This is a genomic window from Gloeocapsopsis crepidinum LEGE 06123, assembly GCF_015207655.1.
Taxonomy (GTDB): domain Bacteria; phylum Cyanobacteriota; class Cyanobacteriia; order Cyanobacteriales; family Chroococcidiopsidaceae; genus Gloeocapsopsis; species Gloeocapsopsis crepidinum.
Map to the genome: position 1 here is coordinate 1 of NZ_JADEWN010000019.1, position 56,628 is coordinate 56,628.

At 39.6% G+C, this 56,628-nt stretch carries 62 protein-coding genes, 1 tRNA gene and 1 pseudogene; 25 read left to right on the forward strand and 39 right to left on the reverse strand.

The window, feature by feature from the left end; all coding sequences use genetic code 11:
- Positions 1–360 precede the first annotated feature (360 nt).
- Positions 361–1,083 carry a globin family protein gene (locus IQ230_RS09535; RefSeq protein WP_193931776.1) on the forward strand — a complete coding sequence of 241 codons (723 nt, stop codon included), beginning with the start codon at positions 361–363 and terminating at the stop codon, positions 1,081–1,083.
- Between the two features lie 70 nt (positions 1,084–1,153).
- On the opposite strand, the gene hpxO is transcribed toward IQ230_RS09535, so the two are convergent.
- The 3 genes from hpxO to uraH form a co-directional block, all read right to left on the reverse strand.
- Entirely contained in the window at positions 1,154–2,311 is a 1,158-nt protein-coding gene (hpxO, locus tag IQ230_RS09540) for an FAD-dependent urate hydroxylase HpxO (RefSeq protein ID WP_193931777.1), read from the reverse strand.
- A 108-nt stretch (positions 2,312–2,419) separates the two neighbouring features.
- A complete protein-coding gene (locus IQ230_RS09545) occupies positions 2,420–3,850 on the reverse strand; it encodes a uracil-xanthine permease family protein (RefSeq protein WP_193931778.1) in 1,431 nt (476 codons plus the stop codon).
- 560 nt (positions 3,851–4,410) lie between these two features.
- Positions 4,411–4,773, reverse strand: coding sequence for a hydroxyisourate hydrolase (gene uraH / locus IQ230_RS09550; RefSeq protein WP_193931779.1), 363 nt, complete (start codon positions 4,771–4,773; stop codon positions 4,411–4,413).
- A 259-nt stretch (positions 4,774–5,032) separates the two neighbouring features.
- Here uraH and IQ230_RS09555 point away from each other — a divergent pair, with 259 nt between their 5' ends.
- Positions 5,033–5,494, forward strand: coding sequence for a helix-turn-helix domain-containing protein (locus IQ230_RS09555; RefSeq protein WP_193931780.1), 462 nt, complete (start codon positions 5,033–5,035; stop codon positions 5,492–5,494).
- Positions 5,495–5,776: 282 nt separating this feature from the next.
- Here IQ230_RS09555 and IQ230_RS09560 read toward each other — a convergent pair whose 3' ends face one another.
- On the reverse strand, positions 5,777–6,253 hold the full coding sequence (locus tag IQ230_RS09560; protein WP_193931781.1) for a helix-turn-helix domain-containing protein: 477 nt from the start codon (positions 6,251–6,253) through the stop codon (positions 5,777–5,779).
- Positions 6,254–6,873: 620 nt separating this feature from the next.
- Between IQ230_RS09560 and rfbF the strand changes: the two genes are divergently transcribed.
- From rfbF to IQ230_RS09620, 12 genes are all read left to right on the forward strand, one after another.
- Entirely contained in the window at positions 6,874–7,650 is a 777-nt protein-coding gene (rfbF, locus tag IQ230_RS09565) for a glucose-1-phosphate cytidylyltransferase (RefSeq protein WP_193931782.1), read from the forward strand.
- Between the two features lie 231 nt (positions 7,651–7,881).
- A complete protein-coding gene (gene lhgO, locus IQ230_RS09570) occupies positions 7,882–9,096 on the forward strand; it encodes an L-2-hydroxyglutarate oxidase (RefSeq protein WP_193931783.1) in 1,215 nt (404 codons plus the stop codon).
- A gap of 11 nt (positions 9,097–9,107) precedes the next feature.
- Entirely contained in the window at positions 9,108–10,136 is a 1,029-nt protein-coding gene (locus IQ230_RS09575; protein ID WP_193931784.1) for an NAD-dependent epimerase/dehydratase family protein, read from the forward strand.
- Positions 10,133–10,684, forward strand: a complete 552-nt coding sequence (gene rfbC, locus IQ230_RS09580) for a dTDP-4-dehydrorhamnose 3,5-epimerase (RefSeq protein WP_193931785.1) — start codon at positions 10,133–10,135, stop codon at positions 10,682–10,684. The genes IQ230_RS09575 and rfbC overlap by 4 nt, the downstream gene beginning before the upstream one ends.
- Entirely contained in the window at positions 10,684–11,994 is a 1,311-nt protein-coding gene (locus IQ230_RS09585) for an NAD(P)H-dependent oxidoreductase (RefSeq protein ID WP_228054714.1), read from the forward strand. Before rfbC ends, IQ230_RS09585 begins: the two co-directional genes overlap by 1 nt.
- Before the next feature lie 262 nt (positions 11,995–12,256).
- Positions 12,257–13,390 (forward strand): glycosyltransferase family protein, encoded by a 1,134-nt coding sequence (locus IQ230_RS09590; RefSeq protein WP_228054715.1) that lies wholly within the window; start codon positions 12,257–12,259, stop codon positions 13,388–13,390.
- 92 nt (positions 13,391–13,482) lie between these two features.
- On the forward strand, positions 13,483–14,376 hold the full coding sequence (locus tag IQ230_RS09595; protein WP_193931787.1) for a sulfotransferase family protein: 894 nt from the start codon (positions 13,483–13,485) through the stop codon (positions 14,374–14,376).
- Between the two features lie 41 nt (positions 14,377–14,417).
- The gene (locus IQ230_RS09600) at positions 14,418–15,146 is read left to right on the forward strand and encodes an acyltransferase (protein ID WP_193931788.1); all 729 of its coding nucleotides are present in this window, start codon (positions 14,418–14,420) and stop codon (positions 15,144–15,146) included.
- Positions 15,147–15,447: 301 nt separating this feature from the next.
- Complete coding sequence (locus tag IQ230_RS09605) at positions 15,448–17,184, forward strand: GMC oxidoreductase (RefSeq protein WP_193931789.1); 1,737 nt, start codon at positions 15,448–15,450, stop codon at positions 17,182–17,184.
- Positions 17,185–17,486: 302 nt separating this feature from the next.
- Positions 17,487–17,795 (forward strand): RNA recognition motif domain-containing protein, encoded by a 309-nt coding sequence (locus IQ230_RS09610; protein ID WP_099700809.1) that lies wholly within the window; start codon positions 17,487–17,489, stop codon positions 17,793–17,795.
- Positions 17,796–18,057: 262 nt separating this feature from the next.
- The gene (locus IQ230_RS09615; protein WP_193931790.1) at positions 18,058–18,699 is read left to right on the forward strand and encodes a hypothetical protein; all 642 of its coding nucleotides are present in this window, start codon (positions 18,058–18,060) and stop codon (positions 18,697–18,699) included.
- Positions 18,700–18,757: 58 nt separating this feature from the next.
- Positions 18,758–19,609 carry a pentapeptide repeat-containing protein gene (locus IQ230_RS09620; RefSeq protein ID WP_193931791.1) on the forward strand — a complete coding sequence of 284 codons (852 nt, stop codon included), beginning with the start codon at positions 18,758–18,760 and terminating at the stop codon, positions 19,607–19,609.
- A gap of 363 nt (positions 19,610–19,972) precedes the next feature.
- Here IQ230_RS09620 and IQ230_RS09625 read toward each other — a convergent pair whose 3' ends face one another.
- The 5 genes from IQ230_RS09625 to IQ230_RS09645 form a co-directional block, all read right to left on the reverse strand.
- Positions 19,973–20,446 (reverse strand): hypothetical protein, encoded by a 474-nt coding sequence (locus tag IQ230_RS09625; protein WP_193931792.1) that lies wholly within the window; start codon positions 20,444–20,446, stop codon positions 19,973–19,975.
- Complete coding sequence (locus IQ230_RS09630; RefSeq protein WP_193931793.1) at positions 20,410–21,168, reverse strand: DUF262 domain-containing protein; 759 nt, start codon at positions 21,166–21,168, stop codon at positions 20,410–20,412. The genes IQ230_RS09625 and IQ230_RS09630 overlap by 37 nt, the downstream gene beginning before the upstream one ends.
- A gap of 926 nt (positions 21,169–22,094) precedes the next feature.
- A complete protein-coding gene (locus tag IQ230_RS09635) occupies positions 22,095–22,358 on the reverse strand; it encodes a hypothetical protein (protein ID WP_193931794.1) in 264 nt (87 codons plus the stop codon).
- A 92-nt stretch (positions 22,359–22,450) separates the two neighbouring features.
- Complete coding sequence (locus tag IQ230_RS09640) at positions 22,451–22,990, reverse strand: hypothetical protein (protein WP_193931795.1); 540 nt, start codon at positions 22,988–22,990, stop codon at positions 22,451–22,453.
- 53 nt (positions 22,991–23,043) lie between these two features.
- Complete coding sequence (locus tag IQ230_RS09645; RefSeq protein ID WP_193931796.1) at positions 23,044–23,391, reverse strand: Rho termination factor N-terminal domain-containing protein; 348 nt, start codon at positions 23,389–23,391, stop codon at positions 23,044–23,046.
- A gap of 172 nt (positions 23,392–23,563) precedes the next feature.
- On the opposite strand from IQ230_RS09645, the gene IQ230_RS27890 reads away from it, so the two are divergent.
- On the forward strand, positions 23,564–23,785 hold the full coding sequence (locus tag IQ230_RS27890; protein ID WP_407646636.1) for a helix-turn-helix domain-containing protein: 222 nt from the start codon (positions 23,564–23,566) through the stop codon (positions 23,783–23,785).
- A gap of 40 nt (positions 23,786–23,825) precedes the next feature.
- Here the strand turns inward: IQ230_RS27890 and IQ230_RS09655 are convergent, their stop codons facing one another.
- Positions 23,826–23,993, reverse strand: coding sequence for a hypothetical protein (locus IQ230_RS09655; protein WP_193931797.1), 168 nt, complete (start codon positions 23,991–23,993; stop codon positions 23,826–23,828).
- Positions 23,994–24,390: 397 nt separating this feature from the next.
- On the opposite strand from IQ230_RS09655, the gene IQ230_RS09660 reads away from it, so the two are divergent.
- Positions 24,391–24,867, forward strand: coding sequence for a hypothetical protein (locus tag IQ230_RS09660; RefSeq protein ID WP_193931798.1), 477 nt, complete (start codon positions 24,391–24,393; stop codon positions 24,865–24,867).
- Entirely contained in the window at positions 24,851–25,609 is a 759-nt protein-coding gene (locus tag IQ230_RS09665) for a hypothetical protein (protein WP_193931799.1), read from the forward strand. The genes IQ230_RS09660 and IQ230_RS09665 overlap by 17 nt, the downstream gene beginning before the upstream one ends.
- 135 nt (positions 25,610–25,744) lie before the next feature.
- Here IQ230_RS09665 and IQ230_RS09670 read toward each other — a convergent pair whose 3' ends face one another.
- Positions 25,745–26,293 (reverse strand): hypothetical protein, encoded by a 549-nt coding sequence (locus IQ230_RS09670; RefSeq protein WP_193931800.1) that lies wholly within the window; start codon positions 26,291–26,293, stop codon positions 25,745–25,747.
- Positions 26,294–26,753: 460 nt separating this feature from the next.
- Between IQ230_RS09670 and IQ230_RS09675 the strand changes: the two genes are divergently transcribed.
- Together IQ230_RS09675 and IQ230_RS09680 are read left to right on the forward strand one after the other, a co-directional pair.
- Positions 26,754–27,116, forward strand: coding sequence for a hypothetical protein (locus IQ230_RS09675; protein ID WP_193931801.1), 363 nt, complete (start codon positions 26,754–26,756; stop codon positions 27,114–27,116).
- A gap of 170 nt (positions 27,117–27,286) precedes the next feature.
- The gene (locus IQ230_RS09680) at positions 27,287–27,544 is read left to right on the forward strand and encodes a hypothetical protein (RefSeq protein WP_193931802.1); all 258 of its coding nucleotides are present in this window, start codon (positions 27,287–27,289) and stop codon (positions 27,542–27,544) included.
- A 315-nt stretch (positions 27,545–27,859) separates the two neighbouring features.
- On the opposite strand, the gene IQ230_RS09685 is transcribed toward IQ230_RS09680, so the two are convergent.
- The 22 genes from IQ230_RS09685 to IQ230_RS09790 form a co-directional block, all read right to left on the reverse strand.
- Complete coding sequence (locus IQ230_RS09685) at positions 27,860–28,162, reverse strand: hypothetical protein (RefSeq protein WP_193931803.1); 303 nt, start codon at positions 28,160–28,162, stop codon at positions 27,860–27,862.
- Positions 28,163–28,326: 164 nt separating this feature from the next.
- Complete coding sequence (locus IQ230_RS09690) at positions 28,327–29,367, reverse strand: hypothetical protein (protein WP_193931804.1); 1,041 nt, start codon at positions 29,365–29,367, stop codon at positions 28,327–28,329.
- Positions 29,367–30,035, reverse strand: coding sequence for a hypothetical protein (locus IQ230_RS09695; protein ID WP_193931805.1), 669 nt, complete (start codon positions 30,033–30,035; stop codon positions 29,367–29,369). The genes IQ230_RS09690 and IQ230_RS09695 overlap by 1 nt, the downstream gene beginning before the upstream one ends.
- On the reverse strand, positions 30,022–30,324 hold the full coding sequence (locus IQ230_RS09700) for a hypothetical protein (RefSeq protein ID WP_193931806.1): 303 nt from the start codon (positions 30,322–30,324) through the stop codon (positions 30,022–30,024). The genes IQ230_RS09695 and IQ230_RS09700 overlap by 14 nt, the downstream gene beginning before the upstream one ends.
- Entirely contained in the window at positions 30,287–30,517 is a 231-nt protein-coding gene (locus IQ230_RS09705) for a hypothetical protein (RefSeq protein ID WP_193931807.1), read from the reverse strand. The genes IQ230_RS09700 and IQ230_RS09705 overlap by 38 nt, the downstream gene beginning before the upstream one ends.
- Positions 30,518–30,751, reverse strand: coding sequence for a hypothetical protein (locus IQ230_RS09710; RefSeq protein ID WP_193931808.1), 234 nt, complete (start codon positions 30,749–30,751; stop codon positions 30,518–30,520).
- A complete protein-coding gene (locus IQ230_RS09715; protein ID WP_193931809.1) occupies positions 30,744–30,965 on the reverse strand; it encodes a hypothetical protein in 222 nt (73 codons plus the stop codon). Before IQ230_RS09715 ends, IQ230_RS09710 begins: the two co-directional genes overlap by 8 nt.
- Positions 30,962–31,528 (reverse strand): hypothetical protein, encoded by a 567-nt coding sequence (locus tag IQ230_RS09720; RefSeq protein ID WP_193931810.1) that lies wholly within the window; start codon positions 31,526–31,528, stop codon positions 30,962–30,964. Before IQ230_RS09720 ends, IQ230_RS09715 begins: the two co-directional genes overlap by 4 nt.
- Entirely contained in the window at positions 31,525–31,863 is a 339-nt protein-coding gene (locus tag IQ230_RS09725) for a hypothetical protein (protein ID WP_193931811.1), read from the reverse strand. Before IQ230_RS09725 ends, IQ230_RS09720 begins: the two co-directional genes overlap by 4 nt.
- 763 nt (positions 31,864–32,626) lie before the next feature.
- On the reverse strand, positions 32,627–32,971 hold the full coding sequence (locus IQ230_RS09730; protein ID WP_193931812.1) for a hypothetical protein: 345 nt from the start codon (positions 32,969–32,971) through the stop codon (positions 32,627–32,629).
- Between the two features lie 91 nt (positions 32,972–33,062).
- Positions 33,063–35,621, reverse strand: coding sequence for a bifunctional DNA primase/polymerase (locus IQ230_RS09735; protein WP_193931813.1), 2,559 nt, complete (start codon positions 35,619–35,621; stop codon positions 33,063–33,065).
- A 101-nt stretch (positions 35,622–35,722) separates the two neighbouring features.
- On the reverse strand, positions 35,723–35,929 hold the full coding sequence (locus IQ230_RS09740; protein ID WP_193931814.1) for a hypothetical protein: 207 nt from the start codon (positions 35,927–35,929) through the stop codon (positions 35,723–35,725).
- A gap of 65 nt (positions 35,930–35,994) precedes the next feature.
- Positions 35,995–36,174 carry a hypothetical protein gene (locus IQ230_RS09745; RefSeq protein ID WP_193931815.1) on the reverse strand — a complete coding sequence of 60 codons (180 nt, stop codon included), beginning with the start codon at positions 36,172–36,174 and terminating at the stop codon, positions 35,995–35,997.
- Positions 36,175–36,375: 201 nt separating this feature from the next.
- Complete coding sequence (locus tag IQ230_RS09750) at positions 36,376–37,428, reverse strand: tyrosine-type recombinase/integrase (protein ID WP_193931816.1); 1,053 nt, start codon at positions 37,426–37,428, stop codon at positions 36,376–36,378.
- Positions 37,429–37,484: 56 nt separating this feature from the next.
- A tRNA-Ala gene (locus IQ230_RS09755) sits at positions 37,485–37,557 on the reverse strand.
- A gap of 84 nt (positions 37,558–37,641) precedes the next feature.
- Entirely contained in the window at positions 37,642–39,240 is a 1,599-nt protein-coding gene (locus tag IQ230_RS09760) for a flavin monoamine oxidase family protein (protein ID WP_193931817.1), read from the reverse strand.
- A gap of 212 nt (positions 39,241–39,452) precedes the next feature.
- Entirely contained in the window at positions 39,453–40,385 is a 933-nt protein-coding gene (locus IQ230_RS09765; RefSeq protein WP_193931818.1) for a PhzF family phenazine biosynthesis protein, read from the reverse strand.
- Positions 40,386–41,013: 628 nt separating this feature from the next.
- Entirely contained in the window at positions 41,014–41,646 is a 633-nt protein-coding gene (locus tag IQ230_RS09770) for a hypothetical protein (protein WP_193931819.1), read from the reverse strand.
- Between the two features lie 90 nt (positions 41,647–41,736).
- Positions 41,737–42,684, reverse strand: a complete 948-nt coding sequence (gene pip / locus IQ230_RS09775; protein WP_193931820.1) for a prolyl aminopeptidase — start codon at positions 42,682–42,684, stop codon at positions 41,737–41,739.
- 148 nt (positions 42,685–42,832) lie between these two features.
- The gene (ilvC, locus tag IQ230_RS09780) at positions 42,833–43,828 is read right to left on the reverse strand and encodes a ketol-acid reductoisomerase (RefSeq protein WP_193931821.1); all 996 of its coding nucleotides are present in this window, start codon (positions 43,826–43,828) and stop codon (positions 42,833–42,835) included.
- A 105-nt stretch (positions 43,829–43,933) separates the two neighbouring features.
- A complete protein-coding gene (locus tag IQ230_RS09785; protein ID WP_193931822.1) occupies positions 43,934–44,701 on the reverse strand; it encodes an SDR family NAD(P)-dependent oxidoreductase in 768 nt (255 codons plus the stop codon).
- Positions 44,702–44,982: 281 nt separating this feature from the next.
- Complete coding sequence (locus IQ230_RS09790; protein WP_193931823.1) at positions 44,983–45,846, reverse strand: DUF6920 family protein; 864 nt, start codon at positions 45,844–45,846, stop codon at positions 44,983–44,985.
- Between the two features lie 197 nt (positions 45,847–46,043).
- Between IQ230_RS09790 and IQ230_RS09795 the strand changes: the two are divergent.
- The 3 genes and pseudogenes from IQ230_RS09795 to IQ230_RS09805 all read left to right on the forward strand — a co-directional run bounded on the left by IQ230_RS09795 (position 46,044) and on the right by IQ230_RS09805 (position 48,259).
- Positions 46,044–47,648, forward strand: a pseudogene (locus IQ230_RS09795) (molybdopterin dinucleotide binding domain-containing protein).
- A 28-nt stretch (positions 47,649–47,676) separates the two neighbouring features.
- Positions 47,677–47,934 carry a TIGR03643 family protein gene (locus IQ230_RS09800; RefSeq protein WP_193931851.1) on the forward strand — a complete coding sequence of 86 codons (258 nt, stop codon included), beginning with the start codon at positions 47,677–47,679 and terminating at the stop codon, positions 47,932–47,934.
- A 31-nt stretch (positions 47,935–47,965) separates the two neighbouring features.
- Positions 47,966–48,259, forward strand: coding sequence for a hypothetical protein (locus tag IQ230_RS09805; RefSeq protein WP_193931824.1), 294 nt, complete (start codon positions 47,966–47,968; stop codon positions 48,257–48,259).
- 501 nt (positions 48,260–48,760) lie between these two features.
- Here IQ230_RS09805 and IQ230_RS09810 read toward each other — a convergent pair.
- From IQ230_RS09810 to IQ230_RS09825, 4 genes are all read right to left on the reverse strand, one after another.
- Positions 48,761–50,620, reverse strand: coding sequence for an alpha-amylase family glycosyl hydrolase (locus IQ230_RS09810; protein ID WP_193931825.1), 1,860 nt, complete (start codon positions 50,618–50,620; stop codon positions 48,761–48,763).
- Positions 50,621–50,877: 257 nt separating this feature from the next.
- The gene (arsS, locus tag IQ230_RS09815) at positions 50,878–51,876 is read right to left on the reverse strand and encodes an arsenosugar biosynthesis radical SAM (seleno)protein ArsS (protein ID WP_193931826.1); all 999 of its coding nucleotides are present in this window, start codon (positions 51,874–51,876) and stop codon (positions 50,878–50,880) included.
- A gap of 150 nt (positions 51,877–52,026) precedes the next feature.
- Positions 52,027–52,995 (reverse strand): arsenosugar biosynthesis arsenite methyltransferase ArsM, encoded by a 969-nt coding sequence (gene arsM, locus IQ230_RS09820; RefSeq protein WP_193931827.1) that lies wholly within the window; start codon positions 52,993–52,995, stop codon positions 52,027–52,029.
- 125 nt (positions 52,996–53,120) lie between these two features.
- Positions 53,121–54,026 carry a carbohydrate ABC transporter permease gene (locus tag IQ230_RS09825; RefSeq protein WP_193931828.1) on the reverse strand — a complete coding sequence of 302 codons (906 nt, stop codon included), beginning with the start codon at positions 54,024–54,026 and terminating at the stop codon, positions 53,121–53,123.
- A 3-nt stretch (positions 54,027–54,029) separates the two neighbouring features.
- Between IQ230_RS09825 and purN the strand changes: the two genes are divergently transcribed.
- Entirely contained in the window at positions 54,030–54,689 is a 660-nt protein-coding gene (gene purN / locus IQ230_RS09830; protein ID WP_193931829.1) for a phosphoribosylglycinamide formyltransferase, read from the forward strand.
- 334 nt (positions 54,690–55,023) lie between these two features.
- Positions 55,024–55,212, forward strand: coding sequence for a hypothetical protein (locus IQ230_RS09835; RefSeq protein ID WP_193931830.1), 189 nt, complete (start codon positions 55,024–55,026; stop codon positions 55,210–55,212).
- Positions 55,213–55,268: 56 nt separating this feature from the next.
- Here IQ230_RS09835 and IQ230_RS26510 read toward each other — a convergent pair whose 3' ends face one another.
- The gene (locus tag IQ230_RS26510) at positions 55,269–55,457 is read right to left on the reverse strand and encodes an MBL fold metallo-hydrolase (RefSeq protein ID WP_228054716.1); all 189 of its coding nucleotides are present in this window, start codon (positions 55,455–55,457) and stop codon (positions 55,269–55,271) included.
- Positions 55,447–55,629, reverse strand: coding sequence for a hypothetical protein (locus IQ230_RS26515; protein WP_228054717.1), 183 nt, complete (start codon positions 55,627–55,629; stop codon positions 55,447–55,449). Before IQ230_RS26515 ends, IQ230_RS26510 begins: the two co-directional genes overlap by 11 nt.
- Positions 55,630–55,876: 247 nt before the next feature.
- Between IQ230_RS26515 and IQ230_RS09845 the strand changes: the two genes are divergently transcribed.
- Positions 55,877–56,137 (forward strand): hypothetical protein, encoded by a 261-nt coding sequence (locus tag IQ230_RS09845; protein ID WP_228054718.1) that lies wholly within the window; start codon positions 55,877–55,879, stop codon positions 56,135–56,137.
- Positions 56,138–56,628 lie beyond the last annotated feature (491 nt).

Consider the following 56,628-nt stretch of genomic DNA (forward strand, 5'->3'; position numbering starts at 1 on the left):
CCCCAACTACTGCATTCAGGGTTGATCTTCTCATTGCCACTGCACTCGATTTAATTAATCCCGTGCATTTGAAAAACTGGTTTACTCACTGTTGCTACTGTGCCTCATAAAACTGCAATAGGCTGTATTTAGTGTTGCATGTGGTTATTTATACGGTTATTTCGCTTTCTTATTCGTGCCGTTTAAAAATTATCCGTAAAATTCAGGAGGTTATTAGTAATTTATCAAGGTATTACTAAAATAGGTAAATTGACATCTAAACATTAAGGCTATTTGGATTTAACCTAATTGCTTATTTGACAGAATCTTTTTGCTGAAATAATTCTATTTTTTAACAAAAATAAAGTTTGGTGATAAAGTATGTCTCTTCAGGTTGAAGTTTTAGAACAAAGTTTTGAACGTGTTAAACCTCATGCTAATAAGTTTGCTGCTAGCTTTTATAATAATCTGCTGACTGACTATCCTCAACTTCAGCATTTGTTTGCCAAAACTGACATGGAGCAGCAGCACCAAAAATTAATTATGTCTTTGATATTAGTGATTGGAAATCTTCGTAACCCCGAATATTTAAAGATCACTCTCAAAAACCTGGGTGAAAGGCACGTAGGCTATGGCACACTACAGCAACACTACCCTATGGTAGGTGCAGCGTTGTTAAAAACCTTTGAATCTTACTTGGGCACAGACTGGACACCAGAGGTCAAGCAGGCGTGGGCAGATGCTTATGGAGTACTTGCTGAGATGATGTTGGAAGGAGCAGAAGCTACTGAAAAAATATTGATATCACCAAATGTACCTCAACTGAATACCGAAATGCTTGCCAGTCCGCAAGGATCAACATCCGATGCATCAAGCCAAAATTACTCTCAAGTGAAATATCGACTACAAAATGAGCCACAACCTTACATTCAACCTGTAGAGAGTAGCGATCCGATATCTGTTCCACCTACTACGTCAGGTCTAGATTGGAAGCTCATCATGCTTGCTATTGCAATAGTTAGCTTGCTAGGTCTTGGGATTTTCTACTATTCCAACTCACAACAAAATAGCAATCGTTCTCAAAGTAGTTTATTACTGAAGTAATTCTATGTTGGATTTTGTGCGTTCAAGCAAAAATTATTTTGGTTGACTCCACCATAGGTAACAAGGCACTTTAATGTAATGGTCCTGCCAATATCACCTTAGAAATTGCACTGGTGACATCTGTTGGGTCTTCATGCGCGAGTTGTTGATACCATTTGTGAGTAATATCAGGATCGACACCGTGAATCATTTCTGCTCGTCTGCGCGCCTTCTGAACAACAGCACTTGTTCGTTCCTTGCGTTCTGCTTCGTATCGCTGCAAGGCATATTCTACACCCATATTAGTTGTGAGCAGATATTGCGTTAAGACAAGTCCATCTTCCATTGCTTGACAACCACCTTGCCCTAGATCAGGACAGGTTGCGTGAGCAGAATCTCCTAGAAGAGCAACTCTACCGCGCACCATACCGTTTATCGGTCCAACATCATGAATTTCAACGCGGTTTGTTTTTGATGGATCTAATCGCTCAATGAGTAACTGAACAGGTTTTGCCCATCCCTGAAAGTGTTCTGCTAGGTCACTATTGTAGTCTGGTTTGACAGGCGTGCCTTTGGGTAGAGGTACATCAAAAAAGAAATAAAAGCGATCGCGTGCTACAGGCATCATCGACACGCGCTTGTGATCTCCTACATAAATCGCCCAACTATTCTTAGGTGCTAAATCTTCACTAGCAGATACCAAACCGTTCCAGTTAACGTAAGTGCCATACTTGGGTTGAATTTCTTCTCCCAAGACATACTGCCGCAACATTGAATGAATGCCATCTGCTGCAACAAGCAGATCGCCCGTGGCACGATGTCCATTTTCAAAAATGGCGGTGACACCTTGCGCATTTTCTTCTACCCCAATGCACTTGTGATTAAGCTTCACTTCACCTGGATAGGCATCTAACAGCATTTGTTGCAAGTCTGTCCGCGCAACAGGATAAGGACGCTGTCCGACTTCTTCAACTAAGGGTTGTAAATCGATATCATTGAGCAATTCTCCTGTTTTAGTTAGGTACTGCATGCGATCCATTTGTCCGCCGATTTGAGCCATTTTCTCACCCAAACCAAGACGATTAAGGACTTTGACTCCGTTAGACCAAAGCGAGATTCCTGCACCTGCAGGACGCAATTCCCTAACGCGATCGTAAACTTCTACCTCGAATCCTGCTTGACGTAGTGCAATTCCTGTCGTTAAACCACCGATTCCTGCACCAATAACTACAACCTTGAGGTTATACATTGTGTTTGCCTCCGCTGACAATGAGTTCTTGTAGTCTTTATATGATTGAATTGTGGGATATTTTGATTCGTTGCGTGCGATCGCGTCGGGTATCCTCTTTATGAAGTTCTAAGCTTCTGAAGCTAAGTCTTCAGAACTCATTTCTTCTGCACTACTTTCACTTGCTTCTTGGGGTAGCAACCAGTTTAAGGCGATCGCAGTAATTCCACCTGCTGAAATTCCTGATGAAAAGATACTCCTAACTAAGGTTGGCATATTATCAAGAATTTCAGGCACATATGTAACACCTAACCCAATTGCTAGTGATGTCCCAACGACAATTAAAGCGCGGCGATCTAGCTTGACTGACGAAAGAATATTAATACCTGCGACAACAATGGAACCGAACATAATCACAGTCGCACCCCCCAGTACAGGCTGAGGTAAACTGCGAAAAACACCACTGACTAGAGGAAACAAACCAAGTAAAGCTAGTATTGCTGCTATGAAATAACCAATATAACGGCTACCAACTCCTGTAATTTGAATAACACCATTGTTTTGACTAAAGGTTGTATTCGGAAATGTATTGAATAAAGCAGCAATGAGTGAATTCAATCCATCTCCCAACACTCCACCTTTGATGCGACGGATATAAATACTACCTTTGATCGGTTCACCTGACACTGCAGATGTTGCAGTTAGATCTCCAATTGATTCAATTGTTGTAATTAAATAAAGCAGAATAAATGGAATAAAAGCAGCAAAGTTAAAACTCAGTCCATAGCGGAATGGAATTGGTGCTGCAATTAAAGGTAAACCTTCTAGACCACTAAAGTTAACCATTCCTAAGAAACTAGCCACAACGTAACCTACAATTAGCCCAGCTACAACTGAACTCATCCGCAAAATCGGATTTTTACTTGTATTGAGCACAATAATTGTAAGTAGTACAAGTCCGGCTACACCCAAGTTTTGAGGAGTACCAAAAGTATTGTTTCGCTGTGCAATTACCCCGCCGCCGATGCTAATGATGGCTGTTTTGATCAGTGTTAGACCAATGATGCTAACAATTGTCCCTGTGACAAGTGGAGTAATAATTTTTCTGACCAAGTGCAGAAAGCGACTTAAGATAATTTCAACAAATGAACCAAAGAAGCATAGACCAAATATTAGACTAAGCGCGTTTTCAGTTGTTCCTCCAGCCTCAATCACTGCTGTTCCTGCAGCAATAATTGGTCCTAAAAAGGAAAAGCTTGTTCCCTGAATACTTAGTAACCCAGAGCCAATTGGCCCAATTTTTCTTACTTGAATAAACGTTGCAATTCCTGATATAAACAGTGACATGCTAACGATATAACCAGTATTTACTGGATCTAGCTGCAACGCATTACTAATCAAGAGTGGTGGTGTAATAATACCCACAAAAACTGCTAGTACATGTTGTGCTGCTGCTAATAAAGCTTCAACAAATGGTGGTTTATCATTTAGACCGTAAATTAATCCGTTCGTAGGTTTGACGTTAACACGTTCTTCAGATCTAACTTCAGCTTTTGCCATTTTAAGTTAATACTGTATCAAAAAATTGAGATCATCTTTTTTTGGTTGGCTACATAACAGTAGCTTGGTAGACATTTTTTGTATCGCAATAAAGTACTGTTTGAATAATATTGCTAAAATTCCAATCTGTTGTTTCAAGCTAATTATTAACCTTGAAAATTTACAAAATTATGGCAATTTAAATGTCAGCACTGCTAGACATTACTGCATTTTCTGCTTAGAATGCATATCATTGAGTTATTTAACAAATTTAAGCTTCAGTGTATTCTGTATACTGCTATAACAGTACAGATCATAAGTTATAACTATGTTTACCTGTTTTTTTGTATTTAAAATAACAAAACTTGCGTTACTTCGTAAAACTAATTGTGCAAATCCTTGCTAGAAGCAGTACTTAGAGATATTAGCTAGCCAATTAATAAAACAAAATTGCGGAGATTAATTGCAGGATTGACATAGCAGTTTTTTGTTTAGAAGCGAACAAGCTTGGCGAAGCGTTAGGATTGCGATCGCTTTAAAATTATTAAGACTTTATCGTCATTGGCATTTATTTTCAGAATTTAGCTACCGCGATAAGTACTGTATGACCAAGGAGAAACTAGTAAGGGAACGTGATAATGTGCTACAAGGTCAGCAATACCAAATTGAATAGGAATACGATTGAGAAAAGGCGGATTTGGTAAATTATCTAAAATTTTTGCAAAATAATCATGTACTACGAAAACTAACTCATAAGTACCGACTTTGAGTTCTTCATCAGATAACAATGGTACGTCGGTGCGACCATCATGGTTAGTTGCGATCGCTTTGAGCAGTGTTTTTTGTCCAGATTGAGTATCCACCAGCCACAGTTCAACGCCCACATTGGCAGCTGGACAGCCGTGGGCTGTATCTAAAACATGAGTAGTCAGTTTACCTGCCATAATCTTGAAGCTAACCCTATTCAGCCAATGTTGCTGAATTTAAGTTTAGTACAAGAATAAAAATGCAGTGAGTGATACATTTTTTGTGCCAATAGGCGATCGCAAACCTAGATTCGCGTGAAAGTAGCTCATACGCTACTCCTGAATAAATCCATATCGACAAGTTTTGACGATCAAAAGCACAATGTGGTTTGAAGTAGTACTGTAGATTGAAGTATTACTTTGGTGCAGCCATCTGACAAAGAACGCAATCTCTTTTATGCCGAAACGCTTAACTGTAAAAGCCCACCTCACCCTAGAAGAACTAGAAAGATGCTATCGTCAAGCACGAGATACTGTCGAACTAACGCGTTATCAAACTATCTGGCTATTAGCACAAGGTAAGCAGACAAAAGACATTGCCGCTGTAGTTGGCTATACTCCTAATTCAATTCGTCGCCTTACTCGTCAGTATAATCAACATGGACCAGAGGTGCTCAGAAACCGCCGTCGTAACCAACCTGGGGCACCCACTTTGCTCACAAAAGGGCAACAAGCTCAACTAGCCCAAGCTTTGCAAAAACCTGCGCCTGATGGAGAAGCATGGAACAGCCGTAGGGTAGCTGAATGGATGAGCAAACTTCTCAAGCGTCCTGTTGCAGTTCAACGAGGGTGGGAGTATTTACGCCTTCTACAAAAGAGCATAGAGGTAGCCCAACCTCGTAACAAGACAGAAGTATAAAAACTTAATAACTTTTGAATTGAAATTTAATAGAGTTGGGCACCAATAGAATCACACTTTCTCAAACAAAATCTGTTGTTTAATACAGAACGAAAACTCAGTGACCGTGGAGACACCATTGATAGTTAATTCTTGCAAGATCATAATACTTATGTAAAAAAAATTGAAATTAGCTTTGAGGACAGATAAAGTCCGGTAAATTATTTGTAGTTAAGCTTGTAATTCTAGTTGCAAGTAAAACAAAGAAGTATCACGCTAACTCTAAATAGGCTTTTTCTGCTCTCAGCAGTTGTGTTTGTTCGCTTTTTTCCACTGTTTTTGCTGCGTAGATGTCTGCAAAAAGTTTATGCGACGCAAGATTTCCCATCCCCGTTGACGGCTGATCCGTTTTCCAGTTAACTCACTTAGATAATCGGCTACTTCACGCCCATTCCACAATTTTTCGTCAGGAGACTTGCTTTGAAGAACTTGCCAAAGCTGTGCTTGCTGAAAATCACTAATTAGTGTAGGTGCACCAGAGTTCTGTTGGCGGCGATCGCTTAAGGCTTCAGCACCGCGATCGTTGTAGGCTTTGACAATTCCATAAATACGGGTACGAGTATATCCTGTTACAGCAGCAACTGCTTCACTTTTCCAACCCCTTGCTATTAGTAAAATTACTTGATAGTGACGGCTTTCAGTAACATTTGAAGCTTGACGATAGCGACGTTCCAACTCTTCTAGATTGAGATGCGGTGCAAGTGTTAAACGTTTTGGCATAGTTAAGGTCGTTTGACTCTGCTTTTGTCATAAAAGATTATTCGGACTGAATAAAACCTAAACTTATCTGTATCGACAAGCTTCGGTTTTTCAAAGAGTATGTGAGCAATGATTTCCGGTTAGATTTGAATCGTTAAGAGTATTACTAACCGAGATGTACAAAGGAGGATGCTAACTCAAGTAAGAAACAGTATTTGGTAGCAGTAAGTGATGTTTTAAAAACTATTATTGCTAACTCATTTTAGTTTCTTTTGAATAAAAAACAATTTTTAGGCAGCTCACATCTACTCATCACTTTCATCCTTATTCTGTTGAAATTTAACAACATAGAAGAATTTAAGGTTTCTACATAGTCAAGGAGGAGAAAATATTTTTTGTTAATCTTAGCTTAGAGCTAGATGAACTTTAACTGTAAATGTAAATATCTTAACTCTCCAAATATTGCAATAATAATTTGCGTACATGACAGTCGCTCGTTATAACTGCATTTTTGATATCGAGCTATTAATTTCATGTGAATTTTTAATGGCAGAAATCTATTTTTTTCATTTGACCTGAATTTTATAAATTTCAAATATACCACTTACAAAACACTCTACTCATTTAAATCTTGTTGTTTTATGAAAGCAGTCATTCTTGCTGGCGGGCTTGGCACTCGCATTAGTGAAGAAACCTCACTTAAGCCAAAGCCTATGGTAGAAATTGGGAGCCGTCCTATTTTATGGCACATTATGAAAATATATTCCACCTATAACATTAATGATTTCATTATTTGCTGTGGCTACAAAGGCTATGTAATTAAGGAATACTTTGCAAATTACTTTTTGCATATGTCTGATATCACTCTTGATGTACGTTTCAATCAAATGAATATTCACTGTGGTTATGCTGAACCTTGGCGAATCACGCTTGTAGATACGGGTGAACTAACGATGACTGGTGGACGACTTCTGCGAGTCAGAGAACATATTGGCAACCAAACATTTTGTTTCACTTATGGAGATGGAGTCAGCAGTGTCAATATTGAAGAACTCATTAAATTTCATAAACAACAACAAACCTTAGCAACATTAACTGTAGTCCAACCACCAGGACGTTTCGGCGCAGTCTGTTTAGAACAAGAGCAAACCAAAATCAGTAGTTTTCAAGAAAAACCAGGAGGAGATGGTGCTTGGATAAATGGTGGTTTTTTTGTCTTAGAACCTGAAGTTCTTGACTATATTGCAGATGACTTTACTGTTTGGGAAAAAGAACCACTAGAAAAATTAGCTTACATGCAACAGCTATCTGCTTTTAAACATACTGGCTTTTGGCAACCAATGGACACGTTACGAGATAAAAACTACTTAGAGAATCTCTGGAAAAATGGTAACGCTCCTTGGAAAGTTTGGCAGTAAAATACCACCATCTTAAGATTTAGTTTTAATAAAGCGATCTCATTTCTTTTAAACTTAGCAGGCAAATTCAATGTTTATAACAGGGTTCTTAGTTGGTTTTGCTACTGCTTTTATTAGTTCGTTTATACTTTCTGTCTTGATTATGAGTTTATTGAGGTTTAATTCTCAAGTACCTAAAGAATCAAAACGTCATCTGTATTTAGGGAAGAATATGTCAAAGGAAGGGGAATAATGTATGATTTCGCAATTATAGGTGGAGGTATTGTTGGTCTTTCCACAGGTATGACTATAGGTCAACTATACCCAAGTGCACGCATTCTAGTTTTAGAAAAAGAAAACAGTTGGGCGTTACATCAATCAGGTAATAATAGCGGTGTTATTCATTCTGGGATTTATTACAAACCAGGAAGTTATAAGGCAAAGTTTTGTCATGAGGGTAATCGTTCTTTAGTAAAATTTTGTCAGAATTACGAAATTGATTACGAAGTGTGCGGTAAAGTTATTGTTGCTACTGTTAAAAAAGAATTAGGATTATTAGACAACCTATATAAACGGGGTTTAGAGAATGGTTTAAATGTTACTAAAATTAGTGCAGAAGAAGTGCAGGAAATTGAGCCTTATGTACACTGTTTGGCAGGTATTAAAGTATCAACTACTGGAATTGTTAACTATAGACAAGTTTGTCAAAAATATATTGTTTTGATTAGAAATCAAGGAGGAGAGCTTTGTTTTAATACTAAAGTTAGAAAAGTGCATGAGATTGGAGAAAATCTTGTACTTGAAACTAATCGTGGTACCTTTGAAACTCGCTTTTTAATCAACTGTGCTGGCTTATATAGCGATCGCATAGCAAAATTAGGGCGAAGTAATCCCAAAGCTAAAATTATTCCGTTTCGAGGAGAATACTACGAACTCAAACCAGAAAAGCGCTATCTCGTCAAAAACTTGATCTATCCTGTTCCCAACCCAGATTTTCCCTTCCTTGGTGTCCATTTCACGCGTACGATCGCCGGAAGTGTTCATGCAGGACCAAACGCAGTCCTGAGCTTTAAGCGAGAAGGATACAAAAAAAACGACTTTGACTTACGTGATTTTACAGAAATTATCACCTACCCAGGTCTTTGGAAACTAGCAGCAAAGTATGCTGATCAAGCTATTGAAGAAATAATTCGCTCGTTTAGTAAAGCAGCATTTGTCCGCAGCTTACAAAGATTGATACCAGCAGTGCAAGCAGACGATCTCATTCCTACCCATGCAGGAGTTCGCGCTCAAGCGTTAATGAATAACGGCAACCTCGTAGATGATTTCTTGATTGTGAAAAGTCAACACGCAATCCATGTCTGCAATGCACCTTCGCCCGCAGCGACATCTTCGCTTGAAATTGGGAAAGCGATTGCTAGGCAAATTCCTGAACAGTCTCATTTAAAAACCAGAGTTAGTGTATAAATCTTACACACATGAAAATACTCATCACTGGAACAGAAGGATACATCGGCTCTTTGTTAGCCCCAATATTAATGAAACGCGGTCACGAAATTCTGGGGATAGATACTGGATTTTATAAAGTTGGCTGGTTGTATAATGGTACCGATTTGACAGCCAAAACCTTGAACAAAGATATCCGGCATATTTCTAGTGAAGATCTTCAAGATGTTCAAGCTGTCGTTCATATGGCTGAACTTTCTAACGATCCAACCGGACAACTCGCTCCTAATATCACCTACGATATTAACTACAAAGGTTCAGTACGTCTAGCTTCCTTGGCTAAAGCAGCTGGTGTACGCCGCTTTATTTATATGTCTTCGTGCAGTGTATACGGTGTTGCTACTGATGGCGATGTAACAGAGGAAACTCCTGTCAATCCACAAACAGCCTATGCTGAATGTAAAACGCTCGTAGAACGAGATGTCAAAGCGATCGCTAATGACGGTTTTTCGCCAACGTTTGTGCGGAATGCGACAGCTTTCGGTGCTTCTCCCCGAATGCGCTTTGATATCGTCTTAAATAACTTAGCTGGATTGGCATGGACGACAAAAGAAATCAAAATGACAAGTGATGGTACTCCCTGGCGTCCGTTAGTTCACGTACTAGATATTTGTCAGGCAATCGTTTGTACGCTTGAAGCCCCGCGTGACTTGATTCACAATCAGATCTTCAATGTCGGAGATACCACCAATAATTATCGAGTTAAAGAAATTGCTGAAATTATTGCAGAAGTTTTCCCTGAATGTCAGTTGAGCTTCGGGAGTAATGAGGCAGATAACAGGAGTTATCGCGTTGCTTTTGAAAAAATTCATCAGACACTACCCGAATTTAAATGTGAATGGAGTGCGCTGCGTGGCGCGCAGCAACTGTTTAATCTATTTACTCAAATTGATCTATGTAGTGAAACCTTTCTGTTTCGAGGACACACGCGCTTAAAACAATTGGAGTATCTCATTCGCACTCAGCAAATCGATCGAGATTTCTTCTGGAGACAGTCATGAAATTCATCAAAACGAAGCTCAAAGATGCATTCATTATTGACGTAGAACAACGACAAGACCATCGAGGTTTTTTTGCACGAACCTTCTGTGCGCGAGAATTTGCAGCGCATGGTCTTAAACCAGTTGTTGCACAAGGCAATCTATCTTTCAACTATAAAAAGGGAACAGTGCGGGGAATGCATTATCAAATTGCCCCAGCCCGCGAAGTAAAGTTGATTCGCTGTACTCAGGGTGCGATCTATGACGTCATTATCGATATGCGTCCTGATTCTCCAACTTTTTTAGAACATATTGGCGTAGAACTAACCGCTGAAAATCGTCGGGCTTTATACGTACCAGCAATGTGTGCCCACGGCTATCAAACTCTCGTTGATAACACTGAGGTAGTGTATCAAGTTAGTGGATTTTATGCTCCAAACCATGAGCGTGGTCTGCGCTATGACGACCCAACCTTTAGTATTGCATGGCCTCTCCCTGTTAGTGAAATTTCCCAGAAAGATATGGCTTGGTGTTTATTTCAATCTTTTTTTATAGGAGTTAAATCGTGATGATTGTCGATAGGGCACTGCAAGCCCGTGCTGCCGCTGACAATCCAATTAGAGTTGGTATGATTGGCGCTGGCTTTATGGGGCGAGGAATTACCAATCAGATCGTTAACTTTGTTCCTGGAATGGAGATAGTCGCTATTGCTAATCGCCATCTAGAAGGCGCTCAGCAAGCTTATACTGAGGCTGGTGTAGAGGATGTCCAAGTAGTTTCAAGTGTTAGTAAGTTAGAAGATGCGATCGCTGGTGGACAATATGCAGTCACTGAAGATGCACTATTGCTGTGTCAAGCGGAAGGGATTGATGCACTCATTGAAGTAACTGGCACAATTGAGTTTGCTGCGCAGATCGTGATGTCCGCGATCGCCCATCGCAAACATATGATTCTCATGAACGCAGAACTTGACGGCACAATTGGTCCGATTCTTAAAGTGTATGCCGATCGTGCTGGAGTTATTCTCAGTGCATGTGATGGCGATCAGCCTGGCGTTCAAATGAACCTCTACCGCTTCGTCAAAAGCATCGGCCTCACTCCACTATTATGCGGTAACATCAAAGGACTCCAAGACCCTTACCGCAACCCTACAACCCAAGAAGCGTTTGCTAAGCGCTGGGGGCAAAAACCCCATATGGTAACGAGTTTTGCTGATGGTACTAAAATTTCTTTTGAGCAAGCGATCGTTGCTAATGCGACAGGTATGAAAGTAGCTAAGCGCGGTATGCTGGGCTACAACTACGATGGTCATGTTGATGAGATGACCAAGATATACGATGTTGAGCAACTACTCGAATGGGGCGGAATTGTAGATTATGTCGTTGGTGCGAAACCGAGTCCTGGTGTATTTGTGTTTGCCAGTCATAACGATCCTCAGCAATGTCACTATTTAAACCTGTATAAGTTAGGTGAAGGTCCACTTTATAGCTTCTACACGCCATATCACTTGTGTCACTTTGAAGTGCCGTTGTCAGTCGCGAGGGCTATTATATTTCAAGATGCCGTCATGACTCCACTAAGCGGATCTTTAGTAGATGTAGTTGCAACTGCCAAAACTAACTTAAAAGCTGGAGATGTACTTGATGGCATTGGCTACTATATGACCTATGGGCAATGTGAAAACTCCGACATTACTCTACAGCAAAACTTACTACCTATGGGCTTAGCTGAAGGATGTCGCTTGCTGCGAGATATCCCCAAAGATCAAGTGCTTACTTACAACAATGTGGAATTACCTTTAGGTAGACTTTGTGATGATTTACGCGCCCAACAAAACGCTTATTTTACCCTATCAAAATCTCCTGCCCGTGTTGCATAGCTTTTGTAAGCTAAATAAAGCAGAAGCAAGCTTGATTTCTCTCAGCAATATTTCTATATAAAAGCTCAGAATCACTGTTCTAACTGACTTCCAACCCTGAGCCAAAGGTTTGTGAGATCTCTACTATACCCAACACTAAAATTCAATTATCTGAAAACTTATCTGATGTTCTGAACTAGATGCAAAATATTAATGTTTGGCAGACGCAGTATAACTTTATACTTTAAATACTTGATCTAGAACTGAAGTAAAGCAGGTTAATATGAGCTTTGATCAATGCTTTATGCTGGCACCAAGTAAAATCAGAATTTTACTCATTGGCGACGTCATTGGGGCGTATCGTTCTCAAACTTTGATTAAGTTTTTACTTGACTCTGGCTGCTGTGTTTCATTAATTTCTCCAAAGTTTTATTCAAGACCGTACCAAATACCTTCCATCAAGAAACGTATTCTTGAATTCTTACTAACTGCTGAGTTTTATTTAAAGGCTTACTTTGCAGATGTAATCTATGTCCTACCTATAAATAACCACTTTATCGAAAGGACAATTCGAGTAGCCAAATTTTTTAACAAGAAATTAATTGTAGAGATGTACATATTATCTTACGATACTTTTGTAGAAGATAAGAAGAAATACTTACCTAATAGCCCACAAGCTAGACGAATAGCCGAGATAGATAGGCTTGCCCTAACACAATCAGACTATATTGTTACTCCAGCAAAGTATCAACTTAAACACTGGGAAAAACAATTAGATATTAAGGTAAATCCAGACAAAGTTTTTATTGCTCCTATTTTTAGTAATAATATACTGCAATCTAGAAGAGCATTCATGCAAGATGGTCAATTAAAAATTTGTTGGTGGGGAAACTTTATTCCTCTCCATGGATTAGATAATATTCTTCAAGGTCTCCAAATTTTAATAAAAAAAGTGCATTTTACTTGCACATTATTTGGTGTCGATAGTCCTTTGTTTGAAGTATACGAAAACAAAATTCATTCATATCAACTTGAAAATTACGTTGTTTTGAGAAAAGATTTAAAATTCTCAAATTATTCTTTGCCTTTGTACTTAATTGATAATTGTGACTTGGCATTAGGCATTTTTGGTAATACAAAAAAAGCATACAATGCTGTGCCTAATAAACTAATTGATGCCTTATCGATGGGTATACCAAGTTTAACAATGAAATCATCAGCTTTAGAGGAATTTTTTGAACCAGAAGATTTCTGGACGTGTGAACCTTCACCTGAATCTATAGCTCATGCAATATATACAATTGCAAATAACACTGCTCCCCAAATTAACTGGGAGCAAACTCGTCAGAAAGCACTAAGAATTTTTAATCCTATTCAATATCAAGACATTATCAGTCACATTTTGCACACAGTTTAGTTAATTAATGTAAACCAAACATTTGAAAAGGCAAAAATCACAATCTAATTTTTTACAGATGATACTAGTGCTAAATCAAAATAGATTGCTTTATGTCTCTACCTAATTTTTTGATTGTTGGTGCAGCAAAGTCTGGAACAACTTCACTTTACGAATATTTGAAAGCTCATCCACAAGTTTATACAAGTCCAATTAAAGAGCCTAAATTCTTTGGATTAGAAGGAGAACAATTAAATTTTCAAGGACCAGACGATGCAAAGGCAAATCACACCATTATTACTGACATCAAGTCATACCAATCGCTGTTTCAAGGTGTTTCAAATGAGATAGCAATTGGTGAAGCATCTCCGTGGTATCTCTACCTTCAAAAAGCTCCTATCCAAATTTATAAATATGTGCCTCAAGTAAAAATAATTGCTATTTTACGCAATCCCGTTGATAGAGCATACTCTAATTTTTTGCATCAGTGTCGATTTGGTGCTGAACCAGTAACTGATTTTGCTCTGGCACTTCGCGAAGAGAAAATACGAATGCAGAGTAACTGGAGACCTTTTTGGTATTATAAGCAACTAGGATTTTATTATGTTCAACTAAAACGTTATTTTGAGTTATTTGATCGCAGTCAGATAAGAATTTATCTTTATGAAGAGTTGTGCGATCGCCCGCTTTTCTTGCTAAAAGATATCTTCCAATTTTTAGGAGTAGACGATCGCTTTGTCCCTGATGTATCCAAAAAACATAATGTCACCTTTATTCCTAAAAGTCATCAATTCTCTACCATTCATGCTCAACCAAATCTCATCAGTTTTATTCAGCGCTTACTTCCAAACACAATCAATCAGCACCACACTAACTTCAAGAAATCATTGGTACCACTGTCGTTAAAAGTACGAAAGCAGCTTATTGCAGAATATCGCGTAGATATTTTACAGCTTCAAGAACTCATCCAGCACGATCTTTCTCAGTGGTTAACTTGCGACCACTAAGTACGTACGACGAGATATTACTGACTATCTAGAAATTAACTATGATACCTGCGTTACCTCAGCGTATTTGGTCTCGTTTTTCCCATGCCAAGCGATTGGCTAGCGTGCACAGCATTGTCTTAACCAAATGGTCGATGTTTTGGATGCAATTTGCTGGATTAAGTTATTTAGGACGAACTGCAACTTGGATTGCAACTTGGTTTGCTCCACCTTACAAAGAACGCCGTCGTTTGGCTCGTTACAACTCAAAAGGCTATGTTGCGCCTAGTGCAACTATCCATCATTCTCATCTGCAACTCGGCACGCATATTTTTATCGGCGATCGCGTCATTATTTTTCGTGACACCAATGGCGGTTTAGTAGAATTAGCTGAACGCGTCCACGTGCATAATGATACTTGTATTCAAACAGGTGATGGCGGCAGCCTCAAGATTGGTTCTGATACGCACATTCAACCCCGCTGCCAATTCTCCGCGTATAAGGGACACATTGAGATTGGTTGTGGCGTTCAAATTGCACCAAACTGCGCTTTCTATCCCTATGCTCACGGTATAGCCCCAAAAGAGTTAATTAAGCAACAACCGTTGCAGACAAAAGGAGGCATTATCGTTGATGACGACGCCTGGTTAGGTTTCGGTGTCATTGTCTTAGACGGAGTCAGAATTGGCAAGGGTGCTGTAGTTGGTGCTGGTGCTGTTGTCACCAATGATGTACCTGATGGCGCGATCGCAGTAGGTGTGCCAGCGCGGGCGATCGCTATGCGCAGTTAGACAAACAAAGTCCATCATTTATGAGTGTCGAGTGTTGAGTTTAAGAGAGTTATGAGTGATGAGTGTTGAGTTATGAGTTTAAGAGAGTTATGAATGTTGAGTTACGAGTGAGAAAATCTTTAGAATTCAAAACTCTTTCACTAGCCACTAGTCACTACTCTTTAGAACTCAAAACTACAAAACTCAAAATAATTGCCTCCGGCACCTTTCTTCGCTTGCCAAAACTCAAAACTTAAAACTTTGTTTAGGTAGCCCCGAAGGAAGTCGGAGGACATTTGTAATTCATTGAGTAAAAACAATTATGTTAATTGATACATTGATGTTACCGGAAGATACTCTGATTGAGAGTGATGTTTGTATTGTTGGTGCTGGTGCTGCTGGCATTACACTAGCGCGAGAATTGCGCGGTCAACCATACAAAATTTGCTTGCTAGAAAGTGGAGGATTAGACTTTGATGAAGTTGCGCAATCACTTTATCAGGGTGCAAATGTAGGTGTTCCCTACTTTCCTCTAAGTGAGTCACGCGCTCGATATTTTGGTGGTTCTACTAATCTTTGGGGCGGTACTTGCCGACCACTTGACGACATTGATTTTGAATACCGCTCATGGATGCCTTATAGTAGCTGGCCTTTCACTAAGGCAGAGTTAAACCCGTACTACGAGCGATCGCAAAAAGTTTGTGGGTTGGAACGTTTTGATTACGAGTTTGCTGATTGGGAAAACGATTTAAGACGCCAGCATCGTTTTAATCTGCCACTATCACAAGAGCGAGTTGTTACTTATATTTTTCAAGTCATGTCGCGGGAACGGTTGCGCTTCGGTGAAGTTTACAAAGCAGAATTTGAGCAGGCAGCGAACATTAACATCTACCTTCATGCAAATGTTGTAGACATTGAAACCAACGATACTGCTAAAGCTGTAACGCGGCTACGTGTTGCTAATTTAGCAGGTCACAAATTGTGGGTATCAGCAAAAATCTTTATTCTCGCGTGTGGTGGAATCGAGAATCCCCGCCTTTTGCTAGCCTCAAACAGCGTTTGCAACAACGGATTAGGAAATCAGTATGACCTTGTGGGGAGATTTTTTATGGAGCATCCTTATATTAGATCAGGTAAAGTTTTATTGACAAAGCCAAATGCTTTATATCCCACAGGTCCGCAGCAAAAGATTCAAGTTGCCCAAACTCGTTTATTTACAGCCTTAGCTCTTTCTAAAACAGTTCAAGAACGCGAACAAATTCTCAATTTTGCGATTAGACTCGTGCCGATTGTTCCAGAATGGCTGAAAGCTTTGCAACGCCTTAAGAGTCGAGATTGGCAGAAAAAGGGGCTTGACGATCGCTTATCTGCTGTTGTTGGTGACTTGAGCAAACTTATTGCTAATCTAGATGAGGTCATTGCGCGAATTTGGGTAAAACAGATTAAACATCCGCCATTTCCCCAGCAATTTTTTGAAACTCACCTGATATCAGAGCAAGCTCCTAATCCTGATAGTCGCGTTATGCTTAGCTGTGAACGTGACAAGTTAGGAATTCCTCGAATTCAACTAGACTGGCGTTTGAGTTCGATCGACAAGTATACAATTTACCGATCGCAGCAGTTAATTAAAGAAGAACTAGCACAGACTCGGCTTGGGAGCATGCAAATTGAACTGGCAGATGATGCTTCCTGGCGATCGCTCCTCGAACGCTCGCAGCAGATTCTTGATGAAGCGATTGCGCGTTCTGATTCGCGTCAGCTTGAAATCGTACTGCATGAAGATAAATATTGGCAATCGCTGCGCGGTTCCTACCATCACATCGGTACAACCCGCATGAGTACTAACCCCAAACTTGGTGTCGTCAACGCAGATTGTCAAGTTCACGGAATTAGCAATTTATATGTCACCGGTAGCTCTGTTTTCCCGACAAGTGGTCTTTCTAATCCGACACTGACTATTGTGGCGCTAGCGATCCGGCTTGCTGACCACATTAAAGATCAAATGCAAGTTGGAGTCTATCAGGAAGCGATACCGTTTTGCTATCAAGTAAATCCATAATTGGCTTTAAGATGTTTGGTGTTAGAGGCAATTTTGATCTTTAATATTTGGAAGTACGATCGCAGGATTTTTTAAACATTAAATAACTATATAAATATGTTGTTTAGTTTGTGCAGTTTTTACATTTGTTTCTGCTTTGCATGTAGTAAAAGACAGAAATAATATGCTATTGTAGAAAGACATGAGAGTAAAATTCGGTTGCAGCGTTTGTTTTTAGAATTGATGGGCTTTTTCCTTTTAGTTTTGACAGGCTTCTCTCCGAAATCTAGATCTCTACACCTTTCTGATTTAGGAGATAAAGTATGTCAGTTTATGTAGGTAACTTATCCTACGAGGTTTCACAAGAAGACCTCAGTGCAGTTTTTGCAGAATATGGTTCTGTAAAGCGCGTTCAGCTACCCACTGACCGTGAAACAGGTCGGGTGCGTGGCTTTGGTTTCGTAGAAATGGATACAGATGCAGAAGAAGACTTAGCAATTGATGCGCTAGATGGTGCAGAATGGATGGGTCGGACTTTGAGAGTTAACAAAGCAAAGCCCAGAGAAGACAGAGGCTCATTTAATGGCGGGGGCGGAAACCGCAGAAACAATAGTTTTTCGGCTCGCTACTAAACATAGCAAACTAGTGCAATAGCGCAGCACTGCTGGGTTCACCTTTGGCGTTCCCGAAAAATAGCGCAGACTGCATTAGTTGTGAAAACCAAATTTAATATTTAAGAGGCTTAGGCAAGTTGCTTGAGCCTTTTTTTGTATGAGTGTCGCATATTGTGTAAGTATCTAACTGCATCAAGCTAGCGTTTCACGATTTCAGAAGCACAAAGTGTAAACTCAGATGTTGCGATCGCAAAATTCTAAAATGACGGAGATTTAAATCTTGGGTATAGAATTACGCAGTTATGTATTTCTAGACAGGTTGCAGCCTCAGCACGCAGCTTATATGGGGACAGTAGCTTTAGGGTTTTTGCCCTTGCCAGGTGACGCCTCACTTTGGATTGAAATTTCGCCAGGTATTGAAATTAACCGAATTATGGACATTGCTTTAAAAGCTACCTCTGTACGTCCAGGAGTGCAAGTTGTCGAACGACTTTACGGGCTTCTCGAAGTTCATTCGAGCAAACAAGGCGATACACGAACGGCAGGTAAAGCTATTTTAGATGCATTAGGTGTCCGCGAGCGAGAGCGGCTCAAACCTTACATTATGTCTAGCCAAATTATCCGCAACATTGATCCCCATCATACGCAATTAATCAATCGTACCCGCAGAGGACAAATGATTTTGGCAGGACAAACGCTGTATGTACTAGAAGTTCAACCAGCTGCTTACGCTGCTTTAGCAGCAAATGAAGCTGAGAAAGCGGCTTTGATTAATATCTTAGAAATTCAGGCTGTTGGTAGCTTTGGACGTCTCTATTTAGGTGGAGAAGAAAGAGACATTTTAGCAGGTTCGAGTGCTGCATTAGCAGCAATTGAAAACGTAGTTGGACGTGAAAACCCTGCAAGTGGGCGTAAGGAATAGCCTTGTGTTTGTTAAAGTTGAAAGTTGGTGCTGCTTGATTGACTGAAGGAGAATTTGGATGGCGAATATCGAGCATCTTGCATTACTACAGCAGGGTGCAGTAAAGTGGCTTGAGTGGAGAAAGAAAAACATCCAAATAAAACCAGACCTTAGCGAAGCTGATTTAAGTGAAGCAAACTTTAGAGGTGCCAATTTAATCGCAGTCAACCTCCGCAGAGCCGATCTCAGCAAGACTAAGCTGATTGCAGCTAACCTCACTAAAGCTAACTTAAGCGCAGCTAATCTCAACAAATCTGAACTCATCGATGCTAATCTGCAACAAGTCGAACTTGTCGATGCTCAGTTAACAGAAGCTCAGCTAACTGGAGCCAATTTGAGCTATGCCAATCTTATTGGAGCCGATCTCAAAGGCGCAGACTTAAGACGAGTAGATCTAAGTCACGCCAACTTAATTGCAACTGAGTTGCGATGGGCTAACTTAAAAGAGGCAGATTTAAGTGCGGCAGACTTAAGACGCGCTAATCTCAGTTATGCTAACTTAATGGCAGCTAATTTGAGCCATGCGAACTTGAGTCATGCGAATCTTTATGAAGCTGAGTTGATTGGTTCATACTTGCATTTAGCTCATCTTGAGCAAATTAATCTCAGTGAAGCTCATCTCAACGGTGCTTATATGTTCGGCGCTAACCTTAGCAGGGCAAATCTTTTCAAGGCTGACTTGCGATGGACGAATCTCAGTAAAGCTAATTTTGCTGGTGCTGATTTGAGTCGGGCTAATTTTACTGGTGCTAACTTGAGTCGGGCTAATTTTACTGGTGCTATTCTAAATCAAGTTAACTTTACAGGAGCAAACTTGAGTCGGGCTAATTTTCAACATGCAGTGATGTCTGATAGTACAATCTGCTATTAACTTGTCGCTTCAGTATATTCTTTGTTCTAAATTATTTGACAATTTAAATAAATTAAACATCAACTTAGCAGGTATTTAAAACTCTTATGGCGTAAAAGTTTTATTATTTTTGTCCTAGTTTTTGTTACCACAACCTAGTTAATAAATTCTGTGTCTAGTTCGCAAAATGTGGTAATATACTTATCCTGTAAGAAGTTTTGTTTTAATTTGCCTCTAAACAAATAGTAGTTAGAAGCTTCAGCAGCCGATTGATTTGTGCGTATTTTGTCCTGCCCAAGTACCATATTACCAGATTGAGTGGCAATTTAGGATTTAGATTCTAATATTAAAACTTGATTTCAGCAAAAATAAAAAATTGATGAATTAATCCTCTTCACTATAGAGAAAAATAGAATTATTATCTATCTGTATATCAGGATATAAACTAATTAATTCTTTTGTTACATGGCAGTAGTAGTTTTCTATAGGAATCTCAATAAATTTATCGCGTGTTAAAATAGCAAATAAGTATTGAAATAATGAAACACTACGTGGAATTTTATTATATGAACTTGAGTTAATTTCTGTTTTGGTTTTTTTAATAATTTCTCCAATATTGTTTTCTTTTTTTGCATGAGTAACAAGACTATATAAATTATCACAAAAACGGTTCATGTCTTTTGGCTGTAACTCATCAGGAATTTTACCTTTTTCAAATAGCTTATTAATTTTGCAGGCTAACTGACGTTTTATTTTTATATCAGAATAACTATTCTCTTGAATAATGAGAGAGGTTTGTTCAAAAGCTAGAATAAGCGTATCTAGTTGTTCAACGTTTGCTTTAATCTGTGCTGCCAAACGTAATCTTTTCCAGTCAATTTCAAAAATTTTAATTCCCAATTAATATCTCGGTCACTAAATGCTTTATCAAGATATTCTAGACTATAAGCTCTAACACCTTCTTCTAAAAAAAGTAAAAGTTGGGCTACCATCTCAACATCTTTCATTTGCTTTTTAGATTTTCGATCAATCATTGGAAAACTTCCGCCGAGATAATCAAACATCCAGCTAGTTAATTCTTCTACAGTGGTAATAAAATCTCCGTTGAACTTTGCATGACGCAGCTCCTGAGGGGTTGATTTAATGACATTACGATTAATACGATCAAATATATTACTAATTATTTTTTCGTCAGATGAGGGTATGTATTCTATAGCAAATTGATATTTCCAAAAATCTTGTCTAACTTCGGTATCTAAATCTTTAAAATATTTGCCGCGAAATCTTTCAATTGTAGCTTTCTCATACACAGGAAACTCATTGCTTGCAAATTCAAATAAAGTAGATAATCTTTGTTTTCCATCAACTATACTAACCTTGGATACTCCTGAAGGAGTAATTTCTTGGTATATAAATATTGCAGGTGCAGGATAACCATTAAGTACAGTATCGACAAAAAAATCTTTATAGTCTTGATTCCAAACACTACGTCTTTGATAAGGTGGATCAAGCTCAAGGAGATTTCTATTATAGAGATCCCAAAACCAAGAGATAGTTTGAAAGTTGATTGTCCTACTCATGATAGTTTTTTTATGGGAGAGTATGTTTTGTATTTAATTTATCATATTTATTTACTGAGTTTTGCTTTAATCAAAATTTCATATCCAATTAAATTAATTTCAAATTAGCTTGATTATTTATAAGAAAGAACAGTAATAAAACTGACTTATATCGAGGTTTGATAATAAAGTAAAAATATTTAATTGTTTGGTGTGCTAACATAACAAATCCACTTACTAATTCATGTTTTTGCAAACAAAAATGAAAGTCCTTGTTTATATATTCTCTAAATACCTTCGGCAAGGTTAACATCACCATATTTTTATTAAACTACTAACTTTTCTTTCAATCTTCAATAAATTTCATCCAATGACATGGGCACCGCAAACTGACCTTTAACGATAAAAGCGATCGCTTCTTCCCAACTCACCGCAAGATCAAGCGTTGAGATACTGTAGGTGTGGTAAAATTAAGATACTACTCCTTGGTCGGTTTTTCAGTTACATCTGCTGCCTCAAAGCTCAATCCAACTGCATAAACCTGACTAAATGAGTATACATGAGTATTAATATGCCTGAGATGTATGGAGAATAGGGAACTCGAATCCCTGACCTCTGCGGTGCGATGAACACACACCACGTATTATGGTTATCCCACAGCTTCAAACTTCCATGTATACCCGTATTTTGTACACGCCTGAGTATACCAGATTGTGAGTGCTACTCTTCCACTAAACAAGCATCACCAACACAATACTAGCCTTTGGTTGTGTTGTCTGTTGAATGAACTGATACAAGCTTATGGGTTGTATATCAGGCTGGCATAGTACGAAGTATTGGTTATCGAAACGAACGAAAACCTCATTAGCTTCTCTGCAGCTAATTCAGCCTCATTTTGCAGCCTCTCCAGGTAAGCATTATCAGCTTGAAGTTGCCTTACCTTTGCTTCAAGTTTGACTCAGTTTATACTCCAGTTCCTGAATGTATTCTCGCGTCTGTTGCTCAGCTCCCTGAATAATCCATTCTTTGCGTTTCTGCTCGATTCTCTCAAGTAAATCATCCTCGCATGAATTCTGATTGCTGCTAGAAGTGCTTTGTATTTGGTGGTAATGCATCAGGGCTTCCTCGGCAGGTGTAGGTGCTGCCATTATAGGACTGCTATTAACGATTAGAGCTGTAAGTGTTAACAAGCCTGCAGTTAGTAGTTTCATTTGTTTGCTCCTTGGTTGTTACGTAGATAAAAAGAACAACCGCAATTAATACGGCTGCTACAGTGAGTTTTGAACTCATCAACGATTATTTTTTACTCCTGAAGTGGGCATAGGTGAGCTGCAGCAGCCCAAACAGTTGAATCAATTAAAACCTTGACATCATTTATCATTTGGTCATTAGAGTCATGAGCTGGGAGCTTGCTTATGAAGGTTGATTGCATTGTTTCCGATACGTATTTTGGTGTAGAGCTTGGATTATCAACCATTTCTTTACAAGCTGTATTGCCTAGGTTGTGAATCATCTCATAGCCATCGCCGAAGTGACTAACGTAGTAATCAAATGAAACATCACTTGAGTCAGTAAGAATATTGGCTGAGGCATAGAACTTATCACGGTTCTCTTCTTTCATTACCCGTATAGTTGATACTGGTTCCGTTGGAGCTGTAGCTGTTTCTGGCTCTACAGGTGTAGGTTCTTCAGTAACTTCTACTTGTGGTTCCTGCTCTTGTACCGTAGTATTGCTATCGTTTTCTGAAGCCATTTGACCGCACAACGCTAGCAAGAATAGTACTCCAAGTACTACAGCAAATTTCTTTGTCCTTTTATCAGCCGCACTTGTATCTCTTTTCATTGTTTTGTTCTTTCAAGTTTTGTAGATGGGAGGAATTGCAGCTCCCTTATTTCTTATGCGAGTGCTTGTATTAGTTGTTGTTTGGTCATCGAACCGTAGCCTTTGATATGGGCTTGGCTAGCTAATTTCTTTAGTTCTCTTATTTTTAAAACACCTAGCTCTTTATTAAGTATTTCTACTGTAGGAACCTCGTCAGCCTTGCTATCAATAGCAGTAACTGTTTTAGGTATTTCATCTTTAACCTCTCCTTCATAACTATCAAGAGCTGTTTTAGTTGTGCTTAGTTTCATCCACTCTTCACACAATCCACATACGAAGTTTGCAACCACCAGTGTGGTGTAGGCTATACAAATTGTGTTGAAGCTGAGTGTTAGCAATGCTTGTACTTGTGTAGCGTCCATTTTTTAATCCTTTGGGAGGGGTTATCTGTAGCGTTCTTTCCTCCTCTGATGAACCTAATCTAACAGCTAACTAATACAGTAACAAGAAGTTGTAGCGTTTCTTTACAGCTAGCTGTATCAAGTATGTTATTATTAGGCTGTAATGACTAATATGGTTGAGGTCTAGCGTGTAGTGAGGAGAGTTAAATCAAATCTGGCTAAGTTAATTGATGGGCAATATCCTCCGCTTAGTCAAAGGAGATTGGCAAGAGAAACGAATCTCTCACCTACAACCATTAATTTGATTTATCTAAATAAGTTCAATCGTATAGATAACGCAACAATTGAAAAACTATGCGATTACTTCGGAGTTGAGATAGGAGAATTACTTTATCTAGAAGAAGCAAAAGATTAAGGATATGGTTTTAAGTTCCATAGCCTTAATAAGTTATAGATTATTCATCTTCTTCTTTTGATTTAATCGCAGTAATACCAATAGTTTCTAATAACAACGGGTAGTTATCCCGAAGTTCGGCAAGTTTCGGAGATTGTATACCAAAAGCCGAACTCAGTAATACGTAGGCAATAGGTAAAAGCAGAAAGAATTTGCTCAATTTACTCATGAAGATGCTCACTTGTTAGTGTTCATCAATTACCTTGTAAAGCTATCTATTTTGCTTAGCAGATAGTGACGTTCATATCCTTAAAGGTTCTGAAGTTGATGTAGACAGTAATAACCTAAACCAAGGTTATTACTACTGTTCCTATGACATACCTGGAGTAGGCGAGTCAGTAACAGTAATGCTACATAAGTCTGCATTTGAGTGACACAACAACAAATAGTACACACAGCGCTTGGAGGCGCTTTTTTTATGCCTAAATACAGGTACAAGTTTCAGATAGGGAATCACGAGATTGAGATTAAGGCAGAGAATGACCTTGAAGCAGTGAAAAGCTTAAAGGACATCATTCAGGTATTGGCTGAAATAGTACAAGAAGATAACAACACGGAGAATTACGATGAAAGCAAGTGAGTTGGTAAGTATATCCGAGCAAATCTCTTCTATATCTTTACAACTAGCTAACTTACAGAGATTAGTTGACTCGTCAATAGAAAGAGCGCCTACATATGAGTCTGCAAAAGTTAGAGTAGAAGATGCAAGGAAAGAAACAAAGGGAATATTTTCACCTAGTGTAAAAGCGGTTCCCGCACAAGAGCTAATGTTTAAGAGCTTATACTTGCTGATGTTTGATTTAGGTATAAACTGGGCATCAGCTACTGACATAAAGAAAGCTCAAGCGTTAGTGACAGGCAACCAAAAAGAGAAGTGTTGCCAAAGTAACCTCAGAGTTATAAACAGAATAGGTGAAGAATATATCACTAAGAATAAGCCGACAAAATCAGCTAGAGCTACTGTCAGGTATGCATTAACTGAAAGAGGAGTAGAGAGAGCAAAACAAATTCTAGGAGTAGTAGAAAATGAAAGTGAAAACTGAACTTGTAGGAGAAGCGTGGAAAGTCAAAGCTAAGTACGCTGGAGTTGATGACGGTTCAGGTGAGTTTGAACCTAATGAGATTAAAAAACCTAAGCAGTTACCTCCATCATCCAGTGCTGTCGTACAAGACTTAGACTACGGTAGTCCTGAGTGGATAAAACGAACTCATGACATGGCAATGCTGTTTGAGGGAATGGCTCATACGTACAAGATGGATATGGGGCAATTCTTACGAAGTAAAAAAGAGAAACGGGGATGGATGAAGTTTGTTGAAACTTTACCCTTTACACGTCAGACTGCCGACAACTACATTGAGTACTACGAAAAAGCAAAGGGTTTACCTCATTTAGACGTTCGGTATAAGGAAGAAAATCAAGAGCGTCGGGTAGTGCAACCGTTTTGCACTACACCGGAACCCTCGGAAAATAAGGATTCTTCAAGTGAAAAATCTGGGGAAACTGTAAGAGAAGCAGACGCAATTACAGAATTGGTAGTGGTGAGAGACTATGAACAAGTAGTCTCCACCAAAACAGATACTAAGAAGGAGAACAAATACAAGCGCCAGAAGGAAGACCAAGTTAGAGGAAGAGTAGAAATTTCTACTACTCCAGAAATCAAAGAAATAATTAGAACGAGAAGAATACAGCTTGGTTATAAAACAGACTGTGACTACTTACTGCATTTAGTCATGCAAGACGCGATTAAAGCAGGTTTCACCTTACCAGAAGAGAATGAACAATAGAATATTCACACTGCGATTCTACCGCCCTATATGGAGTGATTGGTTATCTTATCTAAGCTATCTTATAGGGCGAGTTCTTGGGTACAACATGGACTTATCTCATGTAGCTATCGAGTGGGATGGTGGAATACTAATTTAGAATACTCCTAGGGGATAAATTTTCATTAGTTCCTTTGTAAGTCTCTCTCGAACACCATCTTTTATTATTGCTTTCTTCTCCCATAACTTGACACCATGACAGATTTCTCCACAAAATATGTCTACTTGTAGCTGTAAAGTATGGTGCTTGTCTTTAATCACCTTATTGCAATGAGCGCCTCCATGTTTTCTCGGTGCTACAAAACAAAACTTATCTAATACCGTACGAGCTTGACTACTAATATCATCTGAGCCAGAATGCAGGTATGCACACCGCAGAGCATAAAAATCCTCAGCAGTAAGAAAAGGTTTATTAATGTGTGTGGCTTCTACATTGTTGGTTAATGAATCTAAAGGGAAGTTTAAAGACTCAGAGTAATATTCCGGCATATACTTCTTGAACCATTCTTTATAACGTTCTCCAGTTTTTCTCTGAGGTTGTTCCAACCATCCACAGATATCTGGAAGTGTAAGAGCGAGTGCTAAAGCTGCATACCAGTTCTGTTGTTCTAGTGCTTGTTCTACAGCTTCAATAAGGTGTTGCATAATCTAAAAGATAAACACTTCTACTTCTACCTCATTGTGTGTGCGGGACACTTACAATTATTCAACTTCTTGATTTCTTGATTAACACTTCAAAATTACAACTACTTTGTAAAGTTATTTAGCTTGATGTGACAGATGAAGGACACAATGTCCACGACTGTGGACAAACCTTAGAATGTAGTCTGGAAGCGGAAGATGAAAAGCCCAAAAAAATGTGGGAGATACACTCACATTTCAAGAACCTATACAGGGAGAGAGTTTATTTTCTCAACTGCGTAACTCCTGCAGGAGAAAAGTTAGAAACCTTACTTATAAATAAGATTCACAGTTGAAGAACCGGATACCTCCTATAAATTAAGAAAAATCAATTTTTGAAAACATTTTTTAAAGTTTTTACTAACAACATAAAAATTAGTCATTCTAGATATAGTTAATGATTCTATATATAGCAAGGAGACTTATGTTTTACAGCACTTGCCACACTACAAAGAGTTCTTCTCAAGAAGTTATCAAGAAGGAAAAACTCGTTGAAAATCCTGTAGAGGATATAACCTTTACGCCTGAGCAACAAGAAGAAACTGTAATAAATCATGCAAAAGGAGATGAAGCTAAATTTTTACTCAATACCTACTACGGAAACAGTGAAAATCCATTTTATCTTAGTAATGGAAGGTTTTATTGGTGGTCAGATGCATCTTCTACATCATATTGTGGAAATGTGCAGCACTCGACCTCTTTTGATAATATGAAGTCATTTACATCTGCTGGAGTATGTCCAGATAATTATACAAAGTACACAATAATAACCTATAGACCTATTTGAGCTTGCCACCTATCAATAACGCTTTACCTTTAAGAAAGCATTTATGTATGGCTAGCACCACAACCTATTTAAGATTGCTATAACGAGTTTCTTGAATCGAAAAACAATCCTTTAGACAATTTGTAGTCTCAAGGCATTGGTATTTTTGTCACTTTTTGGAGTTAAATAACATGAAAGTTATTGCCCACGGATTTCGTAAAAGAGAAATTAATGGTGAAATAGTTTATGAAGCATTACCAGCTCCCTCTAGAGAAGAACTTGAACAAATTCAGGCTGAAGTTGAGGCTCAAACAGGAAGGAAAGTATCTTCTTCTGGTGGCTGTTATTTGATGGCAAGCGGAGGTGTATTGAGTTGTCATAATGAATCATGTGTAGGTTATTGTTATCACCAAAGAGGAAATGATGAAAGATGTATATGTACTATCTGATAGCTCTAGGTAAGCGCATCTAAGCTCGACTTTATCCATTAGGCAGCGTAGTAGTAGGAAGCTTAAGGGCAAGCCAATTAAAGAAGTTGTACCCCGCTACCAGCAGGAGCGTTTCTCCTGGTTTCAACGCAAGTATAGAAAACTCGTTGTTCGATGGGAACGCCTGAAGGTATATTTTGATGCTTTCCTTTTCCTTGCCACATCCTACATCTGGTTTCCCAAGTTAGTGGGATAGGTTCATCATTACCTTTAACCATCTTTGTCTAGATTCTTGATTCTAGACTTAACAGGATTTCGCGCAAGCTCTCTTCTGAGTCATCTTCCTGCCCTACGGAGCCTTACGTTTTCAGTTGTAACCAGGAGTCTGCGCTGAATCTGTTCTAAGTCTCTGCGCTTGGTAACGCTAGATGCTACGTTCTCACCTGTGATGTTTAACCGTCTACCTAGTTTAGTGCTATTTGGGGCACTAATTACAGCGTGTGGGTTACTAGCTGGTTGAGGGTTTGGTACTCCGCCTATATTACCAGGAATGACTGTCTTTCGTTTCTTGGTTTTACCTGCTTCATAAGTATTAGCATTCAAGAATTTGTTTAGTTTTTGAGCGGGTGTTGAACTCATAATAATTACCTTAGTTCCTAATAGTAATTGTACAAACATAACGTTTACAAATGTTAGAATAGAGTCATGAATAACATAAGTTTGTGCTTGTCCTTCCACTGATGTTGCATCCCAGTGGATATTTTTTGTGCCTCGACAACTTTGTGCTTAGGAACATACGCAGCCTAGCGATTCAAGTCAACAAGATTTCTAGAATACGCATAATAAATTTGGTCTGCATATTTCTCATATTCAGCCTGGCTCATACGGTCTATCTCTGATTGTTTAAAACGAGTCTTAATATTGTTATTAGGTTTACTAGAAGACTTGCTGCTACCACGTTTCTCATCCCATTTCTTCTCAAGATAATTCAGAATCTTCTTGCTACCTTCTACAGAATCATAGTGTTTCTGCTTAGCAGGTGGTAACTGGTTATAAACATCAATCATGCTACTAAGATAATAATCCCAAGTACCAGCATCAAGTTTACTCCAGCGAGGATTACTGTTTTTAATGTTGTCGAATTCCTTGGCATAGTATTCCGCTTGTGCTTCAACATCAATCTCTTCCCGTTCTACTGGACGAGTCTTTAGCTGTTGTCGCAGGTACTCGTTCTCTTCTTTTAGTTGGCGAGTAAACGCATCTTCTTGGTAGTCTTGACGTTCTTCCGTCCGCTCCTCAATTCCTTGAATAGGAGTTGATACCTGTTCAGTCTTCGGCTTACGGTTGAGTAAAACATCAGCAAATAGTTGTACTGCATTATCATCGAATCCAAAATATGCAATAGCGTGCTTGGCTGTATCTGCATCAATACTAAATGTACGTTCCAAAGCACTGGCAAACTCTGGCGCTAGCTCGATACCATCCGCTTCATCTAAGTAATCGCTGGACTCCAGATAGGCTTGGAAACCCTCATCCTCAGCCAAGGTGTAAACAGTATTAGCTACAGCTCCACCTATCTGTAGTGATTGGTCAGGTTCGGTTAGTTCCTTCTGTTGCCGTTGGATTGCAGACTCATAAGCAGATATTTCAGAATCTAAATCTCGCTCTGGTACATCGTTAGCTGCTACAAAATCCTTCTCAAACTGTTCTGTACCTGAAGTAACCCTAGCGTCAGGGAAGTCATTGTGCCACTCGTGCTCTGGTGGTAACTCAGGAATATCTGAAGGTGCAGGAATTGCATCAGGTAATGCGGGTGCAAGTGAACTCAAATCAAACTCAGCCATTATGCCGCTCCTCCATCTGTTGGTAGTGTTCCGTTAAGTCTTTTCCGGTCGTTAAGCTGGCTTGCGTTATCCCACTTCGCTTGGATATCAGCCATGCGATTATCAGGAAGCTGTCGCACAGCGTTGTGGACACGCCTTAGGAAGAATCTATCAATCGCTTGGTCTAGGACGTCCTGGCTCTTCATTTGGAAGGCACTGGATAGATTAATCAGATTCACCAGCAATGAGGTTTGCAACGACACCACTAAACTCTCCATATCCTGCGCCGTTGGTACAGATTTATTTCTCATCTCACCTGGTACTTCAGGCAATGGCAGATACTTCCTGTCCACTTTGGACACTACTTTAATCGTTGGTGACTTACCGTTAACGATAGTTTTAACCAAAGGATATTCAACTGTTTTGCTGTACCAAGCTTCTTTAGGCTGTGGTTCAGGTAGTGGTAAGCCTTCACAATCACTGAATAACTGTTCAAGTATTTGTGAAACAATATGCCCTGCGGGAACACCCTCATGATTGGCTAGCTTCTCGATTCTCTGTATATCAGTTTTGTGAGCTTTGAAGCTATAGGTTTTAAAGTTCCGAAGTTCCTCACTCTTGCCTTCGTTTTTTTTCAATTCAGCCTCACGCTTTTCAGCGAATGCCTTGGCTAATTTAGTCTGTGCCATCGCTATCAATTCCTTTATCTGATGGAGTTTCTTCTTTAAATGATTGAATGCTTACACCTGATTTCAGGTTGATACCAGTCATATAGTTTCTGTAGTGCGGCGGTAGTTGGGCTGTATTATATGGCTTACCATTTAACACCACATAGTATTGCCTAACTTCCTCTGGGTAATCTTCGATAGTGGTACGCTTGGGCTTCTCATGACTATCGACTGTGTACTCACCTGAGAAATAATTCCCTGAGTCAGGTATCTCAGTCGTTTGTTTTGTCGTTTTCTTTGCTCGTGGCATTACTTAATCCCTCATAAATCTTTTGTCTAAAATCTTCCATCTCTGGTGAATAACGCTCTATGCGTTGCTTCTGTGCTTCTTCCCTTGGAGTAGTATCAGGTCTATCGGTTCCTACAATGCGTGGTTTTTTTGGTTGTGGTAACTTCGATACTTCGGCGAACTTCTTGATATGTTTGGTCTGAGAACTACCCATTTAACGCTCCTGCATTACCTGTAGGAAGTTACGGCTATGTCCATTCCAGAATGTGGAGTTCTTGGTTTCGCTAGCGGGTATAGGTGCTTTAACTGGTGGTGTTATCGTGATACCGCAGTTACGCTGGAAGGTTGCAATCATCTCTGGTGTCATCTGCGATTCATGTACCTTGAGGTTATCTATAATCCACCATCCAGCACCAAGACTGGTACAAAAGCTAGGATTGTTAGTCATTAAATGTATCCTCCATACTTGCGATTAATTTTTCCTTGTAATCATCAAGAATTACTGCCTCATTGGCAGCCAACAGGACTTCAACCGTATCTGGCTCAAAGTTGATAAATACAATGATTCTTTTGGTTCCATCACTGTCGATTGTTCTCATATGCGCAAGCCTAGGGAATACCAGCTTAGGAATTAATGCAGATAGCAACATACGCAGCATCATTCAGTCTCCTTCATGAACTGCTTATATTGTTTACGTTGTTCAGGAGTAAAGCCAGCTATTAATCTCAAGAGATTCTCTCGTGCTGCATCATCACCGTAGTTCTTTTGCCTGAGATAATTCTTTTCGTAATCTAAGCGTCGCTGCTCCACAGCCTTATCATGTGGTGCTTTGAATCGTTTCAGCATCTCCACTTCTTCCTGCTCTAGCGTACGAAGCTGTGCCTTCTCTTCATCATTACGAGGTGCTACGAAACGCCTAGAGAGTTTGCCTTGAGTAACCTCAGGGTCAGCAGTTATTTCATCCAACTTGGCTTGAGCCAGTCGTGCTGCTTTCTCTGCTTTCTCTCGTTCTATGCGTTGCTGTTTCTCAAGTAAAGATTTTACGTAGTTAGCACTCTTCTCTGCCTCATTCTGTCGTTGGGCATCTAACAACTCATAGCTATCTCTGCGTATCTGTGTTGATTGTTCTGCAACACTCTTGATAGTTTCACCAGGTAAATCCTTTCTCCAAACACCTCTAGCATCTTGGTTCCAACCAAAGTCTTGTGGATTAGCTGTTGTCATACAATCCTTCCTTGTGAAATCATATTGTTTAAATTAGCCTGCAACTTCTCAAGTTCGTGACGAGTACGCGATAACTCAGACCTGAGACTACGATTCTGTTCTGTAAGTATTGTTGCTTCTTGTCTAGCTTCTTGAACTTTACTCTTACCAAACTGCTTGATATCTCTAAGCGATATGTCGTATTGATGCACGTAATCTTTTAATAAGTCACGGACTAAAGCTGCAACAGTTCCATGACCTGAATACTGCATTGCAACCAATACAGCTTCTCGCAGTGGTGCATTAATCCAGAAACTATATCTGTGTTCTGTCTTCTCCTTGAATGGTGTAGGCACTGTTATCGCCCTGCTATTCCCAATGAGTGTATATACACCTGTTATATTACATAGTGTAACATTGATTGCTACACGATTGCACAAAGGCTGTATTACCAGTAAATACGCAAAGCAAAGCTTGCTTTACTTCATAGCGTGAGTGTGACAGCTATTGTGACAGTTATGAGATTTTAGTGTATTTTATCCACCTGTTAGGATAGCTACGCCATTATAATTAAATGCTTAGTATTCCATTGGTATTCTGTAGCTACTCAGCTATTCGCTGGTAGTACGATTTATTATCAATAACTATGTATCTTTAATTCTTTAGAATTACAGGAGTATTGTAAACAATACATTCTATAGCTATGAGTAATACTTGAATAAAGTATCACTCATAATTCTGTAGAAAAAGATTAGTCTTATAGTTCTGTCGTCCCAGCTTACACGGGGGGTATGGCTAGCTGGGACTCCTATATTCCATGCAAGTTACAAATTATTGGCAACATAACTTGGTTACATCACTACAAATTAAAAAACACTATCCCTACACCAGGTCTACAGCACAAAGTGCATATGCTTTGCGTTAGCGGGACATATAAGTTTCACACGTACTTAGGATTAGAGACACCTTTTAGGCTTCTACAGTGTCCTCTAATGCAACATTAGTGCATCCTTCAACCTCACTTCGTTACGGTTTCGAGTAGCTAAAGTTATTCGGAATTTCCGAATACAAAATTACTGCTTGATAAAGCGTAGCGCTATCACTTGATAAAGCGTAGCGCTATCGCTTGATGAAACCATCCTCGTCTAGAGTTGCAATACAGTACCAAGTTGGATGGTTATCCCAGTAACCTAGACCTATTAAACGATTATCAGGAAGAATACAGAAACCATCACTCTGAAAATAATCAGGCGGAGCAAAACGAATAGGGTCATCCACTGTGCTTATCAGAATCCTGCTGATGTTGAAGAATTCATCTAGGTAAGCAAATAGGTCAAATACCCGCGTCTTTAACTCTGTGGCTGTGTGAGAGTTGGGACAGGTAAAGTAAAATTCCGTACCTGTCTTTGTGTCCCTTAGCTGTAACCCCGTGGTGTATATGACTGCACCAAGGAGTGTAGACATGTGGAAGTCTTTACTTACGGCATTGTAGAACCTGCTTATGGCTTGCTGATTGACCTGTGTCGGTTCATTGTGCAGTATGGGGTTTTGCATATCAAGTAAAGACTTTGGTTAAAAGTTCGGCGGGTATAGACACTAACTCTTGATTCTCCATTAACTCTACCCTAGCTACCACTGGGGTATCAACCTCTTTTGCGAAAGATATAATTCTTGCTCTCTTTCCACTAAGTTTTGTATCTCCCGTTTGTATCTTAGTTGTCTCACCTACACTAAAAGTTTTGCCTGCTACAAAAACACTTGGGACACTCCCCCCCTCTATTTTTTCACCACAGTACGATTGATGGGCTGAAACTCCCTCTCTGTCTGGGTTTTGAACAATCGTAATTATGTTTTGATTTTCCAATGTAGCATCTGACACATTGCTATTCTCAGTACCATTTTTAGGTGTTTTATTATCGTAAGTATTTATTACTACGATTGATTGAAAGTCTTTCTCTGTATGGGTTTGAGTACCATCAATCGTAATCTCTACTCTCAAACAGTGGAGGGAGTACCTTACGTCTTTTCCAGTTCGATTTTTCTTAATATTTGGTAACTTATTCAACAACTTGGACATATATTTGTATTCGCTATCGCTGGTAATTCCAAGTAATTCTTTTAGTTCTACGCCGAGTAAACCACCACAGTGGGAGTTATCTTGTAAGACTTTGATAATACGGTTTGCCATTTCAGCCTGTTCTCGTCGTTCTGCTTCAGACAAACGTAGTTCACCCAAGTTGGTGAAGGAATTATCTTCTGTGTTCAGTTCTAGTTCATACGTAGTGCCCTCAACACTTTGTAAACCTGTTAGCTGTAGTTCCCGTGTATTGGTTGACTCATCCTCTACCCACTTACGCTTATCCTTGGGGTCTTTAGTCATTGGGCGCTTGAGAATTAATAAACCCCATATAGCACCAGAGATAGCACCGCTACCTCTCAATTGGTCAACTCCTGTAGCTTGAGGGTTTTTATTTGGGTGATGAATTACCATACAACCCACGTTAGCTTTTTCGATAATCGGGTCAATCGCGTAGAATATGTCAGCGTAAGCTTTATCGTTTTCTGAGATAGCCTTCCCTGCATTTACTGAGGTTAGTGAATCTATAACCACATTCTTGTAAAGACCAGTGGCTAAATACTTCTTCAGAATATCGACACTAAACTTAGGCAAGATGGTTACGTATTTTTTAATTAACTCCTTGTCGCCGTGAAATCTTTTCAATAGGTGGACAGCGTTCCATTTTGTACGCTCTGTACTGAAAAACAAAGTTCTACCTGGTTCCACATCAAAACCGAGCCACTGACGTTTTGTCGCCATCGCGTACATCAAATCAATTCCTGCTATGGACTTACCTGATTTTGGTTTACCTGCAAGAATAACCACAGCACCTTTAGGCACTAAACCTGGTACTACGTAATCCTCTCCACCATCTTGGAGCAAAACATCAATATCAATTTCTAAGCCATTTTTTTCTGTTTCTCGTTTTTCCGCTCTGTGTTCTAGTAATGACTGTAGTTCAGCCTTGCCTACTCTGTGTGTAGAACAGAATTTAGCTTTTAGCCTAACCTGCTCCTCAAAATCTTCTGCCTGCTCTATGCGCTCTAGGTCTTTTCTAAACGCAGCGGAATCATCATCAAGGTTCACTGCTTCTACAAATCCGTCTTGTTGCGCCATATAAAATAAACTTCCAATATTAATCCCTGAGCCATTAAAACTATTCCACTTCTTCACACACTCTCCGTCCTCATACTTGCTCGATTGCTGGCTCCACTTATCCCATTCCCACAGCAACGAATCATCGCCAGTTGAGTGAAGCGCCATGCCAATATTCTTCCACTCTTCGTAGTCATCGGCTCTATCAGATTTAAGGCTGTAAAGTGCGTCTAGGATACGTTGCCTGTCTTTACTAGCTGAATATGGTTTAAGTGGCTTCCTGGCTTCGCTATTGACCGCTTTTTGTGGTATTAGCATCTGCTCTATAACCCACAGTGGAGCCTCTGCTATTTCAGTGAATGCCGACGAGTGAATCCAGTAATATGAACCTGTCACAGGATGTTCGCCAATAACGACAGATTGACATCCATTCCACCGGAACTCTACTTGCTCAATTTTCCCTAGCTCATCGACTACACCAGTTTTTACTTTCTTGGTTCTAATGCTGCCCCAGTATTCTTGTGGTACTCGGTAGAAACACGAATACCTGCCAGGTCTGCCAGATGTTACGGTTACAGTCTGTGGTAGTGCGTCACTAATCAGGTCTGTTCCAGCAAGCTTATTGATTAACTCAGTAGCACTTTGTCCATCATGGTCAACACAAACTAAGCCGTCAGAATACTCACCTAAGAGTACTCCAACGGCTTTTATTGGTGATAGTGGATTATCGATTTCTTCTAATATCTGTTCCTTTGTTTGTGGGTGATGATTCCAATTATCTAGATATGGTCTTTTATCTTCTTTAATAGGAGTGAGCGCCCAGAAATTAGGTAGTTCTACCAGTTGTTTTTTAAGAGGTTCCATTGATATCTTAGATATGTGGGTAGTAGTAGTAGAAATGTCAGCAGTTTTGTTGGTAGCAGAACGAAATGGCAAGCCTGATAAAACTTCTCTTCCCATTGAGATAACTTCCTTTTTTGTGTAGAACAGACTGTGTAAGTACATAAGTTTTCATCTTTTGGTAGACCTCCTGAATTGGTAACTCAGGAGGTTATTTGTTTTTAGTTTGTGTACGTTCTTTTCAGCTTTTCAAATGCCTCCCTAGCTTCGTAACAAGCTCTAGTATTTTTACTAAATACTTCCTCAAAGCTTTCGAGGGAATCATCTTTCCAATCTGAATCTGATAATGCATCCTTTGCAAAATCTCCTAAAGGAGAATCGTAGTATTTTCTTTTCTTGAGAAAATCTCTAAAACTTTCTTTAGTCATTCTGTTAAACTCCAATTAGTACAAGTTTTGTGTAGTGCCCTGAAGAGAATTCAAGGCACTATTTTTTATTCATTAGTTGTTGCTTCTAAACGCTTAGCTTTGTTAACCAAGTGGCGCTTAAAACCTCTACGCAAAGCTTCGTTAAATATTCTTGATTTGGCTCTATCTTGCGCACATGAAAGTTCATCAACCAACTCACAGATTTCAGTGTCAATGTATAAACTCACGGGTTGCTTGGTTCGCATGGCTAATAGTAACCTCCTAGTTTGTTTGTCATAAGCTTTACTTATAACAAATATACTACAGGAGAATACACAACTTGTCAGCAACGTCAAGTTGGTTACTAAAAAACTACACAAAATTTAATAAAAGCCTGAGTGAAAAACTGCATGTCAAATCGCTGAAAGACTTACCTGGCATGGATTTGAGCCTAACTCAAATTAAGGCTAAAACATTGCTGGTAACTCAGGACAGTCAATCAAATTCGCGTAGTTCTTCATTAGAACCTTGATATCGTGCCCTAGTATTTGTGCAACTGCTACGGGTGAAACGCCAGATTCTAGGAACCTTGTAGCAGCAGTATGGCGAGTGCAGTAGAACGGACGATACTCAATGGAACACGTTTCCAAGACAACCTTCCAATATCTATTGTTGAAGTTGTTTAGATTGACCTTGTGTCCCTCAAACGTTTTAAACACCAAGTCTGTGGGTTTAGCATCGACTGGTTTCAATGTTTTTAGGACATCGCTAAGATTCTCAGGTATTGGTATTCGCCTAGCTCTATTGGTTTTTGTTGAAAGAATCCAGCAAGTCTTAAAGTCAGAGGAGATGTTACTCCAAGTTAGGTTGACCTGCTCACCTGACCGAACACCTGTTTGAAATGCGAACTGTACGAAGGGTAGATAGTGCGGATACCAGTCTTCAAACTCAGAGATAATCATGTTTACCTCGTGTTTACTGAATGCTTCCCTAGGTTGCTTTGGTGTTACCTTGATAAGATTTTGTGCCTCAATCCAAGGATTAGCAGGCGCTTTAAGCCACTTGTAGCACGCTCCTAGGATGCAAACCTTATCCTTTACTGTGATAGCCTCAGCATTCTCTAGGAGACTTAAAACGAACTTCTCTGCATCTTCCTCGGTAATGCTTAGATAACACTTATTGCCTAGCTTGGAGTTCTTCAGGATATTGATTAGTGCCCAGTATTTGTAGAGTGTCCCTCGTTCCACTCGTTTGGTTTTGTAAGCTGTAAACGCCTCAAAGACAGTTAGCAGACTTTTGTTGTTATCCTTAACCTTCTCAACCTTGTACCGTTTAAGAGTCTTGTCAAATTCACCTGTATCGATATCTGTTTCAATCTGTCGTTTTAGTAGTTCGGCACGCAGGAGGTTATCTGAGGTATAACCCAATCCTGGATAAAATGCGTGCTGCTTACCATCAACTCTAAACCTCAGTCTGATGGTGTCTTTAATTCTTTCCACGGTAACTTTACCTCTTGCCATTGTTTACATTTGTCTACCGACTCAGGCAAAGGTATACTCGGAAACTCTAGAACGTATGGAGAATAGGGAACTCGAATCCCTGACCTCTGCGGTGCGATCGCAGCGCTCTACCAGCTGAGCTAATTCCCCTAATTTTCCACTATCTTAGCATTTCATAATACTGCTTTTTTCAACGCCATGCGTGCGTTCTGGCACCGCTCATTATGAAAGGTGTTATCTCCTTGTTGTAACCATACTGAACACAACTTCAGCAGCGAGTCGTCCAGTTTGAGCAGCGCCATTCATATAGCCATAAAATTCGTCGCTCAAATGCTCGCCAGCAAACACTAAATTTTCGATATTAACATCTTGCCGTTCTTCGGGGTCGTCCGATTCAATATAGAAAAAGTCAGCAAAGTCTGTTAGTTGTCCTGGCTTAAAACTAGTATAAGCTCCCCTAGTAAAAGGATCTTGAGTCCATTGAGTGCGCAAAAACTTTCCATTGGTAGCCCTCCTAGCGTTCGGAATGACATCCTCAAATCGGCTGACAAACTTCTTGCCTTGCGATCGCGTACTACCAGATTGCATTGCTGTGACTTCGTTACCACCAAAAAAGAAAGTCAGCGCTCCATCTTTTCTATCTACCTGTCGCTGCGTTGCATCCCATGCTGAGGAAAAACCGAGATCAGTCCAAACCTCCTTCACAAATCCCTTTTCTTGTCGCCAAACTTTTTGGTCAAATCCAGCATAGATCTTTTCATTTGAGCCAAGATCAACTTCGTTGATAAAACGCCTCAGTTGTTTTGGTAAATCAACTTGAATTTTAACGCCGCGCAAAACCGTAAACGGAATTGCCATAATGACATAATCTGCATCAAATTCATGATTTTTAGAAAATGTCAAGCGAAAGCCTCTACCCCTTGCCTGAATTTGTGTAAGAGCCATGCAGGTGAAAATTTGTCCAGATAGCGCCTGTGCTAGATTGTCGATAATCCTGCCGATACCACCCTCTACAACAAAGGTTTCATCAGAATTGCCCAAAATCTCTACTTTGTTGCCATCTACCGTAGGTAGGTTAAAAAGCAGTTGCAGTGCTGAAGAATTTTTGGGTTCGACACCGTACTCTGTGCGGATTGTATTTTCGATGAGTGTGCGGATAAACCGCTCTGGAATCTTATCAGCGTGTGTGTCTAAATATTGAGCAACAGATATCCGATCAAATTTTGGCGCAAACTGCTCGTAGTCTTCGTCTAATAAGTCAGCATCACGGGAAATTTGTCGAGCAAGTGGACGCAACTTGTCTGCAACTTCCGCGAGCGATCGCAGCCTACCATCAAAATAGTAGCCCGTTTCAGTAAAGGAAAATCTTTCTGCATCCTCAGTTCGATTGAAGAGTGTCAGACCAAATTCCTTTGCTAATTCCAGCATATCTGCATGATCTGTATTGATGAAGTGAGCGCCTGGATCAATGACTACTTCGCCCACAACACCAGTTACAGATAGTATGCGCCCTCCTAATCGCTGTCTAGCTTCATATACAGAAGCAGTCAAGCCAGCCTTTTTTAGCTGATAGGCGGCATTTAATCCGGCAATTCCACCCCCAATAATGGCGATTTTAGGGTTCTGGCGATCGCGGCTCCAAGCTTCTGCATGAGGCAATGCATGAGTAGTGAGTGCAGTTCCTGAAGCAAGGGCTGCAAACTTGAGTAAGCGTCTTCGCGTCCATTGAGATTGCTGTTTCGTGAGTGGTAATTTTCCTTCAGCTTTCAGGTTTTCTCGTTGCGCTTGCTGTAAGGTACGGATAAATCGGCGAAATTGCGGTGTATGCGCCATGATATCTCCTGAGTTGCTTAAAACAATGTAGTTGTACTAAGTAGCGCACCCCTGTGATACCGTTTCACTTTAAGCTTGATATAAACAAAGAGTAGGAGCACAGAAGAAAAGATTTGTAGCTCTCGTATTTGATGTAGGATGACGATGCAATCAAGTTTATAGGTAATTATTTCGTGCTTCTGCCTAGCTTAATGTAATTTTTAGATAGTCAGTTAATTTTTGTTCAGCAGTCGTTCTGGTATCTCAATGACTCCTTCACTCACCATGACCGATTGACCGCCAACTTGTACTGCTACTATGTGTCCATCTACCTTCTGGGCTTGCACATTTATCATGCTAGGACGGTTCATTTCAAAGCCTTGCTCGACTATCCACCGAAGTACGCCATGAGAGCTAGAATAGCGATCGCCAAGATATCCAGCTAAAGCAGATGCCGCTGCACCTGTCGCCGGATCTTCTTCAATACCCATTGCAGGTGCAAACATCCGCGCTCGTAAATCTGAGCCTTGAAGTTCTGGATCGAAGCAGAACACATATAAATGTGGTGCCCAGAAAGATTTTAGGTGGCTGTTCCAATGTTCGCGGTTTACGGATGCTTGACAAAGTGCGTTGCGATCGCGTACTGGAACAAATAAAAAGGGAACACCACACGACACAGCGGCTGAACTCCACTCACCTACAAGAACATCGTCTTCATGTAAACCAAGGATTGCTGCAATAATCGACGGTTCAGGAGGGTTGGGACCAAATTGAGGTAATTGAGCAGCAGTCAGATAAGCAGAGACAGGTTGACCGTTTTGTGCATAAATTACGACATTGACTGGACCAACTTCTTCCTCAAAAATAACTGTTGTTTCTTCTTCTAAAAGAATCTCGCCAATCGCAGCTAAAACGTGTGCTGTACCAATTGTCGGGTGTCCTGCAAAAGGCAGTTCAGTACCAGGCGTGAAGATTCTTAAGTGCTTAGTGCGATCAGGCTGTGCAGGTGGAAACACAAAAGCTGTCTCGGATAAATTAAATTCCCTAGCAATGTTCTGCATTAAACTATCAGGAATTCCTCGTGCATCTGGAAACACTGCCAATTGGTTTCCGCCAAAAATTACATCAGTAAATACATCAGCAGTATAAAATCTGTATTTTGCCATTTGAATTCCTCTTGATTTAAGGTTGCAGACTAAGGAAATGAGCAAAATCAAAGCGGCTTAATAAAAAGCTTCTTAACTCTTTAGAACCAAGCCACTACTATTTACTCAGGATAATTATATGAATCCTGAGTAGGTTTTTTAAGATATTTGCGATCAATCACCCTGTACTCGATAAGGTACTGAAGCAGTATGCATTTGTCACTACAGAAAGTCTCTGCACTCTTTATACTTTCGCCTCAGTTTATCTCAGACAATCACAGGTTGACTCAGCTTTAAAACTATTACTCGTTTATTTACGCTTTTATGTCATACCTATCTCAAATAAGGTAGGCAGAAGAAATACTAAGTATAAGTTTTTTAACTGTCACAGATTGATGGAATTGCAACAACACAACCAGAATTTACAGCGTAATTTTCTACGTATGGGAAATAGCTATTTTTTTTGTTTGAGAAATTAATTTGCTATAAACTATAATGCATTGTTAAAAATGAGTTTAAAAAAATACCATATAGCACTCAATTATTTTAATTTCATATATTGCTCTAGATGAAATTGAAGAGTGCGATCGCACTCAACGTCTAATGAAGATTTTTTTAGGAGTTAATGTCTGAGCTTACAATCAACACTCTAAAAGTTGCGTACTATGTCTTTCACTATTTTCTTGACTGTCCGTAACTTACCTTGCGATTGACTCTTATGTTGAACAGAAGTTACAGATATTTGAGTGCTGTTATATTTTGTTGACCATACATCTATTGCTGCGGACAAATCTCCTTGTGCGCCGATTCTCTGCCAAAACTCACAAAAGTCATTGGTCGCATTTTCTAGCTTGAAGGTCATCTGTTTAGATTTATCTTTTAGAAATAATTTAATATTTGTGTTGATAGTATCGCAGTAGTCTTTACAAATACTAAGTTGTTCTTTTTCTTTTTCCTCATCACGCATTAATATATCGCGTGCATAACCACGAATAATACTTTTTTTGTATTGCCAACGGCTGTTAAAACTTTCTGCTGTGTCATTTTGATTTCTAATTAAATGAACATAAAAAGCGCGATCGCCAAACTTTTCATCTAATCTGCCCAAAAACCAAGATAACCGATTATCAGCTTCTATATGATTTTCTGGGTAATTAAGCCGCTCGTTTCCTAAAAGAGAAATTCTAGATTCATGAGCTGCCGTATAGTTTGAAATATGTTGACATGCTTGAATAAAAGTAGTAGAGCCACAGCGCCCTGTACATAAAATAAAAATATTCACACTGAGTTCCTTGCTCAACTTAAATTTGCCTCAGTTATAGTATCCGTTTTGCAAATTTAAGCAAGTAAAGGTGATTACAATGTTAGTCAACTAATGTCCTACAAATTTGTCTGTTGCTTCAATTAAAGCCGTGCGAATTCCTGGTTCGCTCATGGAATGTCCAGCATCAGGAACGACTATAAATTCTGCTTCTTGCCAAGCACGGTGTAATTCCCATGCTGAAATCATCGGGCATACTACATCATAGCGTCCTTGAACAATGACCGCTGGAATTTGCCGAATTCGATTTACATTAAGGAGTAATTGGTCTTCGGTATCAAAAAAACCTTTGTTGATAAAATAATGGCACTCAATTCGGGCAAAAGCGTCTGCGAAATTACTTTCACCAAACGTTTGGATTAAATTGGGATCGGGATAAAGTCTACTTGTGCTTGCTTCCCAAATTGACCAAGCACGGGCTGCTTTTAGCCGCGTTTGAGCATCAGAACTTGTGAGGCGTTTGTAGTAAGCAACTAGTAAATCGTCGCGTTCGGCTTCAGGAATTGGTTTAACGTATTCTTCCCAGGCATCAGGGAAGATATAGCTAGCACCTTCTTGATAAAACCAGCGCAACTCTTTTTGGCGCAATAAGAAAATACCACGGAGAATGAGTTCTGTACAGCGATCGGGATGCGTTTGACTATAGGCTAAGGATAAAGTACTTCCCCAACTACCACCAAAAACAGCCCAACGTTCAATCTGTAAGTGTTCGCGTAATTTTTCAATATCACTCACTAAATCCCACGTTGTATTTTCGCGGAGTTCTGCATGAGGTATACTTCTACCACAACCCCGCTGATCGAACATGACAACTCGCCACTTTTCGGGGTGAAAATATTGGCGATAAAATGGCGGACACCCGCCACCAGGTCCGCCGTGGAGTAGAACAACGGGCTTACCCTGTGGATTGCCTGACTCTTCATAGTAAATTGTATGCAAGTCAGAAACTTGTAGATTTCCTTCGTTGTATGGTGCAACGAGTGGGTAAAGTTCTCGCATGAGAATAACTAGTTATTAAGATGTTATTTATTAATCTTAAAAAGAGAAGCCTAGCGACTAAAGTCGCGGCTTCACAAACAAAGTCCACATTCGTGGACTAATAAGAGAGATATATTACAGACTTTGCTGTTTCTATCTGTAACAATGCCTAGTCTTTCTTCATCCAACTGAACATAGCGCGTAAATCTTTGCCGACTTCTTCAATTGGGTGTTCAGCTTCTTGACGACGCATTGCGGTAAATCCAGGTTTACCTGCTTGGTTTTCTAGCACAAATTCACGGGCAAATTGACCTGCTTGGATCTCTTGCAGAATTTTGCGCATTTCTGCTTTAGTTTGTTCAGTAACAATTCGCGATCCGCGAGTATAGTCACCGTATTCAGCAGTATTAGAAATGCTATCACGCATTTTAGCTAAGCCGCCTTCAACAACTAAGTCTACAATCAACTTGACTTCATGCAGACATTCAAAATACGCGAGTTCAGGTTGATATCCTGCTGCAACTAGCGTTTCAAATCCAGCTTTAATCAACGCACTTAAGCCGCCACAGAGAACAGCTTGTTCGCCAAACAAATCGGTTTCAGTTTCTTCGCGGAAGGTTGTTTCTAGAATACCGCCACGAGTTCCACCAATACCTTTTGCGTATGCCATTGCGCGATCGCGTGCTTGACCACTGGCATCTTGATACACTGCAAATAACGCCGGTACGCCTTGTCCTTGTTCGTATGTCCGCCGGACTAAGTGTCCTGGTCCTTTGGGTGCTATCATCACCACATCAACATCTGCGGGTGGTACAACTTGACCAAAGTGAATGTTGAACCCGTGTGCAAAAGCAAGGACTTTGCCTTCTGTTAAATTTGGTTCAATTTCGTTCTTATAGACACTTTTTTGCACTTCATCTGGTAGCAGAATCATAATAAAGTCTGCTGCTGCTGCTGCATCAGCAACTGCGTGAACTTTAAGTCCTACTGCTTCGGCTTTTGCTGCTGACTTGCTACCTGGATATAGCCCAACGATGACATTCATGCCACTGTCTTTCAAATTTAAGGCATGGGCATGACCCTGAGAACCATAGCCAATGATGGCAATTGTTTTTTGTGCTAAAAGATCTAAGTTGGCATCAGTGTCATAATACATCCGAGCCATAGGGGCAACTCCTTCGGTCAAGTGTCTAAATTACTGCAAATTTTTTATCTTACCTCAAAACTGATAGCCAAGCTTTGATTAGTAACAACTCTATAGATAAATGAGTTACTGTGCGGTGTAACCGCCATCAATGACTAATTCTGCACCTGTGACAAACTTAGATTCGTCAGAAGCTAGGTAAAGAATACCATAGGCAATATCATCTGGATCGCCCATATGACCAATTGGATGCAAACTATCTAACTTTTGGCGTGCAGACTCAACATCACCTTGCTGCTGAAGAAATGACTCTACCATTGGTGTCCAAATAAAACCAGGATGCACTGAATTGACGCGAATATGATTTTTGGCATATAACAGGGCGTCGTTTTTACTCATCAATCGCACTGCACCTTTTGAGGCATGATACGGTGGACTATCTGCTGCACCAACAAGCCCGTAAATTGAAGATAAATTGATAATACTGCCGCCGCCTGCATTGATCATCGCGGGAATTGCATATTTGGTGCATAAAAAAACACCATTGACGTTAACTGCCATTAAAGAATTCCATTCTTTTTCTGTAATTTCATGAGTAGGTTTGTTGACTCCAGAAATTCCAGCATTATTGACTAAAACATCAATTTTCCCCCACTTTTGTAGAACCTCTGTAAAAACTTTTTCGACTTCTGCTTCTTGAGAAACATCAAGATGCCAATATGCTGCTTCACCTGCTTTATTTTTGATGTCTTCTGCAAGCGTTTTACCTTCGTCGTTTAAAATATCTGTGACTGCAACTTTAGCGCCTTCTTTTGCTAGTAAAATGCACGTTGCTTTTCCAATACCGGCTGCACCGCCTGTGACAATAACAACTTTATCTTTGACTCGATTCATGATAGATGCTCCTGATTTGAACTATTGTGGAGAGAAGGAATAATTGATAAGGTAAAGTTCCAATTTGTGAGTATGTAATTGCCTCCTAAATTCCTCATATGGGAGACTTTAATTAGTGAGTTGGAGACTTTAAATTAGAGAAGTTCTGGAAATAGAAAGGGATACTTCAAAAACAATTTATGATTACTCTGTAGTTTTGTAAGTTGAAAGAAGTTAGGCATAATTTTGGTTTTGAATCTATTACGAAATTTAAAAAGTTGAAGGGTGGGGATCTTCGGTAGTTATGCAGTTATTAGAGATGGAACTGTCTTAGAGATTCCTAAAAACTCAACTTGTTCAAGTGTGCCGTGGAAAGATTCATAATATTGGTCTGTCCCAAACCAATAACCTAGAATGACTTGTGAAGGAATGGTATATCCGCCGAAGTTGCGTTCTGCTGGAAATTCGCCACCCATAGGGATGTATGTCCAATCAGTGTCTTTTGCAAGATCGCTCCAGCGTGGGAAGGAAAGTTTTCTGAGCTTACCTTCAGCGTCAATTGTAAAGGTTAGCGTGACAAGTTCGCCATCTACTTTTAAACTTGCTTGAATTGTGTTTTCGTCAATTGCTTGCCAATTTACGCCATTTTGGGGAAGTAAGGCTGAAGGTAGCCAGATGAATTCTGCGACTAATCGCCCAATGCTAGAGCGAGTGATGTTATGGTTACTCGCATGGACTAAGGGTAAAAGTTCCCACAGCGAAAATTGCACTCGACCGCTACCATTAGCATAGGAATCGGCTCCTTTAAATTGCAACAAACCGCGACCAATTGTTGCTTGCCAAATAAAGCCTTTTACTGAAATAATTTCTTTAGCTCGCATCAGAAGCCAAGGTTGATCTTGCCCCATTCTCAAGCTACCAGTCATTTTTAAACGAACAGAAGTTGCAAGGGGCGTTCCTGGAGTTATAGCGTGTAAAAAGTAGCGCTGTACAGGTGCAGGTAAGGTTGCAATCATATCTTGGGTAAAATACTTACCTTCTGGTTGAGTTTCTAGCTGTCGCCAAATTTGGTTTAGCTGTTGTTTTTGTTTAGTTTGCAAAACCGCGAGAACAACAAAAGCGATCGCCCCTAATGCACCGATACTCAAAAAAACTGTAGTTAACATTTCCCTTGCCTCTTTGATGGTTTGAGTCCTCAAAAGTTCTTGTCACCATCTCTGCGTACCTACAAGTTAGGAAAACATCGTGAGGAATTTGTGAGGTGAGGGTAGAAACAACTGTATGGACAATCTATCTATTGAGTAGTTCTCGCATTGTTTAATTTACGCTACGTCACAGGTAAAGTCTTTTGCTACATTGCCCTATGGATACCAACCCGCAGTCCAAACCACCGTTTGACGAAACTAATGAGGATACACCTGAAATAGGTGGTGGGATACCTGTCATTGAGTATTGGGCAAAACATACGCTGTCGCCAGAAGGACCTAAGCTTTGGCAAACGCTGTTTCATCATAGTGCTTGTTTGTCTTGTTCTTGGGGTACAGGCGGACAAAAGGGGGGCTTTACAAACGAAGTAGGCGAAAAGCTGCAACGTTGCATGAAAAGTGTCGAAGCAATCTCAGCCGAAATTGACCAAGCATTTTTGCAAGCACACACCGAAGGATGGGAAGCAGTAGTAGAAGACGCGTGATCGCTTTCTTGGGAAACTATTACAGCTACCTGTGGAGTCTCGCAAGCAGAAATTGAAACAGCAGCAACGATTATCGGTACCATCAAAGAACGTTGTCTTTGGTTAGGCAATGGGTATCACGCAACACACTAATGGTGTTGATAATGTCTATAGCATTGCTAATACTGCATTAATAAGCGGTCAGATCGCCAAAATGGGAGTCGGTGTGATACCTATACGCGGACATTCTAATGTGCAAGGCTTCGGTTCTATGGGCGTGACGGTTAAACTCAAAGAAGAAATTAAGCAGGCGTTAGAACAACTTCTGGGGCGATCGCTGAATTTACCAAAAGGTTATCACACTCGCGATCTGATCGAAGAGCAGCGGGCAAAGTAGACAGTCTCATTTGTGTTGGTGGTAATCTCTATGGTGCTAATCCTGACTCGACACAAGCAAAACAAGCTTTGGGTAACATCGACACGATTATTTATCTTGCGACTAAACCTAACATTGGGCACTTCCACGGACTAGCAAAAACTAACACAATTATTATTCCTGTCCTCAATCGTTTTGAAAACCCGCACAAAACCACAGTTGAATCAGGCAATAACTTCGTCAGGCTTAATGATGAAGGTAAAACGCATTTAAAAGATGCCGATCTGATTTCAGAAGTAGAATTTTTAACAGAACTAGCACATAGATTACTAGGCGATTATCCTGTTGAGTGGCACAAGATGCAAGATACTCGTTATGTCAGGCAACTGATCGCGAGAACTATTCCAGGGTATGAAAAAATTGGGACTATCGATGACACCAAAGAAGAATTTACCATTTCTGGGCGCATTGTCACCGAACCTCACTTTAAAACCTCATCAGGAAAGGCAAAGATGTTTGCAACACCTCTACCTCATCTCACCCTACCTGAAGCCAAAGATTTTGGTATTGAAGCTGTTAATAGTCTCGTTCTCGCTTTAATGACTGGACGTAGCTACTCGCAACACAACACAGTTGTTTATAAAATTGGCGATCGCTATCGCGGAATGCCTCAACGTCACTGCATTCTGATGAACCGCATCGATGCTGAAAAAATAAATTTGGCACAAGGCGATCGCGTCACTGTACAAGGTGATGCTGGTAAATTAGACAAAATAGAAGTCATTTACGGTGCAGTCCGAGAGGGCGCCGCGTTGATGTTTTATCCAGAAGTCAATGTCATCTTTAAGGCAACAACTGAAACGCGATCCGGTACACCTGCTTATAAGCGAGTACCAGTATTAGTTTATGGCAATAAGAACTAAAATCATAATTTAGAAACTGATTTATATGATGGATATTCCTAATCTAAGTTCTGAAAGTATTGACCGCATTATTGAAATGGCATGGGAAGATCGTACGCCTTTTGAAGCGATTACTCTTCAATTTGGGCTAACAGAACAACAAGTAATTGCCTTGATGCGGCGTGAAATGAAAGAATCGAGTTTTAAGATGTGGCGTAAGCGCGTCAGTGGACGTCAGACAAAGCACCTCAAGCAACGTAGTTTTGATCGAGGACGATTTCGCTCTCAAAATCAAAAGGGATCTTAGTGTAATATCCAAAATTACTGGGAAAATAAAAATGACATCGATTAATAACGAATACCCTGACAACTTAATGCCAACCTTATTAGAGATACGCGATAGTGGTCAGTGCCGCACGCTAGAGTTTTCTTGTGTCGTTGATACACTAAAAACGACAGGTCATGAGGATGTCGCTGTTTGGTTAGAAAAGCATCAAGCAAGCTATCATGAAATCGTGACGCAAGACTTTGCGCAATGGCTCAAAGAACATTTTCCTGATGAACCAGAATCTATCGCCCAAGACGCAGCCGCAGCAACAGGCTTAGATATGCCAGAAGATTCTTTTAGTTAATCCTAACAGTAGGTAGTTGAGCGATCGCTTTTCAATATTTAAACGTTTTGCCTAAATGCGATCGCCTCGCGTATTAACCGAAATTTAGATAGTACGTAGATTTACCGAAAATTATTATATTTTAGTGTGCGAAAGCACACTTTGTTTGCATAGCCCCGACTTTAGTCGAAGGGTATCTTATTAAGCAATATTACTTACACACTTTAGTAATTTTGTCAATGTCTGTTCATCCTAATGATAGATGTCCAAAGCTAAAAGTAAACAATAATATACAAATGGTTGCATCTATAGCTTTGTAGTTATTTATCGCAGTATGAATAAACTTTTGAATAATAGACTTTACTTGTGGATAGGCGTAGTGTCATTTCTAGTGCTGTACTGGGTTGCAGCTAATGTATTTTTGTAATCTTTGATGAGGAGATGGAAGTATTAGCCTTTTTAATGAGTACTACTGCATCTCCTAGAAATTAACTCAAGATAGCTAGCCATACGTATCATTGGTTAGCTATTTTCATCTTTAGTCCAAATGCGCCCATAGTTACCAGGGATAGTAATCCAAGTCTCTTCAAGTTGAGGAACATCATTCAAGTTTTCGCCGTGTAGTTCCTCACGATAGTTTCCACCCATAGGAAACCAAAAGGGTACAGTTTGCGCAGTGTCTCCAAAATTCAATGCAACTAAGCTAAAAGCATTTTGTTCGTAGCGCGAGAACAGCAAGACATTTTTAGCATGATAGCGATCAAAATGATTGTAAAAGAAATGTTCCCCTGTGCGAAACTGCGATCGCTCTCGACGAAGTTTGACTAACTTGCGTACCAAAGAAATGACACTTTTACCGATAGGATCGTAGAAGTAATCCCAACGAACAGGACGAAACAACATCACACGCCCAAAACCTTGATCGGGGATATAGTAATTTTCGCCAAACTCTTGTCCTTGCCATAACATGGGAATACCACTCGCCGTTAGCATTCCAATCAGATACGGTTGAACTTTGTACCACAGATTGCGATCGCCTTCCTTTAACAACTCATTATCGCGGTTGATTACTCCAAAATTGCAGACAAACCGAGGATGATCGTGATTCTCAATATATTGCAGCACTGTTTTTTCGAGAGTGTCATCATTCGTTGTGACTGTTTGAGGATAATCAATCAAACCAAAGCGAAACCCCAAATTTGTTAATTCATCACGATTACCTGAAGCAACTCCTTTAACCGCACCCAGCGTTTCATTTTGCCAAGTACAGTTACTATAAGTTTTTGCTAAAATTTCTTGCGGTCCTTCTAATTGTTCTGCACACTGAATCAAATTAATCTTGTCGTTATTAAAAAATCTTTGCCAGTATCCGCCAGCACTTTGCTTATCTTTGATTGTTTGATAAGTATTGAACGTTAAACTTGCATAACCTACACCTGTTGCACCATCCCAATAGTTAGGAACGCAATCGTAGCGAAAACCATCTACGTGATATGTCTCAATCCAGTGATAATTAACTGTATAAAAGAAGTCTTGAGTAAATTGACGATTGAAATCAGTACTTTCGCCAAAATAATCTTTAGCAAAAGTTCCCATAAAAGGATTTTCGCGATAACCTAACTGGCGATAAACATAGCTGTAAGGAAAACTATCACTAGTATGACCATAGACTGCATCTAAAATCACCGCAATCTTTCTTTGATGTGCAGCATCGATCAACCGTTGTAAATCTTTGCGATTACCAAATCTTTCATCTACCCCAAAATAACCAATAGGTAAAAATCCCCAATCGACAGTCATCCCCACATTAGAAACTGGCATGACTTCAATACAGTTAATACCTAAATCTGCTAGATAATCAAGTTGAGCGATCGCACCATCAATATCACCGCCAAACTCATTAATCATCAGTTCATACAGAACCAAATCCTTTAATACAGGTGTTTTCCAGTCTTTTTCTTCTTGACTCCATTCATAAGGACGATATCCTAACGTAAATGCAGATAGTTTCCCAACACCAAATTCTCTAGCAAAAGGATCGATAATCCAATCAATTTCAGTGCGATCGCGATGTCTTAAGCAATAGCGATAAACATAAGTTCCTTCACTTCCCCATGCTGAATTAGGACGCTTCCTTTGGGTAAACGCTTCACTTTTAATATCTACTTTAACTGACCAATAATCACCGTATTCTGAATCTAATGAATGTGTTAATTCAAACTCATGGGGAGGAATATCTTGGAGAAATTGATCTTTCTCGTGAATAATTTTTAACCACAACTGATAGCCATCATTTGCAGATACCCAAGGAAGAAATAGCCCAAAATCTACAACCCCACCAGCGACTTCTCTAGCACCTAGCTTATCCAATGGTAAAATCATGACAAATCCTCTTTGAAACGCATTTTTGGATAAAGACAAACTTATCTACCAAATGTATATGCAGATTTTCGGAAGATTCATTAAAGATAAGCAAATTAAATCAAGACTTTAAATCATGTCCGTCTACACAATTGTAATATTTGTAAGTAAGGTCAACTATAAACACAAAACCTATCTTTATATGTTTTTATAAGTCTTTTTTTAGTTAGTCCACAGAGGTGGAATTTGTTTATATAGCTGCGACTAAAGTCGCCAAGCTAATCTTCAACCAAAGCACCACCACAACTAGAACCCGAACCAGCAGTACAACCATAGCAATAAGGTGCTGTTTGGATTTCATCAATTAAATCTAAAGTTCCAGCTTCGAGTAGTGTGGTAACAGTTAGTACTTCGCCATTACGAGTTTTTGCAGGTAGATTCATCATTTGATTAAAATCACAATCATAAATATTTCCTAGATAATCTACTGATAATTCATTGCGGCACATTAAATGCTCTATAGTATTTGCATTAAAATTATCTTCTAAAAACTTTAAGTAGGGAACGTATAGTTTTTGACGTTGTAAATATCCAGCACTTCTACCTACGGGTAAATTGGCGATCGTAAAGAGGTGATTAAATACAATACCAAAATGTTCTTGCAAGAACATTTTATAAGTTTGTTCTAGCTTACCTTGCTCTGGAGGTAGAGAAAATTTCTCTTCACTTATAGGTAATTGAGGATTAAATACTAAATCTAAAATAAGATTTGGCTCTTTGCCATATCCTTGTTGATTGAGCCATTGTAAAGCCCGAATAGACGCATCAAATACACCATAACCACGCATCTTATCAACATTATCTGATAAATAGCAAGGCAGTGATGCTACAACATGAAGTTGATTTTGAGCAAAAAACTCTGGTAGATCCGCAAAGCCTGGTTCAAAATAAATCACCAGATTAGAACGTACAATAACTTCTTTCCTTGCAATTCTCGCAGCTTGTACTAATGGTTTGAACCCATAGTTCATTTCTGGTGCACCACCAGTTAGATCGACAATCTCAATCTCAGGAAAAGTTTGGATAACTTGAATTAATTGTTCGCAAACTTCAGGAGAAAGTTCTTCAGTACGTTTTGGTCCTGCTTCGACATGACAATGCGTACAAGCTAAGTTACAACGCCTTCCCAAATTAATTTGTAGTACTTTAACTTTGCTTTTAGTAAAAGATGAACAAAGTTTTGATTGAAATGGTGTCAGTGATAGTGTTTCTGTCATGGTAAATAATTGTGTTGATCGCTTGGCGATTAAAATCGCAGCTATATAAACAAATTCCACCTCTGTGGACTAGCTAAAAATAAGACTTATAGAATCTTATAAAGATGTGTTTTAGCTGTGTTTTCAACTACTCAGTTCGTTTATTTATAATTAGCAACAGCCACCGCCAACATAATGCCATGTTGAGTCAGTAATCATAACTTGTTGTTGTAATAAAGAGCCAAGTTTTCTGGCTGTTTTATCACAGACAACTGCTGGTACGCCACGTTGTAAAATGTGACCATTAGCATCATCAAATATTTCTTCTTTGCCGCAATATATAGCAGTTTTACCTGTAAAAATACACGCTCCATCTTGTGGAATTGGTACTTTAAAAGCTACTGAATCGAGACTTTCTAAGAGCAAATCTGCTTCTAAATTATATGTGTCACAATCTAGTAATCGATAAGGACGACGTGCTCGAATTTCTACTTGACCAAAGCCAGCATCAACGATTTTGTCAATATACTGTTCGTAGGTAAGTGCGCCGGATAAGCACATTGCTCGCAATCTCTCGTCTTGTTGTAAATGTGTCGGTATGGGGCGAGTGGCGATTGGATCGCTCATTTGCAATCTTCCACCAGATTTTAACACCCGAAACGCTTCTTTAAGTGCCTGAGAAAGGTCGTCTGATGCAAAAATATTGAATAAACAATTTTGGGCAACGATATCAACTGAAGTATCTGCAACGGGTAAGGTAAACGCATCACCTTCTCTAATTTCAACAAAGCTAGGATCGAACCAAGGATTCTGTTGTGCAGCAATTTCTAGATTCTGCTTCGCAGCCGAACGCATCGCTGCAACAGGTTCTACCGCAATCACACCACTAGGACGACGGGAGAAATAGGCAAACTGTAGTGCTTCTAAACCACCACCTACACCAACATATAGTACTGTTGGTTGATTAACAAGTTCAGCTGGATGAACAGTGGTCCCACAGCCATAGTTCATTTGTTGCATTTGCAATGGAATATTGAGTCCTGGAAATTGCAGAGGACTGCTTTGAACGCAACAAAGTCCAACTTGGGGTGTTTGGGCAACTTCACTGTAAAATTGCGCTGCGGTTTCTAAATAAGTCATTCACTTTCAACGATTCCGGCGTTTTAATTCTAGCGAGAACAGCCTCAATGAGATATACATATTTAGGTGAACATAATCAAAAATCACATCTTTTTAAGTTAAGGAAATGACCAGTTACCAATTACTTAATCCGACTCTTCACTCCAAGTCCGCATCTGTAAATAAACTAAAACGAGTGCGACTGCTAAGAGTACCGTAGCTGCTGCTGCTGCGTAACCAAAATCAAATTGGGCAAATGCTTCCTGATATATATAGTAAACCAATAAATTAGTCGAATTTAAAGGACCTCCCCCTGTAACGACATAAACTTGCTCAAAACTTCGTAAGGTAAATATTACAGTTGTAATCGTTGCAAATATCAGAGTTGGTCGCAATCCTGGTAAAGTAATATGCCAAAACTGTTGCCAAGCATTAGCCCCGTCAATTTCAGCAGCTTCGTAGCGACTCGGTGGAATCGCCTGTAATCCCGCCAAGAAGACAACCATATTGAAACCTAATTGCTTCCAAATGCTGAGTAAAATCAAAATTGGCATTGCCCAAACCGTACTTCCTAGCCAAGGAATTGGTTCAATTCCAAAAGAACTTAAAAAAGCGTTAACAGGACCATTCGTTTGAAATAACCAGCGAAATCCTAATCCTGCTGCAACTAAAGAGGTAATGGAGGGAAGAAAATAGGCACTGCGGAAGAAATCTCGTAGGATAACAGCACGGTTTAGGAGTGCGGCTAGCCCTAGAGGAATGACTAAACTAGGAATAACTGTGGCAATAGTGAAGTAGGCTGTGTTTCCCAAGACTTGCCAAAAATCAGGTGTGAGAAGTAAACGCAAGTAGTTCCTCAAACCAACCCAGCGAATACCTGCTGAGGTAAAACTACCTGTGGTAAAGCTGAGATAAAACAAGTAAGCAATTGGGTATAGCAAGAATATTCCCAAGATAATCGCTGCTGGTGCGAGAAAAACCCACGCGGCGATCGCCTGATTGTCCAACCACGATTTACTATATCGAGGAGTATCTATCTTCTTACCCTGCATTCGATGTCCAGTAATTTAAATCAATTTAGCCTTGATTCTACTCTGAGTCTGGTTTCTCCCTCAGTATCGCTGAGTGACATAACAATAGAAGTCCCACTGAAATTAGGAATTCTCGCCTCTGGTAATGGAAGTAATTTTGCAGCCGTTGCCGAAGCGATCGCGCAAGGTAAACTTAATGCTCACATCCAAGTTCTCATTTACAATAACCCAGAAGCTAAAGCCGCACAACGCGCTCAAGAGCAAGGAATTCCAGCTACATTATTAAATCACCGCGATTTTCCATCTAGAGAAGACTTAGATGCGCAAATTGTCAAGACTTTACGCGAATACGATGTCGAATGGGTAATTATGGCAGGTTGGATGCGAATTGTCACTCCATTTCTGATCAATGCTTTCCCCAATCGAATAATTAACATTCACCCTAGTTTATTACCCAGCTTTAAAGGTGTCCGCGCAATTGAACAAGCACTAGCTGCAAAGGTAAAAATCACAGGCTGTACAGCACACTTTGTCACTCTTGAAGTAGACAGTGGTGAGATTTTGCTTCAAGCCGCCGTGCCCATATTACCCGACGATACCCTAGAGACGCTTCATGCGCGTATTCAAGTTCAAGAACATCGAATCTTACCGCAGGCGATCGCACTAGCTGCCTATCAATATTAAATGTTGGTGTAACTTAGACTAAATTAAGCCAAAAACTCAATCCAATCAGACTAGATACTCTTTTATCTGCTCACAAGTTCCTCAAATTGTTTTCATAACATTAAAGTGTTCGCAATAATGACTCAATAGTTAGATGCTAAGCAGCAAAAAATAGCACATTCAACCTAAAGACACACAAGACAGAAATTACATTCGCAAGAAAGTTGAAGTATCTTGCAGAACTTATCGCAGATTATCTTAAATTGCCTCAATCATAACCTATGCATCATCTACAACACTGAAACTAATAAATAGGCAGTCATTCGCTAATCTCTTAAGTCAAATAGGAGGAAATATGTTTGCCAGCAACAAAATTAAAGCTTTTTTGCAAGCTGTATTCCAAATTCCTGTGCAATTCGTTCGTTATCTATGGGAAGGAGTAAGTAGAATTTTTAGCCCTAGTGACGATCGCTATCCATCCACTGGAGTTCAGCCCTTTGAAGGAGAACCGGCTGACGATAAAAGAAGAAGACATGAGTGGTAAGATTGCAACAGTTTTTTGAGTGCATCGATCTTGGTTCTACATCGCAGTGAGAGTATTCACAGATTAAAGTTGTAAGTTTCGCCGTGGCTGAGATACTGCACGCGATCGCTCAATCCTGCATTTTCTACTGCTTGCATAAAGTCTTCAACTGGCGACTTAAACACAGTGTAATCGTTGTAATGAATTGGTATACTTAGCTGCGGCGCAATAATTTGAATTGCCTGGACTCCTTGTTTAGCATCCATAGCCTAGATGTACGAGATCGCCTTGGTGTAAGAAGTTAGGATCGGTGAGAATCGTAAATCCAGCATAACGTAGCAAAACTGTCGCCGTACCAATAAATAGAAGTGAACCAGTTTCTAACTGAGGTACTTCACTATTGTCTGTTGGTAGAACGAGTTCTCGTACTTCACTCATATACCACTGATGAGTCGATACACCTCAACTTAGCCATCTGTGATTGCAGAAATACCCTATCTTCAGACTTAGATTCTGAATGAAGTTGCTCTCAATCTTCATTTTTTGTATTTATGAGTACAACTTATAGACACATACAAATCTATCTAGTGAATAGCTAAGACACGCTACAAGGATGAAGTTGTGTCTTTTGGAACTATTAATAATTAAAGTATCATCTGTATTGGCATCAGGAGATCGGCATCGTATGTTTAGTATTGGAGACTATGTTTTTCATCAAAATACAGGTCACATAGGTAAAGTTATTGGATATGGATACGAAATCTTTGATAACGTTTACACAACAACACTGAAAGTGCTGCTAACAAGTGACAGCAATTCTGAACATAAAGGAGTAGTAGAGGATGTGATATCAAATTGGGTTCAATATTTATCTCAATCTGATTCAACTTTTGAAAATAAGAGTTCTCAAGCTAACAACATAACTAATAACTCAGCAGTTGCTTAATAAGTAAGTTGGCAGTGCTTCTTTTCAAATTTTAGTGTTGAATGTAACAAATAGTTCTCCTAAATTTTTCGTAAAACTTGGTGTTGGGAGTAGAAAATAGGAGAGCGAGAAGAGGGAAATTGCTTGTCAAGAAAGCCTTTGTGCTGATTAAGCAGTTTCCCTGATTGCCGTAAACTCAGGAGAGTTTAGCGAAGTAAGTTTTATACTTCTATTAGAAATTCATAGTTGTGGTAGAAACGTCCAATATTAGCTAAAGCTTAAAACACATAAGTTCATATTATTTTATATAAGTTGACTTATTAGCTGGATTTTGGGCTGATTTCAACAAAATTATTGCTTGCTCACAAGTTCCTCAAATTATTTTTATAAGTTCAAAGTGTTAGCACAATAATCGCTTCTTTATGCTAAGCACAGAGGGAGGAAAAATTTAAGGATTAAGATAATGAGCAGCAGAACACAATAAAAAATTTATAGCAACCTTATTTGAGTTG

Bases quoted from the DNA above. Each gene is read 5' to 3' on its own strand.
- IQ230_RS09680 (WP_193931802.1), top strand. From the start codon at position 27,287: ATGAAAGTTATTGCCCACGGATTTCGTAAAAGAGAAATTAATGGTGAA.
- ilvC (WP_193931821.1), bottom strand. From the start codon at position 43,828: ATGGCTCGGATGTATTATGACACTGATGCCAACTTAGATCTTTTAGCA.
- IQ230_RS09735 (WP_193931813.1), bottom strand. From the start codon at position 35,621: ATGGGAAGAGAAGTTTTATCAGGCTTGCCATTTCGTTCTGCTACCAAC.
- IQ230_RS09705 (WP_193931807.1), bottom strand. From the start codon at position 30,517: ATGGGTAGTTCTCAGACCAAACATATCAAGAAGTTCGCCGAAGTATCG.
- IQ230_RS09785 (WP_193931822.1), bottom strand. From the start codon at position 44,701: ATGAATCGAGTCAAAGATAAAGTTGTTATTGTCACAGGCGGTGCAGCC.
- IQ230_RS09750 (WP_193931816.1), bottom strand. From the start codon at position 37,428: ATGGCAAGAGGTAAAGTTACCGTGGAAAGAATTAAAGACACCATCAGA.
- IQ230_RS09835 (WP_193931830.1), top strand. From the start codon at position 55,024: ATGTTTGCCAGCAACAAAATTAAAGCTTTTTTGCAAGCTGTATTCCAA.
- IQ230_RS09700 (WP_193931806.1), bottom strand. From the start codon at position 30,324: ATGCCACGAGCAAAGAAAACGACAAAACAAACGACTGAGATACCTGAC.
- IQ230_RS09655 (WP_193931797.1), bottom strand. From the start codon at position 23,993: ATGAGTAAATTGAGCAAATTCTTTCTGCTTTTACCTATTGCCTACGTA.
- IQ230_RS09715 (WP_193931809.1), bottom strand. From the start codon at position 30,965: ATGATGCTGCGTATGTTGCTATCTGCATTAATTCCTAAGCTGGTATTC.
- rfbF (WP_193931782.1), top strand. From the start codon at position 6,874: ATGAAAGCAGTCATTCTTGCTGGCGGGCTTGGCACTCGCATTAGTGAA.
- IQ230_RS09630 (WP_193931793.1), bottom strand. From the start codon at position 21,168: ATGAGTAGGACAATCAACTTTCAAACTATCTCTTGGTTTTGGGATCTC.
- IQ230_RS09635 (WP_193931794.1), bottom strand. From the start codon at position 22,358: ATGAAACTACTAACTGCAGGCTTGTTAACACTTACAGCTCTAATCGTT.
- IQ230_RS09710 (WP_193931808.1), bottom strand. From the start codon at position 30,751: ATGACTAACAATCCTAGCTTTTGTACCAGTCTTGGTGCTGGATGGTGG.
- IQ230_RS09595 (WP_193931787.1), top strand. From the start codon at position 13,483: ATGTCTCTACCTAATTTTTTGATTGTTGGTGCAGCAAAGTCTGGAACA.
- IQ230_RS09545 (WP_193931778.1), bottom strand. From the start codon at position 3,850: ATGGCAAAAGCTGAAGTTAGATCTGAAGAACGTGTTAACGTCAAACCT.
- IQ230_RS09670 (WP_193931800.1), bottom strand. From the start codon at position 26,293: ATGCAACACCTTATTGAAGCTGTAGAACAAGCACTAGAACAACAGAAC.
- IQ230_RS26510 (WP_228054716.1), bottom strand. From the start codon at position 55,457: ATGGATGCTAAACAAGGAGTCCAGGCAATTCAAATTATTGCGCCGCAG.
- IQ230_RS09745 (WP_193931815.1), bottom strand. From the start codon at position 36,174: ATGCGAACCAAGCAACCCGTGAGTTTATACATTGACACTGAAATCTGT.
- IQ230_RS09760 (WP_193931817.1), bottom strand. From the start codon at position 39,240: ATGGCGCATACACCGCAATTTCGCCGATTTATCCGTACCTTACAGCAA.
- lhgO (WP_193931783.1), top strand. From the start codon at position 7,882: ATGTATGATTTCGCAATTATAGGTGGAGGTATTGTTGGTCTTTCCACA.
- IQ230_RS09660 (WP_193931798.1), top strand. From the start codon at position 24,391: ATGAAAGCAAGTGAGTTGGTAAGTATATCCGAGCAAATCTCTTCTATA.
- hpxO (WP_193931777.1), bottom strand. From the start codon at position 2,311: ATGTATAACCTCAAGGTTGTAGTTATTGGTGCAGGAATCGGTGGTTTA.
- IQ230_RS09645 (WP_193931796.1), bottom strand. From the start codon at position 23,391: ATGGACGCTACACAAGTACAAGCATTGCTAACACTCAGCTTCAACACA.
- IQ230_RS09555 (WP_193931780.1), top strand. From the start codon at position 5,033: ATGCCGAAACGCTTAACTGTAAAAGCCCACCTCACCCTAGAAGAACTA.
- IQ230_RS09620 (WP_193931791.1), top strand. From the start codon at position 18,758: ATGGCGAATATCGAGCATCTTGCATTACTACAGCAGGGTGCAGTAAAG.
- IQ230_RS09575 (WP_193931784.1), top strand. From the start codon at position 9,108: ATGAAAATACTCATCACTGGAACAGAAGGATACATCGGCTCTTTGTTA.
- IQ230_RS09805 (WP_193931824.1), top strand. From the start codon at position 47,966: ATGACATCGATTAATAACGAATACCCTGACAACTTAATGCCAACCTTA.
- arsS (WP_193931826.1), bottom strand. From the start codon at position 51,876: ATGACAGAAACACTATCACTGACACCATTTCAATCAAAACTTTGTTCA.
- arsM (WP_193931827.1), bottom strand. From the start codon at position 52,995: ATGACTTATTTAGAAACCGCAGCGCAATTTTACAGTGAAGTTGCCCAA.
- pip (WP_193931820.1), bottom strand. From the start codon at position 42,684: ATGCGAGAACTTTACCCACTCGTTGCACCATACAACGAAGGAAATCTA.
- purN (WP_193931829.1), top strand. From the start codon at position 54,030: ATGTCCAGTAATTTAAATCAATTTAGCCTTGATTCTACTCTGAGTCTG.
- IQ230_RS09845 (WP_228054718.1), top strand. From the start codon at position 55,877: ATGTTTAGTATTGGAGACTATGTTTTTCATCAAAATACAGGTCACATA.
- IQ230_RS09810 (WP_193931825.1), bottom strand. From the start codon at position 50,620: ATGATTTTACCATTGGATAAGCTAGGTGCTAGAGAAGTCGCTGGTGGG.
- IQ230_RS09560 (WP_193931781.1), bottom strand. From the start codon at position 6,253: ATGCCAAAACGTTTAACACTTGCACCGCATCTCAATCTAGAAGAGTTG.
- uraH (WP_193931779.1), bottom strand. From the start codon at position 4,773: ATGGCAGGTAAACTGACTACTCATGTTTTAGATACAGCCCACGGCTGT.
- IQ230_RS09675 (WP_193931801.1), top strand. From the start codon at position 26,754: ATGTTTTACAGCACTTGCCACACTACAAAGAGTTCTTCTCAAGAAGTT.
- IQ230_RS09535 (WP_193931776.1), top strand. From the start codon at position 361: ATGTCTCTTCAGGTTGAAGTTTTAGAACAAAGTTTTGAACGTGTTAAA.
- IQ230_RS09590 (WP_228054715.1), top strand. From the start codon at position 12,257: ATGAGCTTTGATCAATGCTTTATGCTGGCACCAAGTAAAATCAGAATT.
- IQ230_RS09600 (WP_193931788.1), top strand. From the start codon at position 14,418: ATGATACCTGCGTTACCTCAGCGTATTTGGTCTCGTTTTTCCCATGCC.
- IQ230_RS09765 (WP_193931818.1), bottom strand. From the start codon at position 40,385: ATGGCAAAATACAGATTTTATACTGCTGATGTATTTACTGATGTAATT.
- IQ230_RS26515 (WP_228054717.1), bottom strand. From the start codon at position 55,629: ATGAGTGAAGTACGAGAACTCGTTCTACCAACAGACAATAGTGAAGTA.
- IQ230_RS09605 (WP_193931789.1), top strand. From the start codon at position 15,448: ATGTTAATTGATACATTGATGTTACCGGAAGATACTCTGATTGAGAGT.
- IQ230_RS09790 (WP_193931823.1), bottom strand. From the start codon at position 45,846: ATGTTAACTACAGTTTTTTTGAGTATCGGTGCATTAGGGGCGATCGCT.
- IQ230_RS09740 (WP_193931814.1), bottom strand. From the start codon at position 35,929: ATGACTAAAGAAAGTTTTAGAGATTTTCTCAAGAAAAGAAAATACTAC.
- IQ230_RS09730 (WP_193931812.1), bottom strand. From the start codon at position 32,971: ATGTCTACACTCCTTGGTGCAGTCATATACACCACGGGGTTACAGCTA.
- IQ230_RS09800 (WP_193931851.1), top strand. From the start codon at position 47,677: ATGGATATTCCTAATCTAAGTTCTGAAAGTATTGACCGCATTATTGAA.
- IQ230_RS09610 (WP_099700809.1), top strand. From the start codon at position 17,487: ATGTCAGTTTATGTAGGTAACTTATCCTACGAGGTTTCACAAGAAGAC.
- IQ230_RS09695 (WP_193931805.1), bottom strand. From the start codon at position 30,035: ATGGCACAGACTAAATTAGCCAAGGCATTCGCTGAAAAGCGTGAGGCT.
- rfbC (WP_193931785.1), top strand. From the start codon at position 10,133: ATGAAATTCATCAAAACGAAGCTCAAAGATGCATTCATTATTGACGTA.
- IQ230_RS09685 (WP_193931803.1), bottom strand. From the start codon at position 28,162: ATGAGTTCAACACCCGCTCAAAAACTAAACAAATTCTTGAATGCTAAT.
- IQ230_RS09665 (WP_193931799.1), top strand. From the start codon at position 24,851: ATGAAAGTGAAAACTGAACTTGTAGGAGAAGCGTGGAAAGTCAAAGCT.
- IQ230_RS09825 (WP_193931828.1), bottom strand. From the start codon at position 54,026: ATGCAGGGTAAGAAGATAGATACTCCTCGATATAGTAAATCGTGGTTG.
- IQ230_RS09720 (WP_193931810.1), bottom strand. From the start codon at position 31,528: ATGACAACAGCTAATCCACAAGACTTTGGTTGGAACCAAGATGCTAGA.
- IQ230_RS09690 (WP_193931804.1), bottom strand. From the start codon at position 29,367: ATGGCTGAGTTTGATTTGAGTTCACTTGCACCCGCATTACCTGATGCA.
- IQ230_RS09585 (WP_228054714.1), top strand. From the start codon at position 10,684: ATGATTGTCGATAGGGCACTGCAAGCCCGTGCTGCCGCTGACAATCCA.
- IQ230_RS09640 (WP_193931795.1), bottom strand. From the start codon at position 22,990: ATGAAAAGAGATACAAGTGCGGCTGATAAAAGGACAAAGAAATTTGCT.